Source organism: Lysinibacillus sp. UGB7 (assembly GCF_049058285.1).
GTDB lineage: Bacteria > Bacillota > Bacilli > Bacillales_A > Planococcaceae > Lysinibacillus > Lysinibacillus sphaericus_B.
The window spans coordinates 1-57,671 of the sequence record NZ_JBMGUV010000026.1; the positions used below are offsets into that span (position 1 = coordinate 1).

A 57,671-nucleotide genomic window follows, 5' to 3' on the forward strand; every position below is an offset into this window, starting at 1 on the left:
AAACTCTCCATAAAAGAAATTTGATACGCTCAAATTGTTTTGCTGGCATCAATTTTGATGTCCAAAATTTTGTTTCGTTCACGTACCGAAGTTCGCTACTAAAAACTTTATTGATTACGTTTTGCTTGTTCAGTTTTCAAGGTTCATTTTAAGTCGTTTTGCAGCGACTTCTTTATATTAACATTTCACTCAGTTTGTGTCAATCACTTTTTTAAAAAAAGTTTTTTCTGTTTCTCTAAGTGTTATTCGTTTATGTCTTAGCGACAATTAATATAATACAATAGCAATGGATTAATAGTCAATACTTTTTTCAAAAAAAATATCGAGGTATTTTCTATACCTCGATTACTAGCATACTACAGACTTTATTCCATTTCTAGAGATTCTTTATTCACCTTATAATGGCGATGGAATATCATATCGCTTTTTGCAACTACAGGATCAATAACAATATGGCCCTTGTCAACTAAATACTCAACAAACACTTCTAGGTCCACAGAGTAGTTAACAAGTTCGCTATGGTCGTGTAATTCTTGAATTGTCCATGACTCCTTAGATTGCATTACTTCTAATATATGTTGGGCACCATCCTGCGTGCGAGAATGGATTAGAAATTCACTAGCTAAAAATAAAAGCTCTAATCGCTTTTCAATTGGTTCGTTACTCATAACAAGTTCTTCATATAATTTATATATTGCTGGTTCGATTTTTTTCACTTGCGCCCAAACCGTTACTTCTGGATAGAGCCCGCTATCTATAATTGATAAACGCCCTAAATGATGTAATGAGTCTACTACGTGATTGTATGCATCAAGATAGCTTCCCTTATCAAAATATTCTTTTCCTTCGAGGTATCGTCGAATTAGTTTCGAAAATTGAATACCCGTTTTAATTTTACGACCATTAAACGGAAACTCTTGTAACTCAATTTTTAGTTTATGAAGGAATTCATTGCGGTCAAATAATACTTTGCCAAAGAAGATCCAATCGACCACCTTTTTATTTGAGCCTATCAACAACCATTTGCGTAATAATTTCTCTGTAACAGTATGTAAGGCTACCTTATTTCCTTCATATAAGTAGTGTTTTGTAAAAATAGGCCTCTCTGCTTCCTTCACGATAATTAGTAATACCGTATCAAATGTATCGGTAACATTACTTTGCTCCTCACGTTTTTCCACTAAAATGACGCCTAATGTATTCGACTGACTCGCACGTTCTTGGTATATTGGACGCAAAACTTGCTCCATGTTCAGTCCTCCTCTGTTCTTTTTGTGACCTCTTATTTCGTTAAAAATTCGACATACTTCAGAAGTAATCCTTCTTTCCTTATACTCAAAGCTAAAATACTTTGTCCTTATATGTTATAGTAGATTTTAGATTGGGAGGCAAGATGCTATATGAAACCTTACAAAAGTAAAATTAATAAAATCCGTTCATTCGCATTAGCACTTATTTTTATCGGCTTTGTAGTCATGTATGGGGCCATCTTCTTTAAAAATAATCCCGTGCTTGTACTAATCTTTATGACTCTTGGCTTACTTTGTATTATCGGCAGTACAGTCGTTTACGCTTGGATTGGCCTTCTCTCAACACGAGCAGTCCAGGTTCAGTGCCCTAATTGTCAAAAGTATACAAAAGTATTAGGTCGTGTGGATATGTGTATGTATTGCAATGAACCGTTAACATTGGATCCAACACTTGAAGGAAAAGAGTTCGATCAATCTTATAATAAGACAAAAAAGTCCTAGCCCTTATGTTAAGAGCTAGGATTTTTTATTGTACTTTGACAGAAACATCTTTACATGATGGACATGTACCATATATTTCTAAACGGTGAGAGTGGACATCAAAGCCAGTTACTTGTGATGCAAAATGCTCAATTTCATCTAAACCAGGGTAGTGGAAATCGACAATTTTACCACAGCATTCACAAATCATATGATAATGATCGTTCGTTACGAAATCAAAGCGACTTGAAGCATCTCCATAAGTCAGCTCTTTTACTAAACCAACCTCACGGAATACACGTAAGTTATTATAAACAGTCGCCACACTCATATTTGGGAATTTTCCTTCAAGTGCTTTATAAATTTCATCGGCTGTTGGGTGTGCCATTGATTGTATTAAATATTCCAAAATAGCATGACGCTGAGGAGTAATACGTACACCAGTTGTTTTTAACGTGTCAAGTGCATCTTGTAAATGCGTTGTAGACATCGTCATGCACCTCTTCTCATAAGTATTATTAATTTATAATTGTTATAAATAGTGTATCGAATGAAGCTAACATCTGTCAACAATTGCCCATTCTACTTATGAAAAATCACAACTCAATACCCTCTTGACAGATTCATAACATTTTCTAGTTTTGTTTCTCCGTTAAGCCATTTTACTAAGCTTGGCTTAAAGATACTCAAACTGCGTTCAACATAACGAGAAGAATGACTTGAAATATGTGGGGATACGATAACATTTGGTAATGTCCATAGGGCACTACTCTCAGCAAGTGGCTCTTGTTCAAATACATCAAGTACTGCATAGCCAATTTCGTCAGCTTGAATGGCGTTGATGAGCACTTTTTCATCCACCAAGTTGCCACGACCGAAATTCATGAAAATCACATTATTCTTCATCACTTTAAAATGTTGCTCTTTCAATAAATGCGTTGTTTCTGTTGTTTTAGGTAACACAGAAATGACAATATCCGCTTTAGGTAAAGCTTCTAATAGCTTATCGAAGCTGACCATTACATTCATATGTGGCGCTTCTTTTCCAGAACGGTTACAACCGATTGTTACCACTCCAAAAGCTTGTAGTAAGCGACCAACTTCTGATCCAATCGCACCTGGTCCTAAAATTAATGCCGTGCTATCACGCAATTCCGTTTGTTTCCCTTTTTTTGACCATTCACTTTTCTTTTGTTGCTCATACATCCACGGTAGTGCACGTTTGATGGCTAGAATATGAGCAAGCATCGATTCCGCCATGGGTGTTTTATGAATCCCACGCACATTTGATACTAAAATTCCTCGGTCTACGATTGCTTGGGCTGGCATTTTTTCTACACCTGCTGAGGCAACAAAAATCCACTTGAGTTTTGCTGCATATTGAATATTCTCTTCGTTTAAATCTTCGCCATATGTAACTAACACATCTGCCGTTTGAAGTTCTTCAATTGATATGCCATTTTCAAAAACGAAATCAACTTGTGGAAACTCTACTAGTAATGGCTCACGTAAATCTGGTCGTGGCTCAAACGTAAAATAAATTCTCATTTCGTTGCCTCCTGCTCTGCTAAAAATGCATACACTTCCTCAATATGGTTTTTCACGCGTACTTTACGCCAAGCCTTCACAAGATTGCCTTCCGTATCTATTAAAAATGTGGAGCGCTCAATCCCCATAAACTCACGTCCATACATTTTCTTCAGTACCCATACACTATAAGCCTCCGCTACTGCATGATCCTCGTCCACTAAAAGTGAGAAAGGCAGTCCATGCTTATCAATGAACTTTGTATGTTTCTTTGTATCATCTGGACTCACTCCTAACACAATTGCATTTAACTGACTAAAATCATCATGTTTGTCCCGGAAGTCACAAGCTTGAGTCGTACAGCCCGGCGTCATATCTTTTGGGTAAAAATACAAAATAACGTTTTGCCCTTTAAAATCTGTTAAATGCACCTTTTCACCTTCTTCATTTAGGAGTGAAAAATCAGGTGCTTTTTTCCCTTCGATTAATGTCATACAATCTCCTCCTCTGCATTTTCTATTTTACTCTAAGTAACAATTCAAGTCATATTCCTTATTTTCTTTGGATTTCTTACACTGATAGGTCTACAATAGATTAAGTATTATCACTTAGGAGGCAATATTATGAATCACTCAAAATCTGAAGCAATACACGCAGAGGCGCTCCAGCATATCGTTGGTGGTGTAAACAGCCCTTCTCGTTCTTATAAAGCAGTTGGTGGCGGTTCCCCTGTCACTATGGCACGTGGTAAAGGTGCTTATTTCTGGGATGTTGACGGTAACCGATATATCGACTATTTAGCAGCATATGGACCAATCGTTACAGGCCACGGTCACCCACATATCGCTAAAGCCATTGCAAATGCAGCTGAAAACGGCACATTATTCGGTACACCTACTGAATATGAAGTAATATTTGCCAAAATGCTAAAAGAAGCGATTCCTTCTATGGATAAAGTACGTTTCAATAACTCCGGAACAGAAGCCGTAATGACAACAATTCGAGTTGCGCGCGCTTATACTGGTCGTACAAAAATTATGAAATTCGCTGGCTGCTATCACGGTCACTTTGATTTAGTATTAGTGGCTGCTGGGTCTGGACCTGCAACACTGGGTACACCTGATTCAGCAGGTGTAACTACTGCTACGGCTGAAGAAGTGATTACTGTACCATTTAACAATCCCGAAGCATTTACGGACGCTATGGATAAATGGGGCGATCAAATTGCTGGTATTTTAATCGAGCCAATCGTTGGGAATTTCGGAATTGTAGAGCCAAATCCAGGCTTCTTAGAATTAGTGCATGCAACAGCAAAAGTAAAAGGTGCTTTAACAATTCACGACGAAGTCATTACTGCCTTCCGTTTCCATTACGGCGGCGCTCAAAATTTACTCGGCTTAACTCCTGATTTGACTGCACTTGGGAAAGTAATAGGTGGTGGCTTACCAATCGGCGCATACGGTGGTCGCAAAGAAATTATGGACACAGTTGCTCCACTTGGTCCTGCCTATCAAGCGGGTACAATGGCAGGTAACCCTGCATCAATGCAAGCAGGTATTGCTTGTCTAGAAGTTTTATCTACGCCAGGTATTTATGATGAAATGGATCGTCTTGGTGCCATTTTAGAAGAAGGTATTTTAACAGCAGCTACAAAGCATGATGTTACAATTACTTTAAATCGTTTAAAAGGTGCACTTACTATCTACTTTACAGATGTGAAAGTAGAAAACTATGACCAAGCAGAAAACTCTGACGGAGAAATTTTCGGACGCTTCTTTAAATTAATGCTGGAGCAAGGCATTAACTTAGCCCCTTCAAAATATGAAGCATGGTTCTTAACAACAGAGCATACAGAGGCAGATATTCAAGAAACGATAAAAGCTGTGGACTATGCATTCTCACAATTATAAATAACTGACAATACGAAGGCGACTTTCCCTAGAAAGTCGCCTTTTTCATTCAGCAAAACACAAATCTATGTATTTTATCTGCACTTCCTTCTATAATGTAAAGAAGCTTAAAAATTTTAGACAGAAAGGACATCCATTTTCTATGAAATTAGGTGCCCGTGTATTTAAAACAGGTGTTGCAATTGTCTTTGCATTGTTTATTGCAGAATTGTTACATTTACCTTCACCAGTATTTGCTGGAATCGCTGCCATTTTTGCGATTCAGCCTTCAATTTATCGTTCCTATCAAACCATTGTCGAGCAAGTTCAGGCAAATATAATAGGTGCAACCATTGCTGTTATTTTTGGTTTACTATTTGGCCACCATATTGTGGCTATAGGAATTGCCGTCGTCATTACGATTGGCTTTATGTTGAAATTTAAACTTGAAAAATCTTTGTCATTAGCACTTGTGACAGTAGTAGCGATTATGGAGATTCAAGGCGATGATTTTATAACATTTGGTCTCATTCGCTTTTCAACCATTTTAGTCGGAGTTTTGGCAGCTTTTGTCGTCAATTTATTTTTCTTACCACCTAAATACGAAGTGAAGCTGTTTCGCAAAATCTATTTTTTACAAGATGATATTATTCGCTGGACACGACTCGCCGTTCGTCAGGCTTCCGAACATACATCTACTAAAGCAGCCATAAACAAATTCAGAGACCGTATGTTACGCGTCGATACATTGTATGAGTTTTATAAAGAAGAGCGTAGCTACATTAAAAATAAAAAGTTCGTAAAAGTGAGAAAACTGGTTGTGTATCGCCAAATGATTACAACGTCGAAGAAAAGTTTGGAGCTCCTACACCGTTTGCATAAACATGAAAATGAATTAGCACACCTACCCACACAGTTCCATTTAATGATTCAGGAGCGATTAGATTTTCTACTCACCTACCATGAACAGCTTTTATTAAAGTACACAGGCAAATTAAAACCCGAGCATTCTGAATGGAGCAAACATATCGATTATGTCCAACGAAATGAATTAATGGAGATTTTCATTAAACAAGTCTCATATGCTCATGAAGAAGGAGATACTGAGTTTTCAAGCTATCACCTACTATACATTTTATCCCGCATTTTAGATTACGAGGAAAACTTAGAGCATTTAGACACATTGATTGTGTCATACCAAAGCTACCACGGTCAGGAAATTAATCTAGAAATTGAAGAAGAGTTTATTTAATACTTAGAACGACAAATAGAATGTAATTCTGTTTGTCGTTCTTTCTTCTATGCCTCACATAAAAAGCCGACACCATTTTTGGAAAAGGTGTCAGCTTTTTTTAGCTTTCATTGCCCAACGCCATGAGTTGTTGCTCTGCTTTCAGGCGCTGTGCAGTTTGTTCATCACGCAGCTTACGATAATTAGAAATTCCCGAAACAATTGTATCCCACATTTCTTCAAGTGTCTGTGGCCTTTCAGGTTGCTGTGCCATTACCGTGCTTAGTTGCACCGCGTCACTGTTTACTCCCCCATATTGTTTCATGCGATTTTCAAAAGCTGCTGCCGAATCATTCTGTAGTTTTTGACGTTTTTCATTGACTGCATTCATCATACTCATTTTAAAAACAGGAATCGTTGTTATAAACGCACTATTAATTTGCTCCATTAACTCACTATTCCCATTCCGAATCATTTCAATTTGAGGCGCTGCTAAAATAGCGACCATACGGGATCTATCTAATTCATCTATTTTTTGGGCCAACATATCGGTAATCGTTTGCAAAGTATTTAGCTCCATTTTTGCAATTTGGTTACCTGCCTCACTCTGTTTTTTATACATCGGCATTAATGTCGTTGTCACTTCATCCAATTTCATTTCTGCCGCTACAATATATTTTTCAATTTCAAGATAATAAGTCAAATCTTCACGATATAGTCGTGCAAGCAATCGATTATCGTTTGCTAACGCCTCTTCCATTAGCACAAACTGATAATGAATTTTCTCAATATCTCTACCAAGTAAATTGTACTTCTCAAATAAATCTTCACTTTTTTTCGGCGCACGCTTAAACAACTTGCCGAAAAAACTTTGCTGCTCGATAACTTCCTTTTTATCAAATTTGGCCATTAAAGCTTCAAGTTGCTTCAACAAATCGCCGGATTCATTCACTTTTGATTTTGCCATCATATTTAAAATTTGATCTGAAAAACGTGATAGCTTCGACGAAGGCCCTTTACCGAGTGCCATTAAATCGAGTTGATTCTTTATATTAATACGATTTGCAATTTGCTGCACTTCGACATTCTGACGTAATTGACATTTTGTCACTTCGGCTGTTTCTGGCGTCAATTGTTCAAGTGTAATCGGTACATTAGACATAGCGTGCCTCCTTTCCTAATCATCAAAAAAAGCGATTAAATAGTTTTTTGATCATTTTATCTGGCGCAGGCTTTTGCTGCTTCGGTTCTTCGTATTGTAAATCAAACACCATATGTTCTAGTCGGTGCCCATCAAAGGTATCTTCTTGCAAATGTTTTTCTAAATCTAGTTTACCTGTTGGATTGTAAAACACAATATCAACACCAAAGCGATTTAAAAATGCTAATAAAGCAACATCTTCACGGGCTAACGTAGGCTGTTGTGGTGCTTGGTAGAGTACCAGTTTGGGCACTTCCTGTGCATAATCAAAACTTTGCAATAGGCGCAGTATTTCTTTTGGAATCGTCGCCATCTGCTTAAATAAAAATAGCTGTAAATCATATTTCGATTCGTTTGGCAATTGTTTCAGGAGCGGCTGTTCACAAGATGTTTTCATCGTATGTGCAATCGCCTGTTGTAGTTCTGCTGTCAATTCATCATACTGCCACCAGTCGCTTTGCAAAATCCGCTCTGTGGATAATTCTCCATTTACTAGACAGTGCTTATAATGGAAATGGAAATTGGCTCTACTCGCTTTAGCGTATGGAAACTCCTGCACAAATAAGGTTTGCGGACTGGCAAGTAACTGATGCATAAAATGCCAATACTCTTCACGTCTACTTGACACACCACTAATTTTGGCAAAAATAACAGGAATCACAACCTCATTCCCGACAACTTCGAATTTCGGACGTACCATCGCTTTTTCGTTGGCATAAATAAAAATATCATCATAGGTCATTCGTAAAGTTAAAGAACGAGGCATAAAATCTTTAAATTGCCATGGACGATAAACGCCAGATTGTTGGTCGTGCATTAACTGCTCAAAATGTTGACTGGAGCGATAGCCGACAGTTGCCTGACGGTCACGAAGCTTATCGGGGAATGGCTGTAATGTTGTTTGGCTTGCATGGGCGTGTGTAATTGAAAAAAGATTCCCTACATCCACTTCTGCAAATTCATCAACAGCAGTCGGGTGGAAGATTAACACATCACAACCTAGTTCCATTAATAATAACAAGAAATAACGCTGACTAATCGTCGTCTCACCATACCAAACAACCTTTGGAAAATCATCAGTTGGCTTCATAGTTTTCGTCCATTGAATCCAGTGATTCTTTAGCCACTTCACCATATCAATTAAAAAACGACGGAAATCATTCGCAAGTAAACCAAGCGATTGCTGGTCACGAAAGCGCTCCACTACACGAATAGTGGCAAGCTGCAAATGACGATTCAGTGTCCCATCATCATGCTTTGGAATAAGCTGATGGCCATACATCATCGCAATTAGTCGATTAATAGACAAGCCTTTAGGTGTTTGTTGATGTTGCGCTAAAATACTTTGCAACGCCTGAAAATCCTTTTGCTCAATGTGTTTATTTAACTCTTCACTTAAAATATAAACACTTGGATTTTGTGACAATGTATATAATGCGTTAAAATAATCATCTTCTTCTATTGGTACACCTAATACTCGAACGGCAATGCGACTAAACCGTATTTGTTGCTCGGTTACCTCATATAGTGCACGCAATTTAGGTGAATCTTGAAACGCTTGTAGCCAATCATAAGGATCACGTTCCAATACGGACTCTATTGTGATTGTTTGCATACAAAACGTCACCTCCTTACATGGTCTTACACAGTTGGTTGTTTTGCTACTAGTCGTAAAACATCCTCAAGTAAACTTTGCGTAAACGCTTCACCACTATAAGTTGAATATATTGTATTTCCTAACACTTGTGGTTGTTTATCTTTTAAATCACCGTGAGCCGGTGTATAGCCTATATCCGCCATAGCGAGCATACCGTAGTCCATAATGGAATCGCCTGCTGCTACATGCATATCATATGAACAATGTTCTTTTAAATAAGCAATCGCCGCTTCCTTTGTTAGCACTTTCGGCAAAAAGTATAATTTTCTTCCTTGTAAAAGGACATACCAACCAAGCACATCAAACTCCTGAATGATTGCCTGTACTTCATCTTGTCTTAAAATTGTTAAATCTACGTGATACACATAAAAAAGCTCATCCACATAAAATGAACGTTGCAGCCAAGTGTCTGATTTCATCACATCAAAACGTTGCAACATATCAGCATCTGGAATCGAGGAATCTTCGATACGTTTGCGTAAAGTTTTTGTCCATTCTTCATTGGGACAACCATTTTCTAATATTGTACCCCCATTACTCGTAATTGCAAAAGCTGGACATAGCTCTTTTATCAAATGAATGCGTTCATATTGATGAAAGGCGCGAGTCGTTACAGGCACGAATAACGTTTGTTCCTGTACCTGATGCAATAACCTCGTTGTCGCTTCCGTCATTAGGCTCATCACTTCACCTTCTTTACGTTCAGCTTCGACTGATGGTGTTAGTGCTGGAAAATTTGCCATCATACGCTTTGAATAGATAAGGGTACGATCTAAATCCGATGTAAATAGTAGCATGTTTTCTCTCCTCTATACTTCTTTTATTAAGCCACAGCAGGCGTACGACATATTCGGATATTCTACAACAGGTACATTTTTTTCCTTAGCTAATAACAATATGTGCTCAAGTTCGTTCGCATATTTAGGATTAATTAAAATTTTCCAAGGTATACGACGGAGTAATACACGCGTCGTTTCACCAACACCTGGTTTCACGAAATGAATATTTGCAATCCCTAAATCTCGTTGAATCGCCTGCACGGATTGCATCCCTTGCCATGTAACAGGAGACTGTGTTTGTTTACTAATTTGCTGTGCAACTTCATGTTGAACTTGTTGAAAATAAGCACTCACACGGTCGATATACAAGTTCGAAACATCAACATCCTCTAGTTCTTTATAATATTTAGCCCCATGGAAGTCATGTTCGTTCATAAACTGCAAATTCAATACTGTACGACTTACTAACCCAGACACTGTAGAATTTAAACAAGCAGATGGAATTAAAAAGTCTTCACGCGTACCATAAATTGACGTACAGTGCCCTGGATCCGCTAATACAGCTAATGAAGCATCCAGTTGTTCTTCATTGTGTGCATTGAAAAGCTCACACGATTGTTGCAATTCCTTCGTGATGGCACCTTTTCCCGTCCAGCCATCAATAAATTGAATGCGCGCTAGTGGATGCTCTTCAAATATATAATGGATGGCCATTTCATCAAATCCACGACCACGAAGTATCGAAATCGTATAATGTGGCACGTCAACATTGTATCGCATTTTTATATAACGTTTAATCAATATACCAATCGGTGTACCGGCTCTCGCTAAACTAACGAGCACTAAATCCTCTAACCCTTGGCGTGCTACAATTTGTTCCGCCACAATTCCAACAGCTAGCGCAATACGCTGTGCATAGTCATCTAAAGTTTTATAAAAAAGTGCCATATATGCTTCTGATGGCTGATATTCGACTGGTAGCATTTCAGAATAATGTGTGCCCGATTGGATAAGTTGTTCACGTTTTTCGTTGTTTAATTCGAGTGCGACATTACTAATATCACGTAGTAAAAAAACAACATCTTCAGGTGAATAACTCCCCATTTTATCGGGTTGCATGTCTAATCGCATAATTGCTCCTCCAATTCATGCATACAAACCACATATATTTTTGCGTTACTTACTGTTTGCAGCGCATGTACAACTCGTGCAACAACCTCTTTATTTGCTATACGTTCTACAACTAAAAAAAGTTCCGAGTACGGATGACTTTGTACATTATATAAATAATTTTCAACACCATTATTTTCAGGGCTTTCAAAAGCTATTTTCTCAGTAATTGTATAACCTGTTTCCTGTGCACAATAAATTGGGCTACGAGTTGTCGATTGAACATAAACGTCCTCACCTAAATAACTAGCTAATTGCATCGGTACATACATAAATTCACCCGTTCCAATAACAAGTGCTGGTCCATCTGTTCTCCGTTCTTTTAACTGCCGAGCAATTCCTTTTAGTGTATTCTTTTGTTCCACATGCTGATCAGTTGTCAACATAAATCTTCCTGTTGCTAGCATGTAAGGTGCCTCATTTTCAATTCCGTTTTCCGCAATCGAACGATAACATTTTTGCTCAATAGCTTCCTTTATTGATAGTAGAGTTAGTGGAGCCTCTTGTGTAGTAACTTCTACTTGTTTACTAGATAAATGTGGTTCTCCATCACAGCTAAAGTGTCCGCCCATCATTGTGACGAAATCAATCGTTACATCCCATTGCTTCTCCATGTCGTTAAAGTAAACTTGCTGTTGGGCAGAACGCCAATCTAAAATGGATAATACAGAGTAATGCTTAACATTAGGGAACTTTTGTCGTAGTGTTTCAATTATATTGACAACCGTATTTCCAGTTGTAATCTCATCATCTATTAATACAATACGTTTGGCTTGTAGTAATTTTTCTGGTTGTTCACAATAAACGCGATGACTCGTTGCATGTGAATGCTCTTCTTCAAAAGTCACAAATGCTTCAAGTTCAGGTAGAAATTCACGTGTCGTATGAATATACATCGCTTTTGATCCAAAAGCATTAAATACGGCATGACCAAGTGCTGTCGCCGTTTCCGCAAAACCAATAAATAATGTTTCCTCTAGCAGTTCAAGTGGTTGTGCTTCTACTCGTTGTAATATTTCTTGCACATTTTGCGGTTGCTTGAGTGCTCGTACAACAGTTGGAAGTAACGAAGCTTCCTCACCAACAAGCTTTTGATGATACATCATTGCTAGCAGTGTCCCCGTTAGCATTGGCACTTGCGGTCGTACTGCTAAATGCTTGCCAAGGACGGTACTGACGAATAAAAATTGTCTTTTTTTATTAATACGTGTTGCCATTTTAAACAAATCTGTTATTGCAAAATTATACGGATTATGGGTTAGCGAAATAGCCATTTCATAGTCCTGAAAAATATTCAATCTGCTCTTCCGTTGTGTCATCTAAACTTCCCCCTACTTCAGTATTCAATAAAAGGGACGCGAAATCTACAGATTCGTTGTATACACCATAGACATGCGCTTGGCGTAAAATTTGCTGCGCCCACCTCGTATGAGGCTTCATTTCATTCATTTTATTGGCATAATGACTTTTTATCACACCTTTTTGACCATCATTATGCTCTACAATGCTTAGTGCATCTAGGTATTCTTCGTACGAAACTACGTATAGCGCATGTACGACACGAATATGACTTGGATGAATAATGGTCTTACCTAGAATACCATTTTGTCTATCCATTAACACTTCCTTAATCAAGCCATCTAAATAATCATCGAGTAATGCTTGTCGTGCATGTAGCGCTCCTTTTTCACTAAAAGGAGTCACTCTCAATTCTGGCTTTAATACACGCTGATTACTGAAATATTCCCATACAGGTCCAGATATAACAAAACCGTCTTCCTCACGACCTAACACATTGACAATATCTGCAATGCAATCTCGAATAACCGCTATATCGTAAATCGTTGAATCTACACGACGACGTATACCATATATTCCACAAAAATCCGTTGCACCAATACGAATGTTTAAGACACGTTCTCTGTATTGTTGAAGTACTTCTTTAATCGCAAACAATGAGTCCATACGAGATTCCTTATACAAAATATCACGACTTTCCAAAATTGGCATGCCGAATAACGTAAGCTGATGCTGTTGAATCGTTTGTTCAAGCAATTCAAAATAGCTAGCTCCTTGCACCGCAGAAAATTTAGGAAACACATAGCCAGTTAGGACTGCTTGATGTTTTCCTAAGACAGATGTTAAAAATGCAAATTGTTCAACACTACGTACACGTATAAATATAAGAGGTAAATTTTGTAGCTGAATTTCTTTATTTTCATAAAGAGTATAGAGCGCGCTAATATCTGTTATTAATTTTTCTTCACATTCCGCTAACTCTGCATCTCCCACTGCATCTTCTAAATCAATGACAAAAGAAGTCAGTTCTTTATATTTTTGAGATTGAACCATCTCTAAAATATGAGGCATCGAGGCAGGCATATATAAAGTTGCACCTAATGTATAGGCTAAAATATCTGAGGTATCCAATTTTGTAAATGGTTGAGGCTTCTTATAAAAGATAGCCTCTGCTTCAGTTGCAAAATGTTGCATCTACTTCTCTCCCTCATCAAAAGAATTATCTTTGTGGAAAAAGGCACTGTATTAGCCTGCTTTTTTACAGACCAATACAGTGCCTTTAGTTACGTTACCTTCTTATTCAACTTATGTATACCAAAAGTTAGTAAAAATGCTACGATTCAAATAACCAAGAACACTTCGTATGGTATTCCCCTGGTATCAATACGCATATAGCAGGTAAAGTAACGTACAGATGTTGAATTGTACATATACAATTCAACATCTGTAACATTTACCAATAAACTAAATTATATTTTATTGTAAGCCATATGCGTTAACTAACGCATTAAGACCACCTTGGTAGCCTGAACCAACAGCTGCAAATTTCCACTCGCCATTGTGACGATATAATTCACAGAATACTACTGCTGTTTCAATGCTGAAATCTTCCCCTAAATCATAGCGAAGGACTTCTGAACCTGAGTCTTCATTCGTTAAACGAACATAAGCATTTAAAACTTGTCCGAAGTTTTGATGGCGACCTTCTGCATCGTAGATTGTGACAGTCACTACTATTTTTTCAATTTGAGGAGATACTTGTTTTAAGTTTACAAGAATTTTTTCGTCATCCCCATCGCCATCACCCGTACGGTTATCACCTGTATGCACGACAGATTGGTCTGAACTTGTTAAATTATTGTAGAAAATAAAATCCTGCTCATTGCGGCATTTTCCAGATGCATCTAGTAAAAACACAGAGGCGTCTAGGTCAAAGTCATTTCCGCCATCAAATTGTTTTACATCCCAACCTAAACCAATACCTACATTATTTAAGCCTGGATCCTGCTTCATTAAATCAATACGTTGCCCTTTACTTAATTGAATACCCATTTAGAAAATCTCCCTTCCTTGTATAAGGTGAAGTATTAGTTTACGTTTAATCCATAGTCACTACAAAGTGCAGCTAAACCACCCTGATAACCTGCTCCAACTGCGTTGAATTTCCATTCGCCATTATGACGGTATAACTCACCTACAACAACAGCTGTTTCAATGCTGAAATCTTCCCCTAAATCATATCTGATTACTTCTTCATTTGTTGCCGCATTGACAATACGAATGAAAGCATTAGTTACCATACCAAAGTTTTGGTTACGTGCATCTGCATCATGGATTGTAACAGTGAATGCAAGTCGTTGAACATGTGCCGGAATTTGAGTTAATGCAACCTTTACTATCTCATCATCACCTTCGCCAACGCCAGTTAAGTTATCTCCTGAGTGTTCAACTGAGCCATTACCACCAATAGTATTGTTGTAGAAGATAAAATCATTTTGGTCTGCTACTTTTCCTGTGTCAGCAAGTAAAAACACAGATGAATCTAGGTCAAAATCATTTCCACCATCATATTTATTCGTGTCCCAACCTAAACCTACAATAACATTTGACAAACCTGGATTAGTTTTTGTTAAATCTACTTTTTGACCTTTTTGTAAAGAAATACCCATTTTAAATTCCTCCTATTTTCTTTAGCTTTTATCAATACTTTAAGAACTATTCCGTATCTGTCGCTTAGCTTTTAATAAAGCTTTACTTGCGGTACAAAAAATAGCTGATTGCAGGAAAGATTATTATTGATATCTTCGAGCTACGTCGCCAAGTTTCAAGTCATTCGTACCACTACCAACAGCCGCAAACTTCCACTCTGTGCCGTGGCGATAAATTTCACCACAAACTAACGTCGTTAAGTCCGAATAGTTGTCAGTTAAATTATAACGAATTAGTTCGGCTCCTGTCTTGTCATCATACACACGAATATATGCATTTTGAATCATACCGAAATGTTGATTGCGTCCAGCTGCATCATAAATATTAACGACGAACACCATTTTAGTGTATTGTGCTGGTATTGCCGCTAAATCAATTGTAATAACTTCATCATCACCATCGCCATCACCCGTTAAATTATCGCCTGAATGTCGAATAGAACCACAATTACTTGATAATTTTCCAAAGTAAATAACATCATCGTTTGCTACTAACTTATCATTTTGAAGCATTAGTACCGAGGCATCACAGTCAACATTTTTACCGCTGCCACCGCTACCGCCACTAGAAAATAAGCCACCTAAAAATCCACCACTTTTTGTTTGGCTTACTGGATCCCAGCCCAAACCCACTTTAATTCTATTTAAACCAGCATTACCTTTTGTTAAATCGACACGTTGTCCTTTTTGTAAATTAATTCCCAATGCCAACATCCTCCTATATCTTGAATGTGTCTTCAGCTGAAAAACGTATGTACATTTTTTTATAATTAACCTCATACTCTATACGTTTATAAAAGTAATATCCCATTTTCACTACTTCGATAAAAAGATAAATTCAGCCTATCTCAAGTCTAAAATAACATGACAAAAAATTCAATTAATGGCCCCGAAAAGGTTTAAATCATTTAACATTCTTGAAAATTTTTGTGAAAAATTAGTAGTATACTAGCTAAATTTTCTATTGAAAACAAAAAAACCTTCTTAATATAAGAATTAGAAGGTTTTTTTACACTTTTGTTAACTTTTCATCTTCGGATCGAGCGCATCACGTAATCCATCTCCCATTAGGTTAAAGCCTAGTACCGTTAGCATAATAGCAAGACCAGGGAAAATCATCGTCCACGGTGCATTCAATAAATAGATACGTGCGTCCGCTAGCATTTTTCCCCACTCTGGTGCTGGCGCTTGAGCACCTAACCCAAGAAAACCCAGTGCTGCTGCTTCAATAATAGCCGTTGCAATAGCCAGTGTACCTTGCACAATAACAGGCGTCATGGAATTTGGTAAAATGTGTGAGAACAGAATACGCATATCGCGCATGCCAATTGCTTTCGCAGCGACAATATACTCCTCTTCCTTTACACTTAATACCTTGGAACGAATTAAACGGCCAAAGTTTGGCACATTTATAATTGCTATTGCAATTAAAGCATTTTGTAGTGACGGCCCAAGCACCGCTACTACAGCGATTGCTAGTAAAATACTAGGAAAAGCTAGCATAATATCAAAGATACGTGAAATAATCGTATCGATCCATTTCCCATAATAGCCTGCAATAATTCCAAGTAAACTCCCTACGACAACTGATAGAATTACTGCAAAAAAACCTATCCTCAACGAAATACGTGCGCCATGGATAATACGGGAGAAAATATCACGTCCAAAATCATCTGTCCCAAACCAATGTTCACTTGATGGCGCTAGTAATCTTTTCGTTAAATCCTGCTCATTGATGCCTTGAGGAGCAATCATAGGACCAAATACAGCAAGCACAATAAAAAATATTACAATACCCGCGCCTGCTAGGGAGATTTTACTCTTTTTAAAGCTACGCCAGCCTTCTTTCCAAGGACCTACAGCACGATTTTGTGCTGCTTCTTTTCTTACATCTGCTGTTCCAGCCATAACCGCAGCTCCTCCCTATTTATATTTAATCCGCGGATCGATTACTGTATACAATAAATCTACGATTAAGTTAATCATGATGAAAATAAATGCGACTACTAAAATTCCTGATTGAATGACAGGATAATCTCGGAAACCAATTGCTTCGTAAATATAACGTCCAATACCTGGCCAACTGAAAATCGTTTCGGTTAAAATGGCACCACCTAGGAGTAACCCTGTTTGCAGACCGATAACTGTTAACACGGGAATAATGGCATTTTTCAACGCATGTTTATAGACAACAATGAACATTTTTTGTCCCTTAGCTCTAGCAGTGCGTACATAGTCAGAGCGCATGACTTCAAGCATAGATGAGCGTGTCATGCGAGCGATAATGGCCATTGGAATTGTAGCGAGTGCCAATCCTGGCAATACTAATCGCTTTAATACCTCAATAAATTGATCGAAACGACCTTGAATGAGCGTATCAAGTAAATAAAAATGGGTAATGGCGGTTATAGGGTCACGTACATTTTCTCGCCCAGAAGTCGGAAACCAGTTTAACTTAATGCTAAACGCCCATTGTTCCATCAATCCTAGCCAAAAAACCGGTACAGAGACACCTATTAAGGCTATAACCATTGCCAGATAATCAAACCATGAATTTTGGAACCACGCAGAAACAATTCCTGCATTCACCCCGACAATCACTGCAATGATCATCGCAAATAAGGCGAGCTCCGCTGTAGCCGCTAAATACGGAAAAATCTCCTCAGATACCGGGATCTTCGTACGCAATGACATACCTAAATCCCCCTGCAATATGCCACCCAAATAGCTAAAATATTGTGTATACCATGGCTTATCTAATCCTAAACTTGCGTTTAATGCCTCAACCGCCTCTTTCGTCGCTTGTTGACCTAAAATAACTTGTGCAGGGTTACCAGGAATTGCGCGAATTAACATGAAGACGATAAAAGACATTCCAAGCAAAACTGGGATTAATTGAAATAAACGTCTCCCCATATAGTGAAGCATGTTCTTCACCTCTCTATTATTTTCTGATTATACTTTTGCCACGAAAAGCATCGAAGTCTATACACATACTGTAGAAAGGGTCTGCCTTCACCAAACGGTTTTGACGTTTTGATGATTGGTCTTTCATACAGAAAAACGGGTTGTGACAAACATAGTCACAACCCGTTTTTACAACGATAGACAAAGCCTACTGCTGTAAAAAGCTTGTTATGTCACTATGATTAAGCGACATCCTAAATCCTACTACGTTTATTTTATATCTACTGCGTCTAAACGGTCAGAACCTGTTGGATGCGCAATATAGTTAGAAACTTTTGAGCTTGCAGCTAAAATAGGAATTGAATGTGCAAGCGGAACCCATGGAGCATCTGCAGAAATAATCTCTTGAGCTTGCTTGTAAAGTTCATTACGTTTGTCTTCATCAATTTCACTTTGTGCAGCAACTAATACTTTGTGTAAATCTTGATTGTCATAGAATGTATAGTTGTTAGAGCCAATATTATCTCCATCTAACAATGTGTAAAGGAAATTATCTGCATCCCCGTTATCACCTGTCCAACCAAGTAAAAACGCATCAGCCTCTCCATTTTGAGCTTTTTCTAAATAAGTAGCCCATTCAAATGTAACGATTTTCGATGGAATGCCAACATCCGCCAAATTCTTTTGAATCGCCTCTGCCACTTTTTGACCATCTGGCATGTATGGACGTGGTACAGGCATAGCCCATAGTTCAATTTCCTTACCGTCATAGCCTGCTTCAGCTAATAACGCTTTTGCTTTTTCTGGATCATATTCATAGCCAGTAATAGCTTCGTTATAGCCTGAGATTACTGGAGGCATTGGGTTTTTTGCTGGCTCAGCTAATCCTTCATAGAATGCATCCACTAAAGCTTGCTTATCAATTGCATAGTTGACAGCTTGACGCACTTTCACATTATCAAATGGTGGTCGTGTTACAGTTAATCCAAGATAACCAACATTCATCGATGGGCGTTCAATTAATTGTAAGTTTGCATTTGCTTCGATTGATGCCTTATCAGATGGACTTAAGCCATCAACTACATCAACTTCCTCTGCATTAAGAGCATTTAAACGTGCAGAGTTATCTGGAATTGAGCGATAAATGACTTTATCTAATTTTGGAAGACCATCAAGATAGTAATCTGCGTTTTTCTCGATTGTAATAGAATCATTACGCTTCCATTCCACAAATTTGAATGGCCCAGTACCTACCGGGTCCGTAGATAATCCTTCTTCATTTGCTTCAAATGCTGTTGGAGAAGCAATTGCAAATGGAGACATTGCTAAGTTTTTAAGGAATGGTGCCTGTGGTTGGCTTAACTTGAAAACAACCGTGTTGTCCCCCTCAGCAGTTACTGATTCTATTACTTGCTTGTCACCAACTACAAATTGAGAACTAAAGTAAGGATGTTTATCGCCGCCAGCCTTCCAACGGTCAACATTTTTCACAACTGCTTCTGCATTAAAGTCCGTACCATCATGGAATTTTACACCTTCTTGTAATTGGAACGTGTATGTTAAACCGTCTTCTGATGGCTCCCACGATTTTGCTAACCCTGGCTGAATCGTTACATCTTGCTCACCAAAGTTAACAAGTGTTTCATATATGTTGGCCGTCACTGTGAATGATTCACCATCAGTTACTACAGCTGGGTCTAGCGCGACAGAGTCACCACCACGTCCGTATACTAATGTTTTAGCCCCACCGCTGCTGGCTGAGTCCCCACCTGTTGATGTATCTTTAGTACCAGTATCCTTGTTATCCGAGACACCACATGCAGCTAAGATTGTCGAGAGAACCAGGATCAGCATTACGCTTAATGACCAAAGCTTTTTTTTATTCATTAAATTTCCCCCTAATGTTTTTTATATCATTTAATGTTGCAGCGCATCATAAAGATGACAGGCAACATAATGACCCATTTTTACTTCTTGCATTTTAGGAACAACCCGTGAACAATCCTCCATTTTAAAAGGACACCTTGTATGGAAAGCACAGCCACTTGGTGGATTCGATGCGCTTGGAATGTCTCCAGATATGATGAGCTGTTCGCGTTCAAACGTAGGGTCTGGCACAGGAACAGATGATAACAAGGCTTGAGTATAGGGATGAAGTGGCTCCGCATACAAATTCTCACTAGCTGTCAGCTCTACTAACTTCCCTAGATACATCACCCCCACACGATTACTAATATGACGTACTACCCCTAAATCATGTGAGATAAAAATATAAGTTAGCTTTAATTCTTTTTGCAGTGTCTGCATGAGATTTAAAACTTGGGCTTGAATCGACACATCAAGAGCAGAGACAGGTTCGTCCGCAATAATTAAACGTGGATTCGTCATAAGAGCACGAGCAATACCGATACGTTGTCTTTGCCCTCCGCTAAACTGATGCGGATAGCGTTTAATGTGATACTCATTTAATCCAACGATTTGAAGCAGTTCTAATACTTTTTGCTTTCTTTCCCTCGAATTCCCCATCCCATGAACTATGAGCGGCTCCTCTAAAATTTTGCCGATATTATGACGCGGATTAAGTGATGCGTAAGGATCTTGGAAAATCATTTGAATGTCTCTACGTGCTTTCCGCATTTCATTATTTGATAATTCTGAAATCATTTTACCTTCGAATTCAATGGCTCCATCTGTCGGCTCAAGTAAACGCATTAATAATCGACCCGTTGTCGATTTACCGCACCCTGATTCGCCCACAATTCCTAATGTTTCCCCTTCAAATACTTCAAAGGAAACATCATCAACTGCTTTTACATTTCCCACTTGGGTGTTAAGAATGCCTTTCCGTATAGGAAAATATTTTTTTAACCCATCAACTTTCAATAACACTTTCGTCATAGTGCACCACCTCCTGTTCATCCAGTAAAAAGCATCTCGATTTATGCTGCCCTGACATTTCGTATAATGGCGGTGTTTCCTGTAGACAACGCTCCATCGCAAATTCGCAACGTGACGCAAAACGACAACCGACCCTAATGACTCCTGGTTTTGGGACACTCCCAGGAATAGAATAGAGGTTGTCCTTTTTATAGCGCATATCTGGCACTGATTTAATGAGCCCTTGCGTGTAGGGATGCTTCGGATTTGTAAAGATATCATGAATAGGTGCTTCTTCTACTATTTGCCCAGCATACATCACAATGACGCGCTCGCATGTTTCTGCTACAACACCTAAATCATGCGTAATTAACAACACAGCTGTATTCAAACGTTTATTCAAATCCTTCATGAGTTGCAGGATTTGAGCCTGAATCGTTACATCCAGAGCTGTTGTAGGCTCATCGGCTATTAATACCTTCGGATCACAAACAAGTGCCATGGCAATCATGACCCGCTGACGCATTCCACCTGATAATTGATGCGGATAATCTTTAAGTAATTCCTCTGCGCGTGGTAATCCTACAAGTTTCATAATTTCAATAGCTCGTGCAAATGCTTGTTTTTTCGACCATTTTGGATTATGAATTAATATTGCCTCTTTTAATTGATCACCAATTGTAAATAAGGGATTTAAAGAGGTCATCGGCTCTTGGAAAATCATTGCCACATCTTTACCTCGAATTTTCTGCATTTGTTTATCTGTAAATGTCGCTAAATTATCGCCATCTAATAGGATTTGTCCACCTGTTATTTTTCCAGGTGGTGATGGAATTAGCCCCATAATCGACAAGGATGTCACGCTTTTGCCACTACCTGATTCCCCTACAATGCCTAATATTTCACCTTCATGAACCGAAAAATCAATATCATCAACGGCAGGAATCTGTCCATCATCTGTGAAAAAGGTTGTCTGTAAACCTCTTATTTCTAACAGCTTTTTCCGCATATTTCACCGCTCCATCCTACCAATATTTTAATAAGATTCTAATTTATAGAATATAATACACTAAAAAACTTTTAATTCCATATTTTCAGATAATTCTAACTAATAATCATCTCTCTTTCAATCATTATTATTCTGCAATTAACAATAAATTTCTACATAATTTGCATTATGTTAATTATCCCTTATTTAAAGGATAGTATTCTCGAAAAATAATATCAATTTGTTATAGTTCGTTGCTTCCAGTAGCTTACGTTGCACATGCGCTACAAATGTCATTAGCAGAAATCTGCGTGGATTTTTACCTTCCCATCAAAAAGTAACAGGCTAGGAGTATTCATATATTATTACTACCTTTTAGAACACACCTATGACTATAATGAATACAAAATATGAAAACTACAGTCAATCTTGATAAAAAAGCTGCCTTAAAAGTGAATTTCACTTTTAAAACAGCTTCCTAATTGTTAATCTAAGTGTTGAACCTGGAATAAATTATAGTATGTGCCTTGCGCTTTCATCAGTTGATCATGTGTGCCATTTTCTGTTAATTGTCCATGATCAATGACCAAGATTTTATCTGCGTGGGTGATTGTAGAAAGTCGATGAGCAATCATAATTGTCGTTCGGTCATGCGCAAGTCGATCAAGCGATTCTTGAATCAGCGCTTCACTTTCTAAATCAAGTGCCGATGTGGCTTCATCTAATATTAAAATCGGTGGATTTTTTAGAAATACGCGGGCAATGGCAACACGTTGTTTTTGCCCACCTGATAATTTCACCCCACGCTCGCCGACTTTTGTGTTATAACCATTTGGCAAGCTCATAATGAAGTCGTGTGCATTGGCAGCTTTTGCTGCAGCAATCACTTCCTCATCCGTCGCCCCTGGTTTCCCCATTAGAATATTTTCTTTTACTGAGTCACTGAATAAAATATTATCTTGAAGGACAATTCCAATTTGGGAGCGTAATGAATGTAATGTTACATCCTGTACATTGCATCCATCCACATAAACTGTTCCCCCCGTCGTATCGTAAAAACGAGGAATTAGGCTAATTATCGTCGATTTCCCTCCACCGCTCATGCCAACAAATGCAACCGTCTCTCCAGGATTGATGGTGAAGTCGATATCATTTAGAATTTGCGAACCATCCACTTCATATTGAAACGACACGTTTTCAAAGCGTACCCCACCTCTTACATCTGATAGATCCAATGCCTTTTCTTTATTTTTCACTTCATAAGGCTCGTCAATCAACTCAAACATTCGGTCCATTGAGGCAATCGATTGGGTCAATGTTGTGGAGGAGCTGACTAATCGGCGAAGTGGTCCATAAAGTCGTTCAATATAGGCAATGAAGGCAACCATAGTTCCGACCGATAGTTCCCCATTAATCACCTGGTAACCAGCATAAGCAATAACAAGTAGTGGTGCAACGTCGGTTATAGTATTAACGACTGCAAAGGATTTGGCATTCCATCTTGTTTGGTCCAATGCCTTTTCTAAAAACTCGCCATTTGCCTCATTAAATAATGTTTGTTCATGCTTCTCAAGTGTAAAACTCTTAATAATACTCATTCCAGCAACACGTTCATGTAAATAACTTTGCACGCCAGCAAGAGCCTGTGAACGTTTACGCGTTAATGTACGCAGTTTGCCAAAGAAAAATCGCACACTTAACGCATAAAATGGAAAGGCAAACAGCGCTACGAGAGTAAGTTTAATATCCATTGCAAACATAATAGCAATTGCGATAACAATCGTCGCAAGATCTAACCAAATATTCATCAAACCTGTCATGACGAATGTTTTTGTTTGCTCCACATCGTTAATGACACGTGAAATAACCTCTCCGGCTCTTGTGTTGGCATAATACCTCAAACTTAGTCGCTGTAAATGTGCATAAATTTCCTTGCGAATATCATAAAGTACTTTGTTACTCACGTGCTGTGCAAAGTATTGACGGTAATACTCTATCGGTGGACGAATGATAAAAAACACAATAATCGTGCCACCTAGCCAGTAGAACAGTTCTTTCGTCTTTTCTGTATCCGTTAAATCTTCTGCACCGATAATATCATCTAGCACAATTTTTATGAGTAATGGAATAAATAACGGGATGGCAAATTTCACAATACCAATTAATACCGTTAAAACAATTTCCCATGTATAAGGTTTTACAAAACGCATATATCGCTTCATGCTACCCAATGTTCATCACATCCTTATTAGAAAAACGCATTCATGCCAGCTGACATACACGTAAAGGAAACTAGTGTATCACGACATGATTGATATCTTTTTAGCCTTAGCTGTTGAGGAGCCCTAAGCATTGCGCTTAATGGAAACAGCTCTACTTATAATGTAAATATCTAGGCATGAAAAAGAAAATAGACATTCAACAGTGAATGCCTTTACGTATTATAGCAATATTTCGTATGAAGTACAGTTAAGACAACTTTTATGCGAACTATTTTAAAAATACCTAAAAGATATATGCAAGGATTGGATTTCTATTAGTTTATATGGCCAACTATTATCCTTACATAGATACTCGTGTATACAAAAAACAGGCTGTCTTAAAGGTAATAACAATATTCTTAGAAGTATCGTGTTATGCTACTTTTTGATACAAAGGTGAATTTTATATATCCTGCTACGAAGCAGATTTATGACTAAAGTGTGAGTGTAGCGTAGCGCAGGCAAAAGCGTTTTTGCTACGACAGCGGGAGGTAAACTTGGCGTCAGGTGCAGAGAAGCAAGAGATCCAGCAGGGAGCGCCAAGTGGGACGAAGACTAAAGTCGTCACGCTCTGTGATAATTTATCGCCCGAAAGCGGGACAGAAAAACTGCAGCTACAAAATGGTTTATGTGGTGAAAGCGAAGCGGATTTTTACCAAATAGGAAGACGGCGTTTTTGTTTAAAGGTACAAAAAAACCTATTAGTTAAACTAATAGGCAATACTAACAATCATCTGCTTGCATATCGAGTTGGAACTTATAACGATTCGTCCAAGCATCGATGAAATCAGGTGCAAAGGGTCCCCTTTTTTGTTGAATCCAGCTAATTAATTTATCAACATTGCGCTTTAAAATTTTGTCGATGACATCTGGATAAGACATTTCCTGACGATGTTGCTCATACTCATCTTCATCTAAAAGGGTATACGACATATCAGGAAAAACCTTAATATCTAAATCATAGTCGATGTATTTAATCGCATTATTATCGAAAACAAATGGTGAGCTTAGATTACAATAATAATATACACCGTCTTCACGCAGCATGCAGATGATGTTAAACCAGTGCTCCGCATGGAAATAACAAATAGAAGGCTCTCTCGTTAGCCACGTTCGACCATCGGATTCTGTCACAAGTGTTCGTTCATTCGCACCGATAATGATATTTTTTGTTCCCTTTAAAACCATTGTTTCTTGCCAAACACGGTGGATGCGGCCATTGTGTTTATAACTATGTATTTGTATCGTTTCTCCTTCTACCGGTATTGCCATTTTTGAAGCCCACCTTTTCGTCTATGCTACCTAAATCTAGCAGTCTCTAGTATATTATAGCAATCTGTACGCGAAAGGTGTAGTTGAAAACCATAAATTCCATCGCTTCCTTTTGTTTATGTACAAATTTTTGTAAACTAAAAGCAATTTTCACCATAACAGCTTCTATATTAGAATTTTTTTAACTAACGATATATATAACTGTTGAAGACAAGAACAGTTCACTTAGCTCTTGCGCAATCCAAGCGATTCGCTTCTCTACCTAAGCGGACCCATGCGTTACACCTGCTTCATTAATTTTAAAGGAGCTGTCTTTTCATCTTTTCGATTTTTAGACAGCTCCTTTAGAAGGTAAATGCAATTATGCAGTTACAAAGTGATTATTCGCTTGCATTTTGGTTGTTTTTGTTAGCGTAGTTGCCTGAAGCTTGGGCTTTTTTCTGCTCAGCTTTAGCGTTTTGCTTTTGCACTTCGCTTACGTCTGTTTCATAACCAAATTCTTCACTTTGACGTTGCATGTTTTTATTCGGTTGCATATTTGGGTTGTTTTGATTTTTCTTCATCATTCATTCACCTCCACGCTCATTATTGTGTACCGAGGTGATGAATTTTATGCTCATTAATTTTTATTTTATTTTTTGCCAAATTTTTAACATCGGAACTGGCATTGGTAATAATTCAATTTGCTCGCGTGTCAGCCATTGACCATTCAATACAGGATTACACTTCATATAATAGCTATTAACATGCCATGTTAGGTGGGAAAATACATGCTTAAACGTTAAAATCTCTTGTTGCTCTAGTACTTGCACATTATAGAGCTTCGTAAAAGTCTCAATGGAATCTTCACCTTGTTCAATCATCGGAAACTGCCACATATTAGCAAGTAAGCCCTCTGCAGGACGTTGCTCCATCAAAAAGCGACCACTGGAATCTTCACAAACAAAGACATTATAAAAAATATGCTTCATTTTTGTCTTTTTCGATTTTACAGGAAGATTTCCTGGATCTCCTTCGTTAAAAGCTGTGCAGTAATTTCGTACTGGGCATAATAAACACTTTGGTGATGTTGGTGTACAGATGAGTGCACCCAGTTCCATCAAGCCTTGATTGAAGGAAGATGCATGTGCGGGATCAATTAGTTTCTCAACTGCCGCTTCAAAAATCTTTTTTGTTTTTGGTAAAGCAATATCATCATGAATGTGCAGCACACGACTTAATACGCGCATAACATTGCCATCGACTGCATGTTCAGGCTTATTATAGGCAATACTTAATATAGCACCAGCCGTATAGGGACCAACACCTTTTAGCTTTGATATATCGTGGCGGTTATCAGGTACAATACCACCATAGTTTTCTAAAACCTCACGTACGCCTGCTTGTAAATTACGCGCACGCGAATAATAACCAAGGCCTTCCCAATGCTTCAATAAATACTCTTGTGGTGCTTCCGCCAGTAATTCCAATGTAGGAAAACTCTCCAGAAAACGGTTGTAATAAGGAATAACTGTGTCAACTCGTGTTTGCTGTAGCATAACTTCAGATACCCAAATTTTATAAGGGTCCTTTGTATGCCGCCAAGGTAAATCTCGTTTCTCTTCTTCAAACCATTCGACTAAAGATTGTCGAAATTCTGCTACATATGGATAATTCACAGTGACCTCCCGTGTTTTTTACGATTTAATTTATGATAGAAAGGGTATACAATTAAGTAAAGCTCATTCGTGGATGTTGGCAATTTATCTGCTTATCCAGCATGTGACGCGAATGCCTAGACATCGTTTAGAAACTGTAAAAAGTATTAACATTATTGAAATATACATGTATGCAAATTGTACTCTTTTTTAATGCGTACTAGGAGTGGATATTTATGGATTCAGGCACACATTTCGTTATGGGCATAGCCCTTGGTGGTCTTGCCTTGGTTGATCCTATGGTAGCTAACCATACAATGACCTTTACAGCTGTTATGGCAGGAACCATTATTGGGTCTCAGGCACCTGATGTCGATACCGTATTAAAGCTGCGCAACAACGCTATTTATATTCGACATCATCGGGGCATTACACATTCGTTACCGGCCGTAGTTTTATGGCCAATCTTAATTACAGCGGTTTTAGCTATTATCATTCAAGATGCAAATGTGTTTCATTTGTGGCTTTGGACTTTTTTAGCTGTAGCCTTACACGTCTTTGTGGATATTTTCAATGCTTATGGAACGCAAGCTATCCGACCATTCTCAAGAAAGTGGGTCGCCCTTGGTGTAATTAATACTTTCGATCCTATTATTTTTTCTCTACATTGCCTTGGTATATTACTTTGGGCATTCGGTGTAAATCCCGTTTGGACATTCAGCATCATGTATCTGATTATTGTGGGCTACTATATTTTACGTTTTGCTATACAAAAAGCCGTAAAAAAAGCTGTACACAATACCATTCAAGATGAAGATTATGTCATTGTAGCACCTACAATGCGTTTCTTCCATTGGCGTATTGCTGCAAAATCAAAAACGCACTATTATGTTGGGCGTGCTTATGGGCGAACTGTTAATATTTACGACAAATTTGAGATTAAACCGTTACCTAAAACACCTGCTGTTGAAGCTGCAATGAAAGACCCAAATCTCGCTGCATTTATATCGTTTTCACCATTGTATCGCTGGGAAATTTCCGAGCTTGAAAATGGCTTAACTGAAGTGCGATTAATTGATCTTCGTTACCGCAGTGACAATCGGTATCCTTTCGTTGCTGTTGCTCACTTAGACGATGACAACGAAATTATTACTTCTTATACAGGCTGGATTTTCACCGAGGATAAGCTTCAGAAAAAATTACAAATTGGAGCAAGTAATTAAAACGAAACCCTGACCATTGAGATGGCCAGGGTTTTTTTATTGCATGATGTCATCACTTGCATCAAGTAAATGGGCATATTTAGGATTGCGTCCTGCAAATTCATGGAGCTTATCGCCATAGCTTGTGATTAATTGGCGTACTAAATTTTCAGTGTAATCAGCACCTCGATAGTCATAACCAGCCTTTGCAGAAGTAGATTCGAAATCACTCCATAAAAGCTCGATCCAAACACGCGCTCGACCTGCTGACATTTGTGGATTTTTCGCAAGTAACTCTGCTGTTAGCTTATCTATTTTTTCCTGCATTTACTTACCCACCTTAACTGGTGACAACATGGATACCGGTAGAGCCTCTTGATATTTTTCCCCACCTAAACGATGGCCCCAAGCAAAACGTCCTTTTAAATAATCCACTTGAAAGAAATCGTTATCTGAGCCATCAATACGGTACATTTCCCCAGGTACAATAGTATCCAAATCTACTAAATAGGCTGCTGCCATTAATGCTTTACGCTCGTACACTGCAAATTCATTAATGATGCCAAGCTGCTCTGCCTTACGTGCTTTTTCTTTTAGCATTGCTACTTCTTCACGTAACTCATGCTCCGTCATTGCAGCGTAGTTTTTTTCGTTCATTCCTCATTCTCCTTCTCTTCTATAAAACGGTCTATTACTTCAACAGGAAACCCCTTTTGATAGAGCGCCTGCTTTGTTTTCATTTTCAGTTCATAACCAGTATACTTCGATACATACTTTTTCCAAACTTTTTCGCCTTGCACATCAAGTAACTGCTGCCATTCATCTTCTGCTTGTTCAATCTCCACCTGACCAAGTACCTCATCCACAATATTAAAAGAATAACCTTTTCGCATAAGGAAATTTTGAATTTTAGACTTAATTTGCGTCGGCGTTTTCTTTTTTTCTGAGCGAATAACCTTTTCCGCCAGCTGCGTCGCAAGTTTGACCTGCTCCTGATGGCTATATGTGCCGAGTACCTCATCTTGCAAGTTTTTATCGATTCCTTTTTTAATCAGGTCTTGGCGAATCGCTCGTGGTCCTTTTTTCATGGTGGCCTTTTTTGTGTCTAGTAGTGCTTTGGAGTAGGTCTCATCATTTAAAAAGCCATATGCCTTTAACTTTTGGATGGCTTCTAAAATAACCGCTTCACCAAACTCTAAAGTGAGCAATTTTTTCTTTACTTCATGTTCACTGCGCATTTGATAGGAAAGAAAATTTAGTCCTTTATTAAATGCTTTACGAATTTCATCTTCATAAGCTATTTCTTGAATATCAAATTCTTCAAGTATCTTCCCTTTTGTCAGGCCAAACTGAATAAGAATTGCTTCGTCTACAGGAAAAGCATATTCTTCATTTACGTATATATTATAGCGTTCTGGATTGTTTTTTTGACGCGCAATTTTCGTGATAACACGCATAACGAAACACCCCTTTATCTATCACATTATAACATCTTTTTCTTTTTACTTAGGATTGTGTATAGTGTAGGTACAATAATTGGAAATAGGAGGGTTCTTATGAATATCGCTATTTCGGGTGGTACAGGCTTTGTTGGGCAGTCACTTACAAAGTTATTACAAAATAACGGACATGAAATATTCATTTTAACACGTAGCAACTCGAGATACGAAAACGGCATTCATTATGTACAGTGGCTAAAAGATGGAGCTCGACCAGAATTGGAACTGAGCCATATCGATGCAGTTGTTAACTTAGCAGGCATTTCATTGAATAAAGGACGTTGGACAAAAAAACAAAAGAAGGCCATTTATATGAGCCGTATGGATGCTACGCTAGAAATTGTACGCATAATGGAAGAGCTTAAGCAGAAACCTAATGTACTCGTTAATGCCAGTGCTGTCGGCATTTACCCAACCTCGACAGTTGCCACTTATTCCGAAAACTTTACCGACTATGCGACAGATTTTTTAGGATGGACTGTACAGGACTGGGAGCGCCATGCCAAACGCGCTGAAAAATTAAATGTCCGTGTAGCACTTGCACGTTTCGGTGTTATTTTAGGACGTGTTAATGGCGCCCTTCCTTCCATGTTGCTGCCCTATAAAATTCATGTTGGAGGCACGATTGGTTCGGGTAAACAATGGCTTTCATGGATACATGTAGAGGATGTTGCACGTGCTATCTATTTTGCTATTACAAATGACAACATTAACGGACCATTTAATGTCACAGCGCCAAACGCAACACGCATGAAGGAATTCGGCAAAACAATTGCTCATGTAATGGGTAGACGTCATTGGTTGCCTGTACCTAGCTTCGCACTGCGTCTTGCTCTTGGTGAGCAAAGTGTACTTGTGCTAAAAGGTCAGCAGGTACTACCTACTCTTTTAGAAAAACAACATTTTGACTTTAAATTTCCTCATTTAAAAGAGGCACTTAAAGATTTGTTATAAAAATTCAATCTGTCATCAATTTCTTATGTTTTCCTTTGTTTGTGTTAAATAGCGGTAGGATAATTTCTTAAAAAATAACGCATCCTAAAGAAAAAGAAAGGATGCGTTTTTATGTGGAGACAACATATAGTAGGTGCGGTAATCGCTACTTTTATTATTGCCGCTGCAATTAGCTACAATCCGTTTTTTGCTTCTGGTTCTGACGAATATCATTGGGGCTTTAAACGAGCGAAAGATGGAGAACAGGCAGAGGCGGGAGCACAGCTTGATAAACTGCTCAATCAATATGGTGCTATCTATAAGGGAAAAGCTGATAAAAAAGTGGCGTATTTAACCTTTGATAATGGCTACGAAAATGGCTTTACAGAAAGTATATTGGATACATTAGAAAAAGAAAAAGTTCCTGCCACTTTCTTTTTAACTGGACATTATTTAGATAGCGCCAGCGATCTTGTAAAACGCATGGTGCAAGACGGACATACAATTGGCAACCATTCCTATGGTCATCCAAATATGGCGAGATTAACGCGAGATGGCATGCGTGCTGAATGGCGAAAGTTTGATGGAAAACTACGGGAATTAACAGGAATTGATCGTACAACATATGCACGTCCTCCTGAAGGAATATTCAATGCCAAATTGTTAGAGGTTGGTAATGCAGAAGGTTATCGTCATATTTTTTGGTCTATTGCTTTTAAGGATTGGTTAAAGGATGAGCGCCGAGGAGCAGATTATGCGTACAATGCGCTGATGGATCAACTTCACCCTGGTGCTGTTATTTTAATGCATACAGTAGCACAAGATAATGCCGAAGCGTTGCCAATGTTTATTGCAGAAGCTAAGAAGCAAGGCTATACGTTTTTATCGCTCGACGATTTAGTATTAGAGTATGAAGATTTCCCTGTCGCTTTGCAATCGTCTACTCCTTAGTTATAATGGGGAGATGACATTCAATCAAATACGTCTTGACGTATTTGCGTCCAGATTTTGAAACAACGATTTTTCCTGTTCAAAATCTGTGACATCCGCCGGAAGCTTAACTTTATTCAGCAGCTCTTTACCGGTAGTGAATTGAATACTGTGTGCATAAATCTCTCTAAGTAAGAGAGATTTTTGCTGAATAAGGTTAAAGGACGTGGAACGCTTGACGCAACAAACAGCAATAGAAGTGGGACAAAAATTCCCATTAACAATAAAAAGACTTGGCATTAACGGTGAAGGTGTTGGCTTTTATAAACGCAATGTCGTTTTCGTAAAAGGCGCTATTCCTGGAGAAGAAATTACTGCCCAAGTCACAAAAACACAACGTAATTTCGCTGAAGCAGAAATATTAACGTTTCGTAATACCTCAAAATATCGTCAGGAAGCACCTTGCCCTGTTTATAATGAGTGTGGCGGCTGTCAGCTTCAGCATATGACTTATGAAAAACAACTAATTGAAAAACGTGATATCGTTATTCAAGCATTAGAGCGCTATGCAAAACCCCTAGTTGGGACTGTTGAAGTTCGCAAAACATTGGGTATGGACAATCCGTGGAACTACCGCAACAAAAGTCAGTTCCAAGTACGAAAAGAAGGCAAACGTGTTTATGCAGGGCTTTTCGCAGAAGGTAGCAACCAATTACTCAATATTAATGATTGTCTAGTACAACACCCCATCACATCGAAAATTACAGTCGCAACACGTAAAGTTTTACAAAAGCTCAATATTACGATCTACGATGGTCGAACGCTAGACGGTTTAGTGCGTACAATCGTTGTGCGTACAGGAATCCGCACTGGTGAAACACAGGTCGTACTTGTGACGACACGTAAGGATATTCCACATTTGGCTGAGCTGATTACACGTATTAAAAAAATTGATCCGAGCATCGTGTCAATTGCACAAAATATAAACCGTGAAAAAACATCATTGATTTTTGGCGATGAAACAATTGTCCTTGATGGCAAAGAAACAATTCATGAGGAGCTTGGCGAATTAGCATTTGACCTATCTGCTCGTGCATTCTTCCAACTAAACCCAATACAAACCGTTCATTTATATGATGAAATCAAAAAAGCAGCGGCATTAACAGGCAAGGAAACTATTGTTGATGCATACTGCGGTGTGGGCACAATCGGTTTATGGCTAGCGGATAAAGCAAAAGAGGTTCGCGGTATGGACGTCATCCCAGAAAGCATTCAAGATGCACGCAAAAATGCGCGCAATCATGGCTTCACACATACAAAATATGCCGTCGGTACAGCAGAAAGTGTCTTAGCAAAATGGCGCAAGGAAGGCTTCACACCTGACGTAATTACAGTAGATCCACCACGCACAGGTCTTGCGCCTGAATTTATTCGTACCGTACTTAAGCTAAAACCACAGCGCTTTGTTTATACATCTTGTAACCCTTCGACTTTGGCAAAGGATTTACAGGAATTATCAAAGCTGTATGATGTCGAATACATTCAACCGGTTGATATGTTTGCACAGACTGCACAGGTGGAATGCATTTGCAACATGGTTCTTAAAGCAGAACATCGAAAATGATATTTAATTTTTTATAATTTTGGCGACTGGATTAAGCGTACTCTACATTTTGTAGACTACGCTTTTTTTCTTTTTATAGCCTCTCCTACAGTTTTTAGATAAACAATTGAATTTAGATGATACCGAGGAATTCAATCGTTCGAGTAGATGATGAAGATTAAAAATCAGAGATAAGTTACACTGATAATGGGTAATGAAGAACAAACAATAGACTTTTACTTCTCCATAGATTATATTAATAATAGGTATTTTTTAGAAGAATCGGAAAAATTTACATGAATTGTTTTTTGAATTTATGGAAATTAGAGAACTAAGAGTATACAGTTTTTAACGATTCTTACTAAAGAGTATTAGTTATCAATAATCAGAGGGAGAGAAGAAAATGAAAATTTCCAGTAAGTTATTATCTATTTTTTGTTCTATAACATTAATATTAACACTGTTTTTTATTAATGTTACAGAATCGTCTGCAAGTGAATTAGATGCCGATGTCAATTCTGGATTAGCAGAAGGTGAAGTAGTTGTTGATTTTACAGATGTGGTTCTTGATGATGAATTAATAGGTACAGAGGTTCCTTTTGAAGAAGAGATTTCTCCATTTGAAATTACTCCATTTGAAAGACAGTTAATGTGGTTTGGTACGTCTTCAACTTATGAAGGTTTAACATATGGCCCATGGAATTATGCTGGAGCTTCTACGGTAAGTGGAGGATCATTGAGTGCATCTCACACTAAAACTGTTGCTCATAAATATTCTGGTACACTTAAGATTCCAGTAAAAAAACTAGAAAGTGTAGTGGGTTTCGATGTTACTTTATCATGGTCGGAATCAGTAAGTTATCGTTCTAAGACTTATGATAGCGGAAATTACCGTTTAGAATATAGACATGTGTACAAAAAGTATAAAGTTACACAAGAACAAAAATATGATAGTCGTGGAAAAACTTATGATACAAAATATGTTTACCCTGAACAATGGGTAGAACGTCAGTATAGAGTAGTTCAATTTTAAAAAGAAAAGAGCAATAAAGTTATGATTAAAAGTATTTATGGTTCTATTTTTCTTATTATCGCGGCTATACTTTATTCGACTAGGTACATATGCGCTTCGATTGGTGTCTCACTTAGTGGTACTTGGTCTACAGAAGAATTTAATGTGTTTCTTGAAAATGTTCCCAATAATTTATTGATACTCAGTATTATTTCTTTATTAATAGGATTTGTATTTATTGTGTGGAGTGTTTTAAATCTAAAAGGTAACGATAATAACTAAATTATTTAGTGATGGAACTGTTTCTGTTCAAGTGGAATGTGTAGCGAAGCTTGTGTTGAAGAATAAGTAATAAAAAAGGGCGTCTCAAAGAAATTTTGAGACGCTCTTTTTGCTTAGTAGTTCTTCTAGTGCCGCGGGTATTCCTTCTTGTTTCGCGGGTATCTTGTGTGCTTTCGCGGGTATTTCACCTTATTCCGCGGGTATCTCATAATCTATTTGATTTCTGCGCAGATTTTCTGTATAATGATTTCTTAGGTGCCAAACCTACGTGGCATGGACGGAACATCCGTGTCACACCGAAAAACGCCATTACAGCACGGATTTGCTGGGCGTTTTTTGTTTTTATGAGCGGGAGATGAGCCCCGCTCTTTTATTTTACATACAAAAGCGACCACGACATTAAACTGTCATTGGTCGCTTGTTTTTATTTTTCCCGAATATGAGTAAAACAAGTGCTACAGTTAACAATAGCAGTGCCACTAGTAAAAGGAAGCTATAATTTTTTACGAATTCTAGATAGATACCGCCTAAAAATGGCCCTGTTAAACTACCAATACTTAAGGCAATTCCACAAAGAAGGTTTCCGGTTGGTAGCAATTCCTTCGGTGTTAAATCAGCCATATATGTAATACCTAGTGAAAACATCGAACCGACAAGTGTCCCCGCGCAGAAAAATGCGATAGCCACTGCCATTTGTGAATGTTCTAAAAAACTTGCAATAGCGAAAAGAATGGCCCCGCCAAATGAGCCTGTCATCAGGACAATCCGCCGTCCGATTTTATCGCCCAGTGCACCAAGTGGCACTTGGGTTAAAATACCACCAAACGTAAAGACCGATAAAATTATCGGAATCATGTCGACTTCAAAACCCTTACGCAATGCATATACAGGGAATAAGGCGTTTAATGAGGATTCTAAAAATCCATAAACAAATGGTCCTAAAAATGCAATCCATCCAAATAAAATCGCGGCTTTATAACGATTCCATCCCCTCGCATTCATGTCACCAGTTAAACGCTCTGGCTTTTCATTGCGTAAGAAGAAAACAAATGACCAGGCAAATAAACACATAATAGATGACACAATGAATGGCATGGCTTCTGAAATTTGTATCAGGCGTACCATCAATGGTCCAACTGCAAAACCCATGCTAAAGGACAAGCCATAAATCGCCATTCCCTTCCCTAAGCTTTTATGGTCCGTTGTGCTAGTAATCCACGTCTGTGTCGCATAGTGTAAGGCATGGTCCCCTACTCCAATGAATAAACGGAGGATAAACCAGAATGTCACACTTTTCCATAAAGGAAAGACGAGGAGTGAGACGAAAACAAGTGCACCTCCAATTAAGATAATTGGCTTGTAGCCCCATTTTCGTAAAGGCTGTTCGATAAACGGTGAAATCAATAAAGTTCCTATGTATAGCCCTGTCGCATTTAAACCATTTAATGCGGAGGATACACCATCTCGCTCAAAAATAATCGAAATAAGTGGTAAAAGCATGCCTTGCGAAAAACCTGAAATCGATACAATTAACACTAAAATAGCAAATCTTTTTCTGCTGTAATCTGAGAAGTACGTCATTTTTTCCTCCAACATCAATTCATCTTCCACATAACAGCATACCAAAAAGCCTTAGCGCTCACCACATGTGATTTTACGCTAAGGCTTAACTAACACTTATCTCCATTCAACTTGTATAAACACGAATTTCGGCTTTTTTTACAACACCGATTACTTGTTTAAACTCCCTCCTTTTCGAGTTAGAGTTCACCGTTTTCTTTGATCAGCTCCTTTACTATTTCTTAATACAACATTAACACAGCACAACAATATTGTAAATATTCAGATTACTAGTTTTTTAAAATAATCACTTAGTCCTAGGTTCTTGCCTAAGCATTGAAATTTAACATAAAATCGGCTACTATGGAATGGATGAAATGAGGTGTATGCATGTCAAAGCCAATCACTGATAAAGAACAACAAGTGACCTATTTAAAAGAACGTCTTGAAATTTTTTTAGAAGTTTTAGATGCCATCAATCCTGAAACAACTGAGTTAGAAGATATCGATCGTTTAATTCAAATGATGGATGATTTAGAAGACAAAATGGAGCAATTCAACGCTCGTGAAAAATAATTGTAAAAAGCAAGCGGGTGTTATTACCCGCTTGCTTTTTAATGGCAGTCCCAATTATAGAGAACACGGCTAAAATCTCTTCGCTTTAGCTCATCCTCTGTTATAAAAAAGTTGCCTACTCCGGCATCTCCCCACATTATGTGGTCTCCCACACTATCCACCTGTAATAATAAAATCTGCGAATCTGTATTTTCTCCGTATGCTCGAGGATCTTCTTGTGTGAAAAATGGATAACCACCGATTTTATGACCAGTGCTATCCAATGTTTCATAAAACTCATCCATTAGATCATCATCCTCTTCTATACACGCAAAAATAGCTGCGTAGTGCGTAGTGCCTCGGAAATCATTTGCAGATAATGCTTCATAACCCGTTTCAAAGGACAACGCCATTTCTTTTTCAACCGGAAAGTACATGTCTTCTTTGTTAGTATCGACAAATGAGAAGTCTTGTATTAATTGTGACGCATCCACCTCAATCTGTTCGTGAAAAATGATACGAAAACCTTGCTGATTTTGGCCATTATCAAAATTCATTCCTAAAACATCATCATGTGCATCGATATAAAATTGCAAAATTCCCTCTGTTGGAAAGTTTGGCACATGCTTCGGCACATATGCAAAATTAATTTGCGCTAATAGTTTTAATGGTTGCCCTTCGGCATTTTTCGGATACGCCATTGTCAGCGGAAAATACGGCTCCCCTTCAAATTTGCTTTCAAATAAGGATGTCTTTCGTTGCTCTGTTACTATATTTATAAATGGTTGTATCGTTTCTTCCATCACTTCTCTAAATCTTTCAAATGCTTCAGGTAATTCAAGTTTCTTTACAGACATACACGTACCCCCTAAAGTAGTTTTACCACCATTTTAGAACAAACGTTCTTTGTTAGCAAGTGTCTTTTTTATGAATGCGTCTTTAATTCCGAGTACAAGTAGAAGTACTCTTTTTTTCATTAGTCTAAAAGAGTATAATGTAGTGTGGAAATAATCAATTTTTTCTATGGGGGGCAATACCAAATGAATCTACAAACTTTGGAGAAAAGTCTTTACAATTTAATTACTGAAACGTCTACGAACTTACCTAAAGACGTGCGTCGCGCTATTAAAAAGGCCAAAGAAGCTGAAAATGCTGGCACACGTGCAGCAATGAGTTTAGACACAATTTCAAATAATATTATTATGGCAGAAGATAACGTATCACCAATCTGTCAAGATACTGGTCTACCAACATTCAAAATTTACACGCCTGTTGGTGTAAACCAATTAGAAATTAAAGAAGCCATTAAAAAAGCTATTAATGACACATCGGCTGACGCTAAATTACGTCCAAATGCTGTTGATTCATTAACTGGCGCAAACAGTGGTAATAATCTTGGTGATGGTCTACCTGTTATGAAGTTCGAACAATGGGAAAAAGACTATATTACGATTAAATTAATTCTTAAAGGTGGCGGCTGTGAAAATAAAAATATCCAGTACAGCTTACCATGTGAGATTGATGGCCTTGGCCGCGCTGGTCGTGACTTAGATGGTATCCGCAAGTGTATCCTTCACTCTGTATATCAAGCACAAGGTCAAGGATGTTCAGCAGGATTCATCGGTGTTGGAATCGGTGGTGACCGTTCTTCTGGATATGATCTTGCAAAAGAACAATTATTCCGTCATGTAGAAGATACAAACCCAAATCCAGATCTTGCAAAACTAGAAGAATATGTAGTAAAAACTTCAAATACATTCGGTATCGGTACAATGGGCTTCGGCGGTGAAGCAACTTTACTTGGCTGTAAAATAGGCGTTATGCACCGTATTCCTGCTTCTTTCTATGTATCTGTAGCATATAACTGTTGGGCATACCGTCGTATGGCAATCGACATCAATCCTGAAACAGGTGAAATCATTAACTGGCACTACCAAGATGGTGAAAAAATCACATTCAAAGAAAATGAAGTTGCTGCAACAGCAGAAGATAATTCAACAGATGTAGTTGAACTAACTGCACCTATTACTGAAGAACAAATTCGTGCATTAAAAGTGGGTGACGTTGTTGCTATCACTGGTCGCATGTATACTGGCCGTGACGCAATCCACCATCACTTAATGAGTCATGATGCACCAGTTGATCTAAATGGACAAGTTATTTATCACTGCGGCCCAGTAATGGCCAAAGACGAAGAGGACAACTGGACAGTTAAGGCTGCTGGTCCAACTACTTCTATTCGTGAGGAGCCATACCAAGGAGACATCATGAAAAAATTTGGTATCCGTGCTGTAATTGGTAAAGGCGGTATGGGACCAAAAACATTAAAAGCTCTTGGCGAACATGGTGGCGTATACTTAAATGCAATCGGTGGCGCTGCACAGTACTATGCAGATTGTATTAAAGGTGTAGATGGCGTTGACTTAATGGAATTTGGTATTCCAGAAGCTATGTGGCATTTAAATGTTGAAGGCTTCACAGCAGTCGTTACAATGGATTCACACGGTAACTCATTACACGCTGATGTAGACAAATCCTCGCTAGAGAAACTAGCCCTTCATGCTGAACGCATTTTCTAATAAGGCTAGCATTCCTTTAGTTATTTTAAGTAATAATTAATTGTAATTTCTGCACAAAATTTAAAGGCACAGAATATTCCTAGTGAATATTCTGTGCCTTTTTTTCTATTCTGGACAAATTATCGAAAAGATCTTTTGTATGTAAAGCAAAAACCATTAACTTAAAGCGGAGTATCCGCACGTCTGACAAACATGCTGTTTGCCCCAAAGCCAGTCAGCGGACACACCCGGAAAACGCTCAGCCAAAATGGCATCACCCCCGCGCAAAGGTGATCAACTAAATAATTCGATGCCTCATTGACAGCCTTTAACGATACTCATCAACTTCTTACTTTCTTTTTCCAAATTCCTTTGTTATAATAATTCTAAATTACAAAGAAAGAAGTAAAATTTCTTTCTAACTATAAAAAACTGAATTTCTTTGTTTATTAAGGGTTTTGATATTGATTTTCATTATCAGGAGGGATATAAATGGATTACTCTAATCAAGAAAATATTAATCTAATTGAGAAAACAAAAGAACATGCTGAACTAATTGCCGCTATCGTAGCAGGATTTTTCATTTTACTTGCTTGGCGTTTGGATTCTAGCGATCAAACAACCGCTTCCGTTCTTTTATATATGATTGCATTTTGTGTCGGGGGTTTTGCGAAAGCAAAAGAAGGTGTTGAAGAAACACTTGCAGATAAAAAGTTGAATGTCGAACTACTTATGGTATTAGCCGCAATCGGTTCAGCTGCAATCGGCTACTGGACTGAAGGAGCCATCTTGATTTTTATCTTTGCTGTAAGTGGTGCATTAGAGACATATGCCATGAATAAAAGTCATCGTGAAATTTCAGCACTGATGAATTTACAACCTGAAGAGGCTTGGCTAGTACGTGGTGGCTTTGAGCCAATGAAAGTTGCAGTTGCTACATTAACTATTGGTGACCACCTACTTATTAAACCTGGTGAACGTGTACCAGCAGATGGTGTGATTTTCAAAGGACAGTCTTCTATTGACGAATCAGCTATTAGCGGTGAGCCTCTCCCTGTTGCTAAAGGCGAAGGCGATGAGGTATTCGCAGGAACAGTCAACTTAAACGGTGCGATTACAATGGAAATGACAAAGCCAAATTCTGAAACATTGTTTCAAAAAATTATTAGCCTTGTGCAAAGTGCGCAAAGTGAAAAATCACCTTCTCAACAATTCATCGAGAAATTTGAAGGTACTTATGTAAAGTTCGTATTACTGACGGTTGCTCTTATGATGTTTCTCCCCCACTTTTTACTTGGTTGGGACTGGACAACAACGTTTTACCGAGCAATGGTCTTGTTAGTAGTTGCATCACCTTGTGCGCTTGTCGCATCGATTATGCCAGCCACACTAGCTGCCATTTCAAACGGAGCTAAAAATGGCTTGCTATTTAAAGGCGGTTTACATTTAGAACATTTAAGCGTATTACGTGCATTAGCAGTAGATAAAACAGGTACTTTAACACTAGGGAAACCAGTCGTCACTGATTTCATCGTTCGCGAAGGATTGGATAGAGGTACGACAATGAGCATCCTTGCAAGTATTGAAGCACAGTCGAATCACCCATTAGCACAAGCCATCACTTCCTATGCAAAAGCTGAAGGTTTCACGCAATATGCACAGACAACTATTGAAGACATACCTGGCTGGGGGATAAAGGGCTTTGTCAATGAAACGGAGTATTTAGTGGGGAAACCAGACTTTGTAGGCAGAGAAGAAGCCCATGCATTTGCAGATGGTGCCGCAGCTTTACTTGCCGCAGAAGGAAAAACAGTTATTTTCATTCGTGACAACGAAGGCATCGTTGCACTTACCGCTTTAAAGGATACTGTTCGTAATGAAGCAAAAAAAGCCATTACATTACTAAAAGAGTTAGGTATTAATGTAGTCATGCTCACAGGCGACAATGAAAAAACTGCAAAGGTCATTGCAAAAGAAGCAGGCGTAAATGATTATGTAGCGGAATGTCTTCCTGAAACAAAAGTTACTGAAATGAAAGACCTTCTTCGTCAATATAAATACGTAGGCATGGTTGGAGATGGCATTAATGATGCTCCTGCTTTAGCAACTGCCACTACTGGCATTGCGATGGGAGAAGGTACCGACGTTGCTTTAGAAACTGCAGATGTAGTTTTAATGAAAAATGACTTATCTAAGATTGCCTATGCTGTTCGCCTATCGCGCAAAATGCAACGTATCGTCAAACAAAATATCATGTTCTCTATCGGTATCATTATATTATTAATAGCTTCTAACTTTTTACAGCTTGTTGACTTGCCACTAGGTGTGATTGGTCATGAAGGTAGTACGATTCTTGTTATTTTAAATGGCTTACGTATGCTTAATAAAAATGTATAACAGCAGTGTTTTTCGAACGCTAGTCACGCTACTCCCTATACGTAAAACAGCCTCACATCACAAAATTGTGATAGTGGGGCTGTGTTATTGTCATGATAATTTTTGTAATTTGCGATGCTCATCCGGCTATTTTTGTAATGCTCTTTTTTGCATTGTGGCATTCAATACACCACCAAATATTAAAATCATGCCTGTGAAATACAGCCATAGCATTAAAATAATGACACCGCCTATACTACCGTATGTAGCAGAATAGTTTCCAAAATTACTAATGTAAAAAGAAAAACCATATGTTACTGCCAACCAAGCAAGTGTAGAGAACATTGCCCCTGGCCACACGCCCATTAATTTCAAACGTGGATCTGTATTCGGTACAAACCAGTAAATGCCCATTAAAACAGCAAAAATCAGTAATGGTGGCATGAACAAGCGTATATTATGCCAAAGGGATGCAAATTCTTCTTCTATTCCGACTATCGAAAATAAAAAATGTCCAATTTGTTGTCCAAAAACCGGTAATAGCAGGGCGACACCTAATACGATTACAAACGCTATTGTAAAGACTAGGGATAACCCTCGATCTAAGATGCCTCCCCTGCTTTCCGTATCATAGGCTTTGTTTAAAGCCCTAATCAAGGCATTAATTCCCTTGGAAGCGGACCATATTGTACCGATTACACCAATGGATAACAAACTGCTATTGCGATTTGTTAATACTTCGTTTAATGTATTTTCGATCAATCGATATACTTCATCTGGCACGACATTCACTAAAAAAGAATAAACTTGTGTTGTTTCTAAATTTAGATATGGTAACAGTGTAACTAGGAAAATAAGTAGTGGGAAGAAAGATAGTAAAAAGAAATACGCCAGTTGTGCGGCAAGAGCTGATATTTCCACGCGTTGTATTCGTAGCATCAAATCTTGTACAAAGCCCTTTGGCGTCATGACATCTACAGAATCTTCATTTGGAGAGACAAACGATTTGACTAAACCAAATGCTGTATTCACCGAGACTTTCTTCTTTTCCATACAAATCTCCTCCTTTACTACAACTTATTCTTTATTTGGTGAAGAGAAGGCAGATTTTGTATCACTGATCATACCCTGAATAGTGGAAGGTAATTCTTTAAATTCATCAACTTTTTCTGCTACCATGTTGACGTTGTCGGTTACACTTTCACAGAGCACTTGAGCAGCTAATACTTTTTCCTCTATTAAATCTTGTAATTCGCCACGATTCGCTGCGTAATACGATACTGCTGCAGTCGCCTTTTTCGTAGTAGCTACTGTTTTTTCACGTGTTGTGCGATCAAGCATGCTTAATGCCGCACCCACTGTGGCACCAATAATGATGGATGCTAATAATTTACTTTGTCCCATATTAAAAACCCCCTACTTGTGTACTGTATATTCCCTTATAAATGACAAATAAACAACTTGCTGCCTTTATTCTACCCAATAACAACCTATTTTTAAAGCAATGCTTAAATACAGTGTTGACAATTTTTTTATTCAATGAAATGATATTGGCGAGGACTTTGAAAGGTAGGTTTAACTAAATGGATTTATCAATACCATCAAAAGAAAATGTTATTTATATGGTCGATCAAATGAAAGATAAACTTCGCATGGTAAATGTCGATGCGATGAAATCAGAGAATTTCGATGAAGCAAATTATGAAGATCTAGTCTATCTCTACGAAATGGTTATGAAGCGCGACACATTTAGCCCGAGTGAAATGCAAGCTATCGTTGCAGAATTAGGCTCACTACGTAAATAATTAGAAAAAAAGCTATTAGCTATGGCATAAAGCCTGTTGCTAATAGCTTTTTTATTTATTGCTTATTTGTTGTAGATGAACCGTCTTCTGCGACAAATGGCTGAATCAATACTTCCACACGACGGTTTTTCGCCCGGCCTTCAGCCGTATCATTTGGTGCAATGGCTTGATCCTCACCGTAACCTTTAGCACTAAATTTCTTTGAATCTAGTTGTGCGTTACTAGCTGTTAGTTCAAGATAGAAATTTGAAGCACGCATTAATGATAACTCTAAATTTGACGAGAAATTTGGACCTACAGGAACATTATCTGTATGCCCTGTAATAACAATATTACGTGCTGGATCTGATACTAATACGGCCGCAAGCTCTTGAATAGTTGGAATATATTCTGGTTTAATCGTTGCTTTACCTGGATCGAATAGTATGCTATCACGAATTGTTACTAATAAACCTTCATCCGTCATTTCTGTTGCGAACTGACCTTCCATCTCATTAACCGCGATGAAATTATCAACACTGTCCTTGATTTCCGCCAACTCTTTCTGATCTTTTAAATAAGCTGAGTTTTGCTGCGTCTGCTGTGGTGTTTCATCATTTTGGGCATCGGGCGTTTGAACCGGTGAAGGCTGTTCTAGAAAACTCGTTCCACCATCAAATACCTGACTAAATACTGCTGACATTTTATCTAACTTCTCTTGATCGACCGAACTTGAGGCAAATAATATAATGAATACCGCTAATAACAGCGTTAAAATATCTGCGTAAGGCACTAACCAAGACTCGTCGATATGCTCATCATGCTTTTTCTTCTTAGCTTTCTTTGCCAAGGCCGCCCGCCCCGCTTTCACCAGAAATTTGACGACGCTCTTCCATCGTTAGATAAGAAGATAATTTTTGTTCAATTACACGTGGCGCTTCTCCCTCTAATACAGAAAGAATACCTTCAATCATCATGCGTTTTTGCTTTACTTCAACAGCAGATTTACGTTTTAACTTATTAGCAAAAGGATGCCATAATACGTAACCTGTAAAGATACCTAATAAAGTTGCCATGAAGGCAGCCGAAATCGCATGCCCTAGTTTCTCTATATCATTCATATCTGCCAATGCGGAGATTAACCCTACTACCGCACCAAGTACCCCTAAAGTTGGAGCATATGTACCTGCTTGTGTAAAGATTGCAGCACCACTTGCATGACGATCTTCCATAGCTTCTACTTCTTCAGTTAATACGTCACGTATATAATCTGCATTTTGACCGTCAATAGCTAATGTAAGACCATTTTTTAAGAATGGGTCTTCAATTTCTGAGGCTTTACTTTCAAGTGCTAATAGCCCTTCACGGCGTGCTAAGTCCGCCCATTGTGAAAACATTTTTATAATCTCAATATCATCTGCTAATTTAGTTTCTTTGAAAAGAATTTTAAATAGCTTTGGTACACGCTTTAACTCCTTCACAGGGAAGGCAATTGTTACAGCGGAGATTGTACCGAAGATGATGATTAGGATAGCTGCTGGGTTATAAAACGCACTTAAGCTTACACCCTTCAGCACCATTCCTGTTAATAGCGCAATAAACGCTATGATTAACCCTACTACCGACGATATATCCATTCTAGGACCTCCAAATCTTCTTACACTCTTAATGTCGTCTATTTTTCCATATTTTAAATAAAGATATAATATAGTATAAATGTAATTCATTAATTTTTCGATGTAATAAATGCTTTTTATTCACATTTCGACCATATTTGATTATATTGAATTAAGAATAGTACACTAAATTGTCCATAATCGAAAGGAGCTAAGAATTTGTTATTATCATTTAACACAAATTTACTACGTTATGCCGAATTAGCTGTAAAAGTAGGAGTAAATATCCAGAAAAATCAATATCTCTATATGAGTTGTTCGACGGATAACATAAAATTAGCACAGATAATTACTAAACTCGCTTATGAAAATGGTGCAAAACAAGTTTTTGTCGATATATCTGATGATGAACTTGTTCGGACACGTTTTGAATCAGCACCAAAAGACACATTCGATTTCTTCCCTCCTTGGAAAGTTCAAGAACGTGAATGGTTAGCTGAGCATGGTGCTGCGTTTATAAGTATCATTTCGCAAAACCCTGACCTACTAAAAGGGATTGATGGCGAGAAAATTATGACCTTCCAAAAAGCATCCGGTCAGGCACTTGCAAACTACCGTAGCTTAATGCAATCAGATAAGTTTAGCTGGTCAGTTATTGCTGCACCTTCTAAAAATTGGGCAGCGAAGGTTTTTCCAAATTTACCTGAAGCTGAACAAATGGAGGCATTATGGGAGGCAATTTTCGCTGCTACACGCACAAATCTAGAAAATCCAGTCGATGCCTGGCGAACACATGACCAATTATTACATGACAAGGCTGATTACCTCAATAATAAACAATATAAAGCACTGCACTATACTGCAACAGGTACTGATTTAACTATTACATTACCAAAAAAACATATATGGGTAGGTGGTAGTAGTGTCACTACACAAGGACAATCATTTATGGCAAATATGCCGACTGAAGAAGTCTTTACAGCTCCGTTAAAAACAGGTGTAAACGGCTATGTATCTAGCACGAAGCCATTAAGCTACGGTGGTAATATTATCGATCAATTTACATTAACATTTAAAGAAGGACGAATTATCGAGGTGCAGGCTGAACAGGGGCAAGCAATTTTAGAATCCCTTGTTGCAACAGATGAGGGTGCTCACTATCTTGGTGAAGTGGCACTTGTCCCACATCAATCACCTATTTCTCAATCAGGTTTATTATTTTACAATACATTATTTGATGAAAACGCCTCGAATCATTTAGCCATTGGTAGCGCTTATGCATTTTGTATTGAGGGTGGTAAAGATATGTCTCCTGATGAGTTACTTGCAAATGGTCTCAACCAAAGCCTAACACATGTTGACTTTATGATTGGCTCTGCTAATATGAATATTGATGGGATAATGGACAATGGTCAAATCGAACCAATTTTCCGCAATGGCAATTGGGCTTTCTAGAGAAATAGACACCTATTTATAGTATTCTAGCCAAGGTATGTTATGGATGTCATAAATTATCCTTAGATTTTCATAGCAACCTATTGTATAATGAGAGTAAATATTATAGTAGATTTATTAGTAGAGAGGAGCTTTTCAATGTTCATCACAACTGTACTTGGCTTTTCAGTCGTTTTATTAATTTCTGTTGCATTCTTCATTCACTACCTACAAGTTGGTTTAGATTCTAAATCTTCAGTAACTGTAGATCCAAAGCCAAACGAAAAATTCTAAGCCTATTCAAAACAGCTACTTACCGTAGCTGTTTTTTCACATTTTTGTAACATCTTTATTTCGATTCGCTAAATAAATTACTAAACTCCTTTTTTTTATCATAAAATTGCGCGAAAATTGTCATTATTATTTGCATATTTATATTTTTGCTCTAAAATATTTCTGTAAGGAAGGGAGCAATCTTTCATGACAATGTTAAAAGATATTTTAGAGTTTAATGGGGATTTCGTTCAAGAGAAAAAATATGAGCCTTTTATTACAACAAAGTACCCTGATAAGCGAATCGTTGTTTTATCTTGCATGGATACTCGACTTGTAGAGCTATTACCTAAAGCTATGAATTTACGCAATGGTGACGTTAAAATCGTTAAAAGTGCAGGGGCATTAGTTAGTCACCCATTTGGTGCGGTTATGCGTAGTTTACTTGTAGCTGTATATGAACTACAAGCAGATGAAGTATATGTCGTTGGGCATTATGACTGTGGTATGAGTGCGGTGGATCCAGAAGCTATGCTAAGCAAAATGGTAGCGCGTGGTATTAACCCAGAAACCATTAAAATGATGGAATATTCAGGGATTGATTTAAAAGAGTTTTTACGTGGTTTCGGTGACGTAGCGACTAGTGTGACAAAAAGTGTCGATACAATTCGTAATCACCCACTAATGGTAAAAAATGTGCCTGTTCACGGCTTAGTAATCGATCCAAATACAGGTCGTCTTGATTTAATAGAAGACGGCAATAAACAATAATCATTTCTGCTCTGTGCTTCATGGTTTCAATGTGATGTCGTGTTAGCATATTCATTCGTGCAGTTAAACTATACTTTTAAAAATAAAAGATGTGACTATCTGTCGAAATCTCGAAGGATAGTCACATCTTTTTCATGATGATTCATCTACACACGCATACATATAGTGGTCCACCCATTGCCCGTTAATGTACAAAAGCTGCCTTAGGAGCCCTTCTCGTTGAAATCCTGATTTTTCTAAAACACGGATAGAAGCGTTATTTTGTGTTGATACGTATGCCTCCACGCGATGCAAGCCAATTTGTTCAAAAGCAAAGCGAACGACCAATTCTACTGCTTCTGTTACGATGCCTTTTCCTATATAAATCTCATCCATTGCATAGCCAACAAATGCACTTGAATACGGCAAACGTTTTACAGCATAGAGAGCAATATGCCCAATTAAGTTATTTGTACCTTGCTCATAGATACCGAAAGAAAATTCTCGCTTTGAATCCATTAAATACAAGCTTTCTAGAATTTTTTTATATTGAGCGTCCACTGTATAGTATTCAGGTCGTTGTAATGGTTCATATGTAGACCAAAAGTATTTATTGCGACTTACGAGACCAGATAAATTTTGTGCATCTTTTTCTTGGAATGTGCGAACGTAGCATTTTCCCCCTTGAATCGATACCACATTTCCACCCTTTTTCCTCAGTAGATTCCAAATTTTTAATACCATATCTCCACACTTGCCTTCCGATAATTGTCAGTACATGTTCATCTCGCCTCAACGGTCAGTAAGACGACCACCTCAAGTTGAATCCGTCGTACTTATCACTTTTGTGAGCGATTAACTGGCCGTAAAAGTCCTATTGCTTTCAACGAATCATTAGTGCAAAACCCCGCTGATTGAAGTTTTACTTTATTGTATGTAAAAAAAGATGCTGCTACAACTAAAACAGCTCATGTCTTGTTAGCACAGCATCTTTCCGATTATTTATTTTGTTTGCTCTTCTTTTTTCGATTGCTCTCGTAATACTTCCATGCTAGACGATTCAGCATCTTCTAAATAAGATTTATCTAACACATTGGTTAAATGTAAACCACGTTTTTGTGCTTCCTGCTCAATATGTGCAATTGTTTCTTGTAATACTTGAACCCTCGCATGTTTTTTATCGTTGCCTGCCACTAAAATCCATGGCGCATTCTTTTTATCTGTTTTATCAAACATATCATTTGCAGCTTCAATGTACTGTGGTGTTTTTTCACGGTTTCGCCAGTCTTCATCCGTCAATTTCCACGATTTATATGGATCTTGTTCGCGTTCTTTAAAACGTTTTAACTGCTCTTCATCTGACACATGAAGCCAGAACTTCACGATAATATAGTCGCCATCTGTTAGAAGCTTTTCAAATTGATTAACTTCCTCGTATGCACGAGCCCATTCGTCCTTTGTTGCGAAACCTTCAATACGCTCTACTAACACACGTCCATACCACGAACGGTCGAAAATAGCGATTTGACCATGCTGTGGCAACTTCCTCCAGAAACGTTGTAAATAGTTATAGCGAAGTTCATGTGGTTGAGGTGCAGAAATTGGATGCACGACATAACCACGTGGGTCTACACGTTCGATCAGACGCTTTATCGCGCCACCCTTACCTGCCGCATCCATACCTTCAAACACTAAAATAAGCCCGATTTTATTGTTCAGTAAAAACTGCTGGGCATTTAACATTTCATATTGGAGTACTTTTAATTTCTTTTTATACATTTTTTTATCTAGTTCAATTGATAGGTCTAGATTTTTTAAATTTTGAGTCATTAAAACTTCACTCCTTACACTTGGATAATCTTATTGTACTAAAGAAATATATGGATGCCTATCCAAATGGCAAATTGTAGATAAATTTGGCGAAACAAGACGATACATTATTGCCAATTTCCGCTATAATGAAAATAGAAAATTTGTGACAGTCCTATACTTATTTGTCTTTTCCCTATACAATTTAACACGAAGGGAGAGGAAACCATGCCTCAATTTATTTTGATGACAATTTCTTATATTGTCGCACTCATCCTAACCTTTTCATCCTATTTCATAAAAATAAATGGTCAATCTTCGTTAGAAATCTCTAATCGTTTTCCCGTTATGTTTGCACCTTTTAATGTTAGTTATGTAATTTGGATTGTAGTTTACTTTTTACTCGGCTATTGGTTAGTTATGAATTTCAAAAAGACAACTATTAAACAGACTGTTCTCTTTAGTAGCGTCAGTATATTACAGGCGTTTGCCATAGTGTTTTGGCATCAGGAATTATTTATCGTGTCACTTTTGACTACGTTAATATTAGTAATTTATTTATTTTTACTGTACAATACGTTCCCACTTAGCAATAATGCGCTGACAGGTCGAGTACCGTTTTCAATCTATTTCGCATGGGCGACATTTACCCTGATGACAAATGCAAGTTTTACATTAACATCGTATGAATGGAACGGCTTTGGTCTTAGCAATCCACTTTGGGCAGTTATCTTACTGACTATAGGCGTTGCCATAGCGCTACATATTCGCTTTCATCACTTTGATATTGTCTATCCGAGCGTTTTTATCTGGGCCTATATAGGTATTGCATTACATAATGGCTTTGATGAATTACTCGTGACAACAGCAGCCTTGTTTTTATGTGGTGTGCTTCTTGTCGGTATACAATTTATTAAAAAAAATCCTGCCTACCAGAAATAACTTGGTAAGCAGGATTTTTTCGTATTTACTTTTTAACTAAATTGACTCTTCATCTAATGTTGTTAAAATGATTGGTTTGTCTTTTGTAACAATAATCGAATGCTCGATTTGGGCAACTAATGATTTGTCTGGTGTAACAAACGTCCAGCCATCACCAGCTTCGACGATATGCTCTGCTTTGGCTGAAATGAACGGTTCTACCGCTAACACCATTCCCTCTTTCATAATCGTTGAATCCCATGCATCGTAATAGTTTAAAATGTGATTGGGCTCATCATGCAAAGAACGGCCTAAACCGTGACCTGTTAAGTTCATGATGACTGTTAAATCGTTGGCATAAGCTTCACGCTCAACAGCTTTCCCAATTTGGTTTAATTTAGAGCCAGCTTTTACCTTTGTCATCGCACGATCAAAAGCACTTTTCGCTACGCGGCAGAGTTTTTCTTTATCTTCATAACCTTCTCCGACTACAAATGAAATACCAGTATCGGCAAAATAGCCATTTAGCGAACCGGACACATCGATATTAACAATATCGCCGTCTTTAATAACACGGCTTCCTGGTATACCGTGCGCTACTTCTTCATTCACACTAATACAAGTGTAACCAGGGAAATCATATTCTCCCTTTGGACCAGAAATAGCTCCTGCTTCCGCAAACATGCGACCTGCAATTTCATCTAATTCAAGTGTTGTCACACCTGGTTTGGTAGCAGCCTTCATTGCTTCACGAATTTCAGCACAGATACGACCGATTTTTTTAAAGGCTTCAATCTCTTCTTGCGTTTTTACAATCATTTTTAACGTCCCTTTCATCTAATATATACACTCTAATATATCACAACCACAATACAATAATGAACAATACGCGCCAATTAACTCAGAAAAGCCGCCTGCACTATAGAGGAACAGACGGCTTACTCTTTACGATTTTCGTTGCATTAATTGTGGTGCTGCTGTAAATAAAAGAACACCTGCGACTACTGTTAAAATTGTTGCAGGTAGCATATATGTGCCATTGTAAAGAATGGAATATATCCAAGCATTTTGCTCGCCAGCATACTCAGCGAAGAACACAGCTCCTGCAATCGTATGTGCTAAATAACGTAAAAAGCCTGCTAAGACGGTTCCAATGACAATATAAATAGCCATCTTCTTTTTGTTTAAATTTGTCGCTGCCTCAAGTACAGGTTTACGTACAAGCGCCGCTATACCTACTACCGTGAAGGCAACACCATAATCCAATAAACCTTGAAGCCAGTGTACAATATACGCACCGAACATTGTTTGCATAACGCCGATCAGTAAGCCCGTTGTCAATCCTGCAAAGAGACCCCAGCGAAATGCCATTAAAATAATGGGTATCATCACAAGACTAACTGAGCCACCCTGTGCCCATACTTTAAAAGAAACTTGATCGAGTACAAGACCCACCGCTGCGAAAATCGCAATCTCCACCAGCATTAATAGTCTTTTTTTGTCCATAATATTATTCTCTCCTTTGTTCCGATGTAGGATACAAGAGCAGGAATAGAAATCAGTTATTTAAATATGTGCTCAATCTGGCAATCTATTATGCTTCCACTTAATTGCGTTCGGATTGACAAGTGTTTAGTTCTGCAAGAAAGGGCGCCTTGATGTCGGTCATTTCGAAAAACACATCATCCTACAAATTTAGGCTAATTCCCTCAATTGATTCCTTGTCAAAATCCGTTACACTAACTGGAAGCTTGCTCTTCATACGGCTGGCATTGGAACAGCCTCCGAAAAAGAGCTACAATCATCTTCAGCCTGCTACCTATAGAGGAGAGGGCTTTCCAGATGAATGAAGATAAAAAAACGATGCCAGGACAGAGCCTCACATCGTAAAAGTGTCGGTTTCTATCCACATCCCTACGCAAGCTTTAACTTACAGGTTCGAAGAGTAAAGGCATTACGTGCCCAGTCTCAGCTGACATCATCAGCTCCCCTTGTGGTCGTTACATCTTAAATTTGCTTGAACATCCTCATTGTACGCAAACACTTTTGTGATTACAACCATTTCTTCATTAATTTTTTGAAACTTTCAAGATTCTCATGCGTAAATAAATAAAAAGGAGGGACTACTATGGAGAACCAAAAAATATTATCTGCATTTAGTTATCTCAGCATATTTTTCGCACCTTTTATTGTGCCGTTAATTGTTTATTTTGTGTCAAAAGAACATGAAGTGAAGCGCCATTCAATCCGAGCGCTTATCTCACACTTAATTCCATTTCTATTCGGTATCATTTTCTTTATCGTCTTCGTGTTTTCATCAATGTCAATGACTACGTTTGAACCTGACGTAAGCGATAATACATTCATCATCATTTGGTTTGCTGCCTTTGCGATTTACTTACTCGTATCTCTTGGAATTGTTATATGGAATATCGTTCAAGCTGTACGCGTTATCCGATAGTATTTATGTTTCATTCTCGGGTTAAAGGGAACTTAACCGTTGGGACTTTTTTTATCCCAACGGTTACTAGTTGAACCAATCGGGCACTTACGACGGCTTGATTTTCACGCATCAAATGATCATCTGAGCCCTCATCAGTGCAGGACAAACAGGTAGAAATAATAAAGGGGAGCTGGTATATCATGAAAGTATCTAAATTCGTAAAAACTGCTGTTAAATTAGCACCTATTGTGATTCCAATCGTCAAAAAAGTAGTTGCCGCTAAAAAAGGCACACTCCCTAATCCAACAACCCGTAGAAAATAAAGTAGAAGGCGTATCCTTGTTACAAAGGAAAACGCCTTCTCTCTATTTCACTTCAAATCGTGTTTTGCTATGTCCACTCAAGGTTTTTTCAACATGTAGAACAGCAGGCATGGAAGCCTTTAGTTCAGCTACATGCGAAATAACGCCAATCATACGACCTGATTCTTGTAGATCAATCAGTGTGTCAATCGCCTTATTCAGTGCTTCCTCATCAAGCGAACCAAAACCTTCGTCAATAAACATTGTATCGATTCGAATATTCCCCTGAAAGCTTTGAATGACATCTGCCATTCCAAGCGCAAGACTTAAAGAGGCATTAAATTTTTCTCCACCAGATAATGTTTTGACATCACGAATTTGATCGGTATAGGCATCGTACACATCTAGACCAAGCCCACTTTGTTTAGCGTGCTTCTCTAATCGATCTGATCGTCGAAGCTCAAACTGCCCATTCGATAAATGGTACAGACGAATATTTGCTGCTGCTGTAATTTTGTCTAAATAGTTTATTTGAATATAGCGCTCAAAGGAAAGCTTTTTTACATTCTGCCCATTCAATAGAGCATGGAGCTCCTTGACACGCCCAGCTTCTTTTTCAAGCAATTGTATTTCTTCAGCCGTTTCTTTTACTTTCACTTTAAAGTCACCGCAAGCCTGTGCAAAACCTTTCGTCCGTTGCAATGTATTAAATGCTTCCTCGTACGTCTCACGAAGCCTCTCTAACGAATCCTCTAATAGTGCTAAATTCTTCTTCTCTTTCCCATTAAGCTGCTTGGTGCCTTCTGCAATTTGAATTTGTAATGTGTGTAGCTGCAAAACATAATCGCTACAAGCTTTACGCAAAGTTTCCATTTCCATCATGCTACGCTTTGCCGCATCATACGCTTGATAACTTTCAAAGCCCGCCTCTTTCATACTTATTGAAAATTGTTCACGTTTTTCGTTGAGACTCACTTGAATCTCCTCATATGCTTTTTTTGCTAGTTCCTCAGCCATTACCGCATTACTCGCCGCTTCCTTTGCAGATTGTAAATTTTGCTGACTAGCCTGCCAAGCTGTTTGTAAGGCATTTTTTTGTACCCCAATGTCAGCGATAGCCTGCTTTAACGCCTGTAATGTTTCAAGGTTTTCAGGAATGTGCTTTTGTTGCTCTTCCACAATTACCTGTTGTTTTGTTAACGCCTTCTGCTGTTCAGCTAAATAGTGCTCTAGCTTTGTTTGTTTCTCTTGTAGCTGCTCTGTTCTTTCACGTTGACTCTTTTGCTCATTTCGTGAGACAGCCAGTTGATCATTAACCACTTTTAACAGAGCGACCTGCTTCTCGACATGTTGTAACGCAGCGTTTAGTTCTGTTTGTTGACCTTGAGAGATATGATTAGCATCGATTTGTTCTATTGCCTCTTGAAGAAGGATCTTAGCTGATTTTAATGTTGCCTCTTTTTCAAAATACGTACGTTCATCCGTCTTGGACTTCGCTCGTAATAACTCTAATTGTGCTTCCTCAATTGTCTCTAATTGCTCATTATGTGTTATTTGATGTGTCGTACTCCCACACACTGGGCACGGATCTCCCTCTTTGAGTTGTGCTGCCAAAATCCTTGCCTGACTCGCAATCCATTGTTGTTCTAACTGTTGCAGCGTCTGCTTATTATCTTGATATTGGTGATCCGCTACATAAACAGCCTGTTCTGCTGATGCAACCGCTCTCTCATATTTCTCTACTTGTGCTAATAATGCCACTTGTTCACGGAGCTTGGGAAGCTGTTGTAAATAGTCTGCAAATGGCGCCACTTGTTCTTCGTATTGTTCGATTTTTTCAGTTACATACTGTAGTTGATTTTGTTGCTGTTGTAAAATTGTCAGATTATCAGCTACCGCTCGCTTGGCTGTTCCGACGCCTTGCTCATCTATTTGTAATTGCTGACGATTACCTTCAAACGCTTCAAATGTCGGCAGTAGTGCCTGTAGCTTCAATTCTTGCTGTAAGACTTGTTGACGTTCCGGTTCTCGGGCTTCTTCTTTGTCAAATGATTCTTGTGCTACTTTATATTGTGCCTCAATTGTTTGCATATTTATAGTTGCTTGCTGATAGGTTTGTTCTTTACGATTTTGCTCAGTTCGTAGGTCCTTACACTGTTGTTCAAACATAACAAGGCGCTCTGCTTGCTCAGCATATTTAATCTCTTGTACTTTGGCATCATAGACATCTTGCTGTTGCTCTAGTGTCTTCAGCCGTTCTTGACGACTAGCATGCTCTTCAAATTGCTCATTGAGCGCCTTCGCCATACTATAATGTTCTTGCTCCTTTTGATGGTGATTATAAGCCTCATTATAACGCTGCTGTTCAACCTGTATGCTTTCTCTATAGAAGGTTTGCTCCTCCTCTAGCGCAGTCATTAGTTGATGCATGTTTTCCGTGTTATTTGCAATGCAAGTAAATAATGCTGATGAACGTTGTGGCAGTGCACCAGCAATCTGACCCAGTAAATGTTCTTTTAGTTGCTTAGCGCGTTCTAAATCTTTTTCAGCTTCCTTACGTTTTGCATCAAGTTTTTTTGTTATGTCACCGAAACGATCCGTTTTAAAAATTTTGCGTAAAATTGCTTCTTTATTCGTAGAATCTGATGTTAAAAGCTTACGAAATTCACCTTGAGGGAGCATGACAATTTGGCTAAACTGATCTTTCGTTAAGCCTACAATTTCCTGTAGCTTTTTATCTACTTCATTGGTCTGTTGTTTTTCTACAATACTAAAGTCAAGTTGACCCTCTTTGACATGAGCCAACTCAACTTTCTTACCCGTGACACTTTTATTTTTTGCTTTTATATGACCAGGTTGACGCAAAATTTGATACGTTTTCCCATGCATTTCAAAAACGAGTTCTACAGCTGTATACACATCATCTTCAGCAAATCCGCTTCTGAGCATAGCGGTATCCTGGCGATCTTCACCACTGCCAGAACCGTAAAGTGCATAACAAATAGCATCAAAAATTGTTGTTTTCCCAGCGCCTGTTTTCCCTGAAATGGCAAACAAACGGTGTTCACCAAGCTGTTGAAAATCAATGACTTCCGTATTTTTATATGGGCCGAATGCAGTAATGGTTAACTTTAAGGGCTTCATTTTACAGCCTCCCGTTCCTCTTCAAGAATATCCTGGAGCATTTCTGTAAATAAACGCTCGGTTTCTCGATTTGGCTGCTCACTATATAAATCTGCATAAAACGCACGAAATAAGTCGATGTCTTCTACTTTCTCCGTCTCAATCGCTTGAATTTCCTGCGATAATTCCTCACGTACCGCCTTACGTTCTATATGCAGTGCATGCGGAAACACAGTACGAATACGTTCCATAGGTGAAGCAACGGGCATATCATCTGTTAAGCGAACAAAAACATAATCTTCACTAGGTGTTAACTTTAATAAATCATCCATCAAGCCCTCGACCACACGTAAATCACGTCTTGCTACAAGCTTGCGTTTTTCTACAGTTATTAGTCCTGCTTCATCTAACTCAACAATTAAGTAGCCCTTTTCATGTAAGTGCTCTGATAACGAATATTTCAATGGTGAGCCGGCATATCGAATCGTTTCATTTCGTACAAAATGTGCCTTATGTAAATGGCCCAGCGCAGTATAGTTGAACTGTTCAAATAGTGATGCATTTACACAATCCGAGCCCCCTATTGATAGTGGACGTTCCGAATCACTCGTGTTTTCTTCCTCATTGCCGTATTTGGTTACAAAGGCATGTCCAATGAAGATATTGCGTTTTGTTGTATCCATTGTTTGGGTGATGCGCTCAATGATTTTTTGTAGCGCATCTTGATGTGACTGAATCGTATCATCTTCTAAAATCGTCCGCACTGCTGCAGGCTCTGCAAATGGTACAAGGTGAAAATGCACCTCACCAAATTGATCTGTTAACACAATTGGAGCGTAATTTTTCGTAAATTGCCCAACTATATGTAACCCACTATCACGCATTAACCGACTTCCAAAATTCAATCGACCTGCACTATCATGGTTCCCAGCAACCGCTAACACAGGTATTTTCTTTTCAAGTACAATCTCTGCAAACACATCATTTAGTAAATTAACTGCTTCTACAGGCGGCATTGAGCGGTCGTATAAATCACCCGCTACAATAATTGCATCGGGCTTTTCCTCATCAATGGCCTGCATAAATTGCTGTAAAATATAGTGTTGGTCCTCAGTCATGTACACACCCTGCACAAGCTTCCCTAAATGCCAATCTGCTGTATGGAATAGTTTCATCCGTTGCGCCTCCTGTCTTTTTTCTATTTTATCATGCCTTGCAGAGGAACGTACATTCTTGCTTCTGTGGTTGTCTGCAGGTTGAACTCGCTTCCCTGAGCGGTGCGTCCCTCTATCCGATCGGTGAACACCTTCGCCTGAGCGGTATGAACAACTACCTGAGCGATATTTGCCTTTGCCCGAGCGGTAAACTCCTCTACCTGAGCGATACTCTTCTTCACCCGAGCGGTGCGCTCCTCTACCTGAGCGATTCGCCTTCACCCGAGCGGTGCGCTCCTCTACCTGAGCGATACTCACCTTCTCCTGAGCGGTACGACCAACTATCTGAGCGATACTCACCTTCTCCTGAGCGGTACGACCAACTACCTGAGCGTTACTCACCTTCTCCTGAGCGGTAA

At 38.4% G+C, this 57,671-nt stretch carries 55 protein-coding genes and 1 riboswitch; of the genes, 18 read left to right on the top strand and 37 right to left on the bottom strand.

Translation table 11 applies throughout. From position 1 onward, the window contains the following. Positions 1-365 precede the first annotated feature (365 nt). On the bottom strand, positions 366-1,250 hold the full coding sequence (locus ACOMCU_RS19915; protein ID WP_010857267.1) for a nucleotidyltransferase-like protein: 885 nt from the start codon (positions 1,248-1,250) through the stop codon (positions 366-368). 150 nt (positions 1,251-1,400) lie between these two features. Between ACOMCU_RS19915 and ACOMCU_RS19920 the strand changes: the two genes are divergently transcribed. Continuing rightward, positions 1,401-1,751: a YgzB family protein gene (locus tag ACOMCU_RS19920; protein ID WP_010857266.1), complete on the top strand. Its 351-nt coding sequence runs from the start codon at positions 1,401-1,403 to the stop codon at positions 1,749-1,751. A 25-nt stretch (positions 1,752-1,776) separates the two neighbouring features. Here the strand turns inward: ACOMCU_RS19920 and perR are convergent, their stop codons facing one another. From perR to bcp, 3 genes are all read right to left on the bottom strand, one after another. Then, complete coding sequence (gene perR / locus ACOMCU_RS19925) at positions 1,777-2,220, bottom strand: peroxide-responsive transcriptional repressor PerR (protein WP_010857265.1); 444 nt, start codon at positions 2,218-2,220, stop codon at positions 1,777-1,779. Positions 2,221-2,333: 113 nt separating this feature from the next. Next, complete coding sequence (locus tag ACOMCU_RS19930; RefSeq protein WP_421051175.1) at positions 2,334-3,278, bottom strand: D-2-hydroxyacid dehydrogenase; 945 nt, start codon at positions 3,276-3,278, stop codon at positions 2,334-2,336. After that, positions 3,275-3,751 (bottom strand): thioredoxin-dependent thiol peroxidase, encoded by a 477-nt coding sequence (bcp, locus tag ACOMCU_RS19935; RefSeq protein WP_010857263.1) that lies wholly within the window; start codon positions 3,749-3,751, stop codon positions 3,275-3,277. Before bcp ends, ACOMCU_RS19930 begins: the two co-directional genes overlap by 4 nt. A 129-nt stretch (positions 3,752-3,880) precedes the next feature. Here bcp and ACOMCU_RS19940 point away from each other — a divergent pair, with 129 nt between their 5' ends. Next, positions 3,881-5,167 (top strand): glutamate-1-semialdehyde 2,1-aminomutase, encoded by a 1,287-nt coding sequence (locus tag ACOMCU_RS19940; protein WP_010857262.1) that lies wholly within the window; start codon positions 3,881-3,883, stop codon positions 5,165-5,167. A 142-nt stretch (positions 5,168-5,309) separates the two neighbouring features. Then, on the top strand, positions 5,310-6,398 hold the full coding sequence (locus ACOMCU_RS19945; RefSeq protein ID WP_010857261.1) for an FUSC family protein: 1,089 nt from the start codon (positions 5,310-5,312) through the stop codon (positions 6,396-6,398). Positions 6,399-6,498: 100 nt separating this feature from the next. On the opposite strand, the gene ACOMCU_RS19950 is transcribed toward ACOMCU_RS19945, so the two are convergent. The 18 genes from ACOMCU_RS19950 to mutY form a co-directional block, all read right to left on the bottom strand. After that, positions 6,499-7,539 carry a toxic anion resistance protein gene (locus ACOMCU_RS19950; RefSeq protein ID WP_010857260.1) on the bottom strand — a complete coding sequence of 347 codons (1,041 nt, stop codon included), beginning with the start codon at positions 7,537-7,539 and terminating at the stop codon, positions 6,499-6,501. Positions 7,540-7,561: 22 nt separating this feature from the next. Next, positions 7,562-9,193 (bottom strand): YceG family protein, encoded by a 1,632-nt coding sequence (locus tag ACOMCU_RS19955; RefSeq protein ID WP_010857259.1) that lies wholly within the window; start codon positions 9,191-9,193, stop codon positions 7,562-7,564. A gap of 26 nt (positions 9,194-9,219) precedes the next feature. Further along, entirely contained in the window at positions 9,220-10,032 is an 813-nt protein-coding gene (locus tag ACOMCU_RS19960; protein WP_010857258.1) for an HAD family hydrolase, read from the bottom strand. A gap of 12 nt (positions 10,033-10,044) precedes the next feature. Then, the gene (locus ACOMCU_RS19965) at positions 10,045-11,145 is read right to left on the bottom strand and encodes a cysteine protease StiP family protein (protein WP_010857257.1); all 1,101 of its coding nucleotides are present in this window, start codon (positions 11,143-11,145) and stop codon (positions 10,045-10,047) included. Continuing rightward, on the bottom strand, positions 11,136-12,503 hold the full coding sequence (locus tag ACOMCU_RS19970; RefSeq protein ID WP_010857256.1) for a phosphoribosyltransferase family protein: 1,368 nt from the start codon (positions 12,501-12,503) through the stop codon (positions 11,136-11,138). The genes ACOMCU_RS19965 and ACOMCU_RS19970 overlap by 10 nt, the downstream gene beginning before the upstream one ends. Then, a complete protein-coding gene (locus ACOMCU_RS19975) occupies positions 12,460-13,677 on the bottom strand; it encodes an HpcH/HpaI aldolase/citrate lyase family protein (protein WP_010857255.1) in 1,218 nt (405 codons plus the stop codon). The genes ACOMCU_RS19970 and ACOMCU_RS19975 overlap by 44 nt, the downstream gene beginning before the upstream one ends. Before the next feature lie 282 nt (positions 13,678-13,959). Then, complete coding sequence (locus tag ACOMCU_RS19980; protein WP_010857254.1) at positions 13,960-14,535, bottom strand: TerD family protein; 576 nt, start codon at positions 14,533-14,535, stop codon at positions 13,960-13,962. A 35-nt stretch (positions 14,536-14,570) separates the two neighbouring features. After that, entirely contained in the window at positions 14,571-15,152 is a 582-nt protein-coding gene (locus ACOMCU_RS19985; protein WP_010857253.1) for a TerD family protein, read from the bottom strand. Between the two features lie 123 nt (positions 15,153-15,275). Then, entirely contained in the window at positions 15,276-15,896 is a 621-nt protein-coding gene (locus ACOMCU_RS19990; RefSeq protein WP_010857252.1) for a TerD family protein, read from the bottom strand. Between the two features lie 315 nt (positions 15,897-16,211). Further along, positions 16,212-17,099, bottom strand: a complete 888-nt coding sequence (gene nikC, locus ACOMCU_RS19995; RefSeq protein ID WP_010857251.1) for a nickel transporter permease — start codon at positions 17,097-17,099, stop codon at positions 16,212-16,214. A gap of 15 nt (positions 17,100-17,114) precedes the next feature. Then, positions 17,115-18,119, bottom strand: coding sequence for an ABC transporter permease (locus tag ACOMCU_RS20000; protein WP_010857250.1), 1,005 nt, complete (start codon positions 18,117-18,119; stop codon positions 17,115-17,117). Between the two features lie 249 nt (positions 18,120-18,368). After that, on the bottom strand, positions 18,369-19,985 hold the full coding sequence (locus tag ACOMCU_RS20005; RefSeq protein ID WP_010857249.1) for an ABC transporter substrate-binding protein: 1,617 nt from the start codon (positions 19,983-19,985) through the stop codon (positions 18,369-18,371). A gap of 30 nt (positions 19,986-20,015) precedes the next feature. Continuing rightward, positions 20,016-20,996 carry an ABC transporter ATP-binding protein gene (locus ACOMCU_RS20010; protein ID WP_010857248.1) on the bottom strand — a complete coding sequence of 327 codons (981 nt, stop codon included), beginning with the start codon at positions 20,994-20,996 and terminating at the stop codon, positions 20,016-20,018. Further along, the gene (locus ACOMCU_RS20015; protein WP_010857247.1) at positions 20,971-21,984 is read right to left on the bottom strand and encodes an ABC transporter ATP-binding protein; all 1,014 of its coding nucleotides are present in this window, start codon (positions 21,982-21,984) and stop codon (positions 20,971-20,973) included. Before ACOMCU_RS20015 ends, ACOMCU_RS20010 begins: the two co-directional genes overlap by 26 nt. A gap of 464 nt (positions 21,985-22,448) precedes the next feature. Beyond that, complete coding sequence (locus tag ACOMCU_RS20020; RefSeq protein WP_421051177.1) at positions 22,449-24,194, bottom strand: ABC transporter ATP-binding protein; 1,746 nt, start codon at positions 24,192-24,194, stop codon at positions 22,449-22,451. Positions 24,195-24,947: 753 nt separating this feature from the next. After that, entirely contained in the window at positions 24,948-25,496 is a 549-nt protein-coding gene (locus tag ACOMCU_RS20025) for a nucleoside tri-diphosphate phosphatase (RefSeq protein ID WP_010857245.1), read from the bottom strand. A gap of 380 nt (positions 25,497-25,876) precedes the next feature. Then, positions 25,877-26,062: a hypothetical protein gene (locus tag ACOMCU_RS20030; RefSeq protein ID WP_010857244.1), complete on the bottom strand. Its 186-nt coding sequence runs from the start codon at positions 26,060-26,062 to the stop codon at positions 25,877-25,879. A 60-nt stretch (positions 26,063-26,122) separates the two neighbouring features. After that, a complete protein-coding gene (gene mutY, locus ACOMCU_RS20035) occupies positions 26,123-27,154 on the bottom strand; it encodes an A/G-specific adenine glycosylase (RefSeq protein ID WP_010857243.1) in 1,032 nt (343 codons plus the stop codon). A gap of 215 nt (positions 27,155-27,369) precedes the next feature. Here mutY and ACOMCU_RS20040 point away from each other — a divergent pair, with 215 nt between their 5' ends. Continuing rightward, on the top strand, positions 27,370-28,356 hold the full coding sequence (locus tag ACOMCU_RS20040) for a metal-dependent hydrolase (protein ID WP_010857242.1): 987 nt from the start codon (positions 27,370-27,372) through the stop codon (positions 28,354-28,356). Positions 28,357-28,392: 36 nt separating this feature from the next. Here the strand turns inward: ACOMCU_RS20040 and ACOMCU_RS20045 are convergent, their stop codons facing one another. From ACOMCU_RS20045 to recX, 3 genes are read right to left on the bottom strand one after another with little or no spacing between them, the layout of a single operon-like run. Further along, positions 28,393-28,662 (bottom strand): YfhJ family protein, encoded by a 270-nt coding sequence (locus ACOMCU_RS20045; protein ID WP_010857241.1) that lies wholly within the window; start codon positions 28,660-28,662, stop codon positions 28,393-28,395. Beyond that, complete coding sequence (locus tag ACOMCU_RS20050) at positions 28,663-28,992, bottom strand: YfhH family protein (RefSeq protein WP_010857240.1); 330 nt, start codon at positions 28,990-28,992, stop codon at positions 28,663-28,665. Continuing rightward, positions 28,989-29,792 (bottom strand): recombination regulator RecX, encoded by an 804-nt coding sequence (gene recX, locus ACOMCU_RS20055; protein WP_010857239.1) that lies wholly within the window; start codon positions 29,790-29,792, stop codon positions 28,989-28,991. The genes ACOMCU_RS20050 and recX overlap by 4 nt, the downstream gene beginning before the upstream one ends. Positions 29,793-29,891: 99 nt before the next feature. Here recX and ACOMCU_RS20060 point away from each other — a divergent pair, with 99 nt between their 5' ends. From ACOMCU_RS20060 to ACOMCU_RS20075, 4 genes are all read left to right on the top strand, one after another. Continuing rightward, positions 29,892-30,788, top strand: coding sequence for a TIGR01777 family oxidoreductase (locus tag ACOMCU_RS20060; protein ID WP_421051178.1), 897 nt, complete (start codon positions 29,892-29,894; stop codon positions 30,786-30,788). A 111-nt stretch (positions 30,789-30,899) separates the two neighbouring features. Then, the gene (locus ACOMCU_RS20065; RefSeq protein WP_010857237.1) at positions 30,900-31,718 is read left to right on the top strand and encodes a polysaccharide deacetylase family protein; all 819 of its coding nucleotides are present in this window, start codon (positions 30,900-30,902) and stop codon (positions 31,716-31,718) included. A gap of 214 nt (positions 31,719-31,932) precedes the next feature. Further along, complete coding sequence (gene rlmD / locus ACOMCU_RS20070) at positions 31,933-33,321, top strand: 23S rRNA (uracil(1939)-C(5))-methyltransferase RlmD (RefSeq protein WP_010857236.1); 1,389 nt, start codon at positions 31,933-31,935, stop codon at positions 33,319-33,321. Between the two features lie 382 nt (positions 33,322-33,703). Next, positions 33,704-34,333 (top strand): hypothetical protein, encoded by a 630-nt coding sequence (locus tag ACOMCU_RS20075; protein ID WP_010857235.1) that lies wholly within the window; start codon positions 33,704-33,706, stop codon positions 34,331-34,333. Positions 34,334-34,993: 660 nt separating this feature from the next. Here ACOMCU_RS20075 and ACOMCU_RS20080 read toward each other — a convergent pair. Further along, positions 34,994-36,175, bottom strand: a complete 1,182-nt coding sequence (locus tag ACOMCU_RS20080; protein ID WP_036130908.1) for an MFS transporter — start codon at positions 36,173-36,175, stop codon at positions 34,994-34,996. A 369-nt stretch (positions 36,176-36,544) separates the two neighbouring features. Between ACOMCU_RS20080 and ACOMCU_RS20085 the strand changes: the two genes are divergently transcribed. Continuing rightward, on the top strand, positions 36,545-36,730 hold the full coding sequence (locus ACOMCU_RS20085) for an SE1561 family protein (protein WP_421051179.1): 186 nt from the start codon (positions 36,545-36,547) through the stop codon (positions 36,728-36,730). A gap of 38 nt (positions 36,731-36,768) precedes the next feature. Here ACOMCU_RS20085 and ACOMCU_RS20090 read toward each other — a convergent pair whose 3' ends face one another. Continuing rightward, positions 36,769-37,566, bottom strand: coding sequence for a YwqG family protein (locus tag ACOMCU_RS20090; RefSeq protein WP_010857231.1), 798 nt, complete (start codon positions 37,564-37,566; stop codon positions 36,769-36,771). Between the two features lie 183 nt (positions 37,567-37,749). On the opposite strand from ACOMCU_RS20090, the gene ACOMCU_RS20095 reads away from it, so the two are divergent. After that, positions 37,750-39,288: a fumarate hydratase gene (locus ACOMCU_RS20095; RefSeq protein ID WP_010857230.1), complete on the top strand. Its 1,539-nt coding sequence runs from the start codon at positions 37,750-37,752 to the stop codon at positions 39,286-39,288. Between the two features lie 471 nt (positions 39,289-39,759). After that, positions 39,760-41,664 carry a heavy metal translocating P-type ATPase gene (locus tag ACOMCU_RS20100; protein ID WP_421051180.1) on the top strand — a complete coding sequence of 635 codons (1,905 nt, stop codon included), beginning with the start codon at positions 39,760-39,762 and terminating at the stop codon, positions 41,662-41,664. A gap of 126 nt (positions 41,665-41,790) precedes the next feature. Here the strand turns inward: ACOMCU_RS20100 and ACOMCU_RS20105 are convergent, their stop codons facing one another. Both ACOMCU_RS20105 and ACOMCU_RS20110 read right to left on the bottom strand, forming a co-directional pair. Then, entirely contained in the window at positions 41,791-42,696 is a 906-nt protein-coding gene (locus tag ACOMCU_RS20105) for a YihY/virulence factor BrkB family protein (RefSeq protein ID WP_010857228.1), read from the bottom strand. A gap of 24 nt (positions 42,697-42,720) precedes the next feature. Beyond that, a complete protein-coding gene (locus tag ACOMCU_RS20110; protein ID WP_010857227.1) occupies positions 42,721-43,047 on the bottom strand; it encodes a hypothetical protein in 327 nt (108 codons plus the stop codon). 179 nt (positions 43,048-43,226) lie between these two features. Here ACOMCU_RS20110 and ACOMCU_RS20115 point away from each other — a divergent pair, with 179 nt between their 5' ends. After that, positions 43,227-43,448 (top strand): DUF1128 domain-containing protein, encoded by a 222-nt coding sequence (locus ACOMCU_RS20115; RefSeq protein ID WP_010857226.1) that lies wholly within the window; start codon positions 43,227-43,229, stop codon positions 43,446-43,448. A 55-nt stretch (positions 43,449-43,503) separates the two neighbouring features. On the opposite strand, the gene motB is transcribed toward ACOMCU_RS20115, so the two are convergent. Next, positions 43,504-44,277, bottom strand: coding sequence for a flagellar motor protein MotB (gene motB / locus ACOMCU_RS20120; protein ID WP_010857225.1), 774 nt, complete (start codon positions 44,275-44,277; stop codon positions 43,504-43,506). After that, positions 44,261-45,064, bottom strand: coding sequence for a flagellar motor stator protein MotA (motA, locus tag ACOMCU_RS20125; protein ID WP_010857224.1), 804 nt, complete (start codon positions 45,062-45,064; stop codon positions 44,261-44,263). Before motA ends, motB begins: the two co-directional genes overlap by 17 nt. A 198-nt stretch (positions 45,065-45,262) precedes the next feature. On the opposite strand from motA, the gene ACOMCU_RS20130 reads away from it, so the two are divergent. The 3 genes from ACOMCU_RS20130 to ACOMCU_RS20140 all read left to right on the top strand — a co-directional run bounded on the left by ACOMCU_RS20130 (position 45,263) and on the right by ACOMCU_RS20140 (position 47,521). Then, positions 45,263-46,498 carry an aminopeptidase gene (locus ACOMCU_RS20130; protein ID WP_421051181.1) on the top strand — a complete coding sequence of 412 codons (1,236 nt, stop codon included), beginning with the start codon at positions 45,263-45,265 and terminating at the stop codon, positions 46,496-46,498. Between the two features lie 138 nt (positions 46,499-46,636). Beyond that, entirely contained in the window at positions 46,637-46,771 is a 135-nt protein-coding gene (locus tag ACOMCU_RS20135; RefSeq protein ID WP_010857222.1) for a hypothetical protein, read from the top strand. A 186-nt stretch (positions 46,772-46,957) separates the two neighbouring features. Beyond that, positions 46,958-47,521 (top strand): beta-class carbonic anhydrase, encoded by a 564-nt coding sequence (locus tag ACOMCU_RS20140; RefSeq protein ID WP_010857221.1) that lies wholly within the window; start codon positions 46,958-46,960, stop codon positions 47,519-47,521. A 132-nt stretch (positions 47,522-47,653) separates the two neighbouring features. On the opposite strand, the gene ACOMCU_RS20145 is transcribed toward ACOMCU_RS20140, so the two are convergent. Beyond that, positions 47,654-48,244 (bottom strand): GNAT family N-acetyltransferase, encoded by a 591-nt coding sequence (locus tag ACOMCU_RS20145; protein ID WP_010857220.1) that lies wholly within the window; start codon positions 48,242-48,244, stop codon positions 47,654-47,656. Positions 48,245-48,502: 258 nt separating this feature from the next. Then, positions 48,503-49,330: a polyphosphate kinase 2 family protein gene (locus ACOMCU_RS20150; protein ID WP_010857219.1), complete on the bottom strand. Its 828-nt coding sequence runs from the start codon at positions 49,328-49,330 to the stop codon at positions 48,503-48,505. Positions 49,331-49,537: 207 nt separating this feature from the next. On the opposite strand from ACOMCU_RS20150, the gene ACOMCU_RS20155 reads away from it, so the two are divergent. Continuing rightward, positions 49,538-50,251 carry a hypothetical protein gene (locus ACOMCU_RS20155; protein WP_421051182.1) on the top strand — a complete coding sequence of 238 codons (714 nt, stop codon included), beginning with the start codon at positions 49,538-49,540 and terminating at the stop codon, positions 50,249-50,251. 36 nt (positions 50,252-50,287) lie between these two features. On the opposite strand, the gene map is transcribed toward ACOMCU_RS20155, so the two are convergent. Together map and thiT are read right to left on the bottom strand one after the other, a co-directional pair. Then, a complete protein-coding gene (map, locus tag ACOMCU_RS20160; RefSeq protein WP_010857217.1) occupies positions 50,288-51,049 on the bottom strand; it encodes a type I methionyl aminopeptidase in 762 nt (253 codons plus the stop codon). A gap of 126 nt (positions 51,050-51,175) precedes the next feature. Next, positions 51,176-51,736, bottom strand: a complete 561-nt coding sequence (gene thiT / locus ACOMCU_RS20165) for an energy-coupled thiamine transporter ThiT (protein WP_421051183.1) — start codon at positions 51,734-51,736, stop codon at positions 51,176-51,178. A 388-nt stretch (positions 51,737-52,124) separates the two neighbouring features. Next, positions 52,125-52,232, bottom strand: a riboswitch (TPP riboswitch). Positions 52,233-52,358: 126 nt separating this feature from the next. Here thiT and ACOMCU_RS20170 point away from each other — a divergent pair. Together ACOMCU_RS20170 and ACOMCU_RS20175 are read left to right on the top strand one after the other, a co-directional pair. Next, complete coding sequence (locus ACOMCU_RS20170; RefSeq protein ID WP_010857215.1) at positions 52,359-52,691, top strand: DUF4870 domain-containing protein; 333 nt, start codon at positions 52,359-52,361, stop codon at positions 52,689-52,691. A 182-nt stretch (positions 52,692-52,873) separates the two neighbouring features. After that, a complete protein-coding gene (locus ACOMCU_RS20175; protein ID WP_421051184.1) occupies positions 52,874-52,996 on the top strand; it encodes a hypothetical protein in 123 nt (40 codons plus the stop codon). 42 nt (positions 52,997-53,038) lie between these two features. Here ACOMCU_RS20175 and ACOMCU_RS20180 read toward each other — a convergent pair whose 3' ends face one another. Together ACOMCU_RS20180 and ACOMCU_RS20185 are read right to left on the bottom strand one after the other, a co-directional pair. After that, positions 53,039-56,119: an AAA family ATPase gene (locus ACOMCU_RS20180; RefSeq protein ID WP_421051185.1), complete on the bottom strand. Its 3,081-nt coding sequence runs from the start codon at positions 56,117-56,119 to the stop codon at positions 53,039-53,041. Beyond that, a complete protein-coding gene (locus tag ACOMCU_RS20185; RefSeq protein ID WP_421051194.1) occupies positions 56,116-57,273 on the bottom strand; it encodes an exonuclease SbcCD subunit D in 1,158 nt (385 codons plus the stop codon). The genes ACOMCU_RS20180 and ACOMCU_RS20185 overlap by 4 nt, the downstream gene beginning before the upstream one ends. Between the last annotated feature and the right edge of the window lie 398 nt (positions 57,274-57,671).

Excerpts from the sequence above, each read along its gene's own strand:
- ACOMCU_RS19915 (WP_010857267.1), bottom strand. The coding sequence starts at position 1,250 with ATGGAGCAAGTTTTGCGTCCAATATACCAAGAACGTGCGAGTCAGTCG.
- ACOMCU_RS19920 (WP_010857266.1), top strand. The coding sequence starts at position 1,401 with ATGAAACCTTACAAAAGTAAAATTAATAAAATCCGTTCATTCGCATTA.
- perR (WP_010857265.1), bottom strand. The coding sequence starts at position 2,220 with ATGTCTACAACGCATTTACAAGATGCACTTGACACGTTAAAAACAACT.
- ACOMCU_RS19930 (WP_421051175.1), bottom strand. The coding sequence starts at position 3,278 with ATGAGAATTTATTTTACGTTTGAGCCACGACCAGATTTACGTGAGCCA.
- bcp (WP_010857263.1), bottom strand. The coding sequence starts at position 3,751 with ATGACATTAATCGAAGGGAAAAAAGCACCTGATTTTTCACTCCTAAAT.
- ACOMCU_RS19940 (WP_010857262.1), top strand. The coding sequence starts at position 3,881 with ATGAATCACTCAAAATCTGAAGCAATACACGCAGAGGCGCTCCAGCAT.
- ACOMCU_RS19945 (WP_010857261.1), top strand. The coding sequence starts at position 5,310 with ATGAAATTAGGTGCCCGTGTATTTAAAACAGGTGTTGCAATTGTCTTT.
- ACOMCU_RS19950 (WP_010857260.1), bottom strand. The coding sequence starts at position 7,539 with ATGTCTAATGTACCGATTACACTTGAACAATTGACGCCAGAAACAGCC.
- ACOMCU_RS19955 (WP_010857259.1), bottom strand. The coding sequence starts at position 9,193 with ATGCAAACAATCACAATAGAGTCCGTATTGGAACGTGATCCTTATGAT.
- ACOMCU_RS19960 (WP_010857258.1), bottom strand. The coding sequence starts at position 10,032 with ATGCTACTATTTACATCGGATTTAGATCGTACCCTTATCTATTCAAAG.
- ACOMCU_RS19965 (WP_010857257.1), bottom strand. The coding sequence starts at position 11,145 with ATGCGATTAGACATGCAACCCGATAAAATGGGGAGTTATTCACCTGAA.
- ACOMCU_RS19970 (WP_010857256.1), bottom strand. The coding sequence starts at position 12,503 with ATGACACAACGGAAGAGCAGATTGAATATTTTTCAGGACTATGAAATG.
- ACOMCU_RS19975 (WP_010857255.1), bottom strand. The coding sequence starts at position 13,677 with ATGCAACATTTTGCAACTGAAGCAGAGGCTATCTTTTATAAGAAGCCT.
- ACOMCU_RS19980 (WP_010857254.1), bottom strand. The coding sequence starts at position 14,535 with ATGGGTATTCAATTAAGTAAAGGGCAACGTATTGATTTAATGAAGCAG.
- ACOMCU_RS19985 (WP_010857253.1), bottom strand. The coding sequence starts at position 15,152 with ATGGGTATTTCTTTACAAAAAGGTCAAAAAGTAGATTTAACAAAAACT.
- nikC (WP_010857251.1), bottom strand. The coding sequence starts at position 17,099 with ATGGCTGGAACAGCAGATGTAAGAAAAGAAGCAGCACAAAATCGTGCT.
- ACOMCU_RS20000 (WP_010857250.1), bottom strand. The coding sequence starts at position 18,119 with ATGCTTCACTATATGGGGAGACGTTTATTTCAATTAATCCCAGTTTTG.
- ACOMCU_RS20005 (WP_010857249.1), bottom strand. The coding sequence starts at position 19,985 with ATGAATAAAAAAAAGCTTTGGTCATTAAGCGTAATGCTGATCCTGGTT.
- ACOMCU_RS20010 (WP_010857248.1), bottom strand. The coding sequence starts at position 20,996 with ATGACGAAAGTGTTATTGAAAGTTGATGGGTTAAAAAAATATTTTCCT.
- ACOMCU_RS20015 (WP_010857247.1), bottom strand. The coding sequence starts at position 21,984 with ATGCGGAAAAAGCTGTTAGAAATAAGAGGTTTACAGACAACCTTTTTC.
- ACOMCU_RS20025 (WP_010857245.1), bottom strand. The coding sequence starts at position 25,496 with ATGGCAATACCGGTAGAAGGAGAAACGATACAAATACATAGTTATAAA.
- ACOMCU_RS20030 (WP_010857244.1), bottom strand. The coding sequence starts at position 26,062 with ATGATGAAGAAAAATCAAAACAACCCAAATATGCAACCGAATAAAAAC.
- ACOMCU_RS20040 (WP_010857242.1), top strand. The coding sequence starts at position 27,370 with ATGGATTCAGGCACACATTTCGTTATGGGCATAGCCCTTGGTGGTCTT.
- ACOMCU_RS20045 (WP_010857241.1), bottom strand. The coding sequence starts at position 28,662 with ATGCAGGAAAAAATAGATAAGCTAACAGCAGAGTTACTTGCGAAAAAT.
- ACOMCU_RS20050 (WP_010857240.1), bottom strand. The coding sequence starts at position 28,992 with ATGAACGAAAAAAACTACGCTGCAATGACGGAGCATGAGTTACGTGAA.
- recX (WP_010857239.1), bottom strand. The coding sequence starts at position 29,792 with ATGCGTGTTATCACGAAAATTGCGCGTCAAAAAAACAATCCAGAACGC.
- ACOMCU_RS20060 (WP_421051178.1), top strand. The coding sequence starts at position 29,892 with ATGAATATCGCTATTTCGGGTGGTACAGGCTTTGTTGGGCAGTCACTT.
- ACOMCU_RS20065 (WP_010857237.1), top strand. The coding sequence starts at position 30,900 with ATGTGGAGACAACATATAGTAGGTGCGGTAATCGCTACTTTTATTATT.
- ACOMCU_RS20075 (WP_010857235.1), top strand. The coding sequence starts at position 33,704 with ATGAAAATTTCCAGTAAGTTATTATCTATTTTTTGTTCTATAACATTA.
- ACOMCU_RS20080 (WP_036130908.1), bottom strand. The coding sequence starts at position 36,175 with ATGACGTACTTCTCAGATTACAGCAGAAAAAGATTTGCTATTTTAGTG.
- ACOMCU_RS20085 (WP_421051179.1), top strand. The coding sequence starts at position 36,545 with ATGTCAAAGCCAATCACTGATAAAGAACAACAAGTGACCTATTTAAAA.
- ACOMCU_RS20090 (WP_010857231.1), bottom strand. The coding sequence starts at position 37,566 with ATGTCTGTAAAGAAACTTGAATTACCTGAAGCATTTGAAAGATTTAGA.
- ACOMCU_RS20095 (WP_010857230.1), top strand. The coding sequence starts at position 37,750 with ATGAATCTACAAACTTTGGAGAAAAGTCTTTACAATTTAATTACTGAA.
- ACOMCU_RS20100 (WP_421051180.1), top strand. The coding sequence starts at position 39,760 with ATGGATTACTCTAATCAAGAAAATATTAATCTAATTGAGAAAACAAAA.
- ACOMCU_RS20105 (WP_010857228.1), bottom strand. The coding sequence starts at position 42,696 with ATGGAAAAGAAGAAAGTCTCGGTGAATACAGCATTTGGTTTAGTCAAA.
- ACOMCU_RS20110 (WP_010857227.1), bottom strand. The coding sequence starts at position 43,047 with ATGGGACAAAGTAAATTATTAGCATCCATCATTATTGGTGCCACAGTG.
- ACOMCU_RS20115 (WP_010857226.1), top strand. The coding sequence starts at position 43,227 with ATGGATTTATCAATACCATCAAAAGAAAATGTTATTTATATGGTCGAT.
- motA (WP_010857224.1), bottom strand. The coding sequence starts at position 45,064 with ATGGATATATCGTCGGTAGTAGGGTTAATCATAGCGTTTATTGCGCTA.
- ACOMCU_RS20135 (WP_010857222.1), top strand. The coding sequence starts at position 46,637 with ATGTTCATCACAACTGTACTTGGCTTTTCAGTCGTTTTATTAATTTCT.
- ACOMCU_RS20140 (WP_010857221.1), top strand. The coding sequence starts at position 46,958 with ATGACAATGTTAAAAGATATTTTAGAGTTTAATGGGGATTTCGTTCAA.
- ACOMCU_RS20145 (WP_010857220.1), bottom strand. The coding sequence starts at position 48,244 with ATGGTATTAAAAATTTGGAATCTACTGAGGAAAAAGGGTGGAAATGTG.
- ACOMCU_RS20150 (WP_010857219.1), bottom strand. The coding sequence starts at position 49,330 with ATGACTCAAAATTTAAAAAATCTAGACCTATCAATTGAACTAGATAAA.
- ACOMCU_RS20155 (WP_421051182.1), top strand. The coding sequence starts at position 49,538 with ATGCCTCAATTTATTTTGATGACAATTTCTTATATTGTCGCACTCATC.
- map (WP_010857217.1), bottom strand. The coding sequence starts at position 51,049 with ATGATTGTAAAAACGCAAGAAGAGATTGAAGCCTTTAAAAAAATCGGT.
- thiT (WP_421051183.1), bottom strand. The coding sequence starts at position 51,736 with ATGGACAAAAAAAGACTATTAATGCTGGTGGAGATTGCGATTTTCGCA.
- ACOMCU_RS20170 (WP_010857215.1), top strand. The coding sequence starts at position 52,359 with ATGGAGAACCAAAAAATATTATCTGCATTTAGTTATCTCAGCATATTT.
- ACOMCU_RS20175 (WP_421051184.1), top strand. The coding sequence starts at position 52,874 with ATGAAAGTATCTAAATTCGTAAAAACTGCTGTTAAATTAGCACCTATT.
- ACOMCU_RS20180 (WP_421051185.1), bottom strand. The coding sequence starts at position 56,119 with ATGAAGCCCTTAAAGTTAACCATTACTGCATTCGGCCCATATAAAAAT.
- ACOMCU_RS20185 (WP_421051194.1), bottom strand. The coding sequence starts at position 57,273 with ATGAAACTATTCCATACAGCAGATTGGCATTTAGGGAAGCTTGTGCAG.